Annotated in this window: 57 protein-coding genes and 1 tRNA gene (1 of these 58 only partly in view); 37 read left to right on the top strand and 21 right to left on the bottom strand. The window is 53.7% G+C overall.

Annotated features, from left to right (window positions below; all coding sequences use genetic code 11):
• The 18 genes from MKI83_RS03520 to MKI83_RS03605 all read left to right on the top strand — a co-directional run.
• On the top strand, positions 1-1,429 hold the 3' portion of the coding sequence (locus MKI83_RS03520) for an acyltransferase family protein (protein ID WP_241583410.1). The gene continues 425 nt to the left of window position 1, outside the view; 1,429 of the gene's 1,854 nt are visible here — the last part of the coding sequence; its start codon lies off the left edge, out of view; the stop codon is at positions 1,427-1,429.
• A 110-nt stretch (positions 1,430-1,539) separates the two neighbouring features.
• Positions 1,540-2,433: a hypothetical protein gene (locus tag MKI83_RS03525; protein WP_241583411.1), complete on the top strand. Its 894-nt coding sequence runs from the start codon at positions 1,540-1,542 to the stop codon at positions 2,431-2,433.
• A gap of 2 nt (positions 2,434-2,435) precedes the next feature.
• Positions 2,436-3,539, top strand: coding sequence for a DegT/DnrJ/EryC1/StrS family aminotransferase (locus tag MKI83_RS03530; protein ID WP_241583412.1), 1,104 nt, complete (start codon positions 2,436-2,438; stop codon positions 3,537-3,539).
• A complete protein-coding gene (locus tag MKI83_RS03535) occupies positions 3,530-4,798 on the top strand; it encodes a lipopolysaccharide biosynthesis protein (protein ID WP_241583413.1) in 1,269 nt (422 codons plus the stop codon). The genes MKI83_RS03530 and MKI83_RS03535 overlap by 10 nt, the downstream gene beginning before the upstream one ends.
• Entirely contained in the window at positions 4,795-6,120 is a 1,326-nt protein-coding gene (locus MKI83_RS03540; protein ID WP_241583414.1) for a hypothetical protein, read from the top strand. Before MKI83_RS03535 ends, MKI83_RS03540 begins: the two co-directional genes overlap by 4 nt.
• Before the next feature lie 7 nt (positions 6,121-6,127).
• The gene (locus tag MKI83_RS03545; protein WP_241583415.1) at positions 6,128-7,270 is read left to right on the top strand and encodes a glycosyltransferase family 4 protein; all 1,143 of its coding nucleotides are present in this window, start codon (positions 6,128-6,130) and stop codon (positions 7,268-7,270) included.
• A 16-nt stretch (positions 7,271-7,286) separates the two neighbouring features.
• Positions 7,287-8,525, top strand: a complete 1,239-nt coding sequence (locus MKI83_RS03550) for a glycosyltransferase (RefSeq protein WP_241583417.1) — start codon at positions 7,287-7,289, stop codon at positions 8,523-8,525.
• A gap of 1 nt (position 8,526) precedes the next feature.
• Positions 8,527-9,672: an N-acetyl sugar amidotransferase gene (locus tag MKI83_RS03555; RefSeq protein WP_272493009.1), complete on the top strand. Its 1,146-nt coding sequence runs from the start codon at positions 8,527-8,529 to the stop codon at positions 9,670-9,672.
• On the top strand, positions 9,669-10,283 hold the full coding sequence (gene hisH / locus MKI83_RS03560) for an imidazole glycerol phosphate synthase subunit HisH (protein WP_241583420.1): 615 nt from the start codon (positions 9,669-9,671) through the stop codon (positions 10,281-10,283). The genes MKI83_RS03555 and hisH (MKI83_RS03560) overlap by 4 nt, the downstream gene beginning before the upstream one ends.
• A gap of 1 nt (position 10,284) precedes the next feature.
• Positions 10,285-11,070, top strand: a complete 786-nt coding sequence (locus MKI83_RS03565) for an AglZ/HisF2 family acetamidino modification protein (protein ID WP_241583421.1) — start codon at positions 10,285-10,287, stop codon at positions 11,068-11,070.
• Between the two features lie 31 nt (positions 11,071-11,101).
• Positions 11,102-12,136, top strand: coding sequence for a polysaccharide biosynthesis protein (locus MKI83_RS03570; protein WP_241583422.1), 1,035 nt, complete (start codon positions 11,102-11,104; stop codon positions 12,134-12,136).
• A 3-nt stretch (positions 12,137-12,139) separates the two neighbouring features.
• Positions 12,140-13,258, top strand: a complete 1,119-nt coding sequence (wbjC, locus tag MKI83_RS03575; RefSeq protein WP_241583423.1) for a UDP-2-acetamido-2,6-beta-L-arabino-hexul-4-ose reductase — start codon at positions 12,140-12,142, stop codon at positions 13,256-13,258.
• 23 nt (positions 13,259-13,281) lie between these two features.
• Entirely contained in the window at positions 13,282-14,415 is a 1,134-nt protein-coding gene (wecB, locus tag MKI83_RS03580) for a non-hydrolyzing UDP-N-acetylglucosamine 2-epimerase (protein WP_241583424.1), read from the top strand.
• Between the two features lie 8 nt (positions 14,416-14,423).
• The gene (locus MKI83_RS03585; protein WP_241583425.1) at positions 14,424-15,680 is read left to right on the top strand and encodes a glycosyltransferase family 4 protein; all 1,257 of its coding nucleotides are present in this window, start codon (positions 14,424-14,426) and stop codon (positions 15,678-15,680) included.
• Complete coding sequence (locus tag MKI83_RS03590) at positions 15,674-16,639, top strand: UDP-glucose 4-epimerase family protein (RefSeq protein WP_241583426.1); 966 nt, start codon at positions 15,674-15,676, stop codon at positions 16,637-16,639. The genes MKI83_RS03585 and MKI83_RS03590 overlap by 7 nt, the downstream gene beginning before the upstream one ends.
• Positions 16,636-17,670 carry an MraY family glycosyltransferase gene (locus tag MKI83_RS03595; RefSeq protein WP_241583428.1) on the top strand — a complete coding sequence of 345 codons (1,035 nt, stop codon included), beginning with the start codon at positions 16,636-16,638 and terminating at the stop codon, positions 17,668-17,670. The genes MKI83_RS03590 and MKI83_RS03595 overlap by 4 nt, the downstream gene beginning before the upstream one ends.
• On the top strand, positions 17,667-18,248 hold the full coding sequence (locus MKI83_RS03600) for an acetyltransferase (protein ID WP_241583430.1): 582 nt from the start codon (positions 17,667-17,669) through the stop codon (positions 18,246-18,248). Before MKI83_RS03595 ends, MKI83_RS03600 begins: the two co-directional genes overlap by 4 nt.
• A 310-nt stretch (positions 18,249-18,558) precedes the next feature.
• The gene (locus tag MKI83_RS03605) at positions 18,559-20,574 is read left to right on the top strand and encodes a polysaccharide biosynthesis protein (protein ID WP_241583432.1); all 2,016 of its coding nucleotides are present in this window, start codon (positions 18,559-18,561) and stop codon (positions 20,572-20,574) included.
• Between the two features lie 85 nt (positions 20,575-20,659).
• Here the strand turns inward: MKI83_RS03605 and trpA are convergent, their stop codons facing one another.
• Positions 20,660-21,469, bottom strand: coding sequence for a tryptophan synthase subunit alpha (trpA, locus tag MKI83_RS03610; protein WP_241583433.1), 810 nt, complete (start codon positions 21,467-21,469; stop codon positions 20,660-20,662).
• The gene (trpB, locus tag MKI83_RS03615; protein ID WP_241583434.1) at positions 21,469-22,680 is read right to left on the bottom strand and encodes a tryptophan synthase subunit beta; all 1,212 of its coding nucleotides are present in this window, start codon (positions 22,678-22,680) and stop codon (positions 21,469-21,471) included. The genes trpA and trpB overlap by 1 nt, the downstream gene beginning before the upstream one ends.
• A gap of 114 nt (positions 22,681-22,794) precedes the next feature.
• Here trpB and MKI83_RS03620 point away from each other — a divergent pair, with 114 nt between their 5' ends.
• Positions 22,795-23,679 (top strand): LysR family transcriptional regulator, encoded by an 885-nt coding sequence (locus tag MKI83_RS03620; RefSeq protein ID WP_241583679.1) that lies wholly within the window; start codon positions 22,795-22,797, stop codon positions 23,677-23,679.
• Positions 23,680-23,744: 65 nt separating this feature from the next.
• On the opposite strand, the gene MKI83_RS03625 is transcribed toward MKI83_RS03620, so the two are convergent.
• From MKI83_RS03625 to MKI83_RS03650, 6 genes are all read right to left on the bottom strand, one after another.
• Positions 23,745-24,968 (bottom strand): methyltransferase, encoded by a 1,224-nt coding sequence (locus tag MKI83_RS03625; protein WP_241583435.1) that lies wholly within the window; start codon positions 24,966-24,968, stop codon positions 23,745-23,747.
• 74 nt (positions 24,969-25,042) lie between these two features.
• Entirely contained in the window at positions 25,043-25,735 is a 693-nt protein-coding gene (locus MKI83_RS03630) for an ABC transporter permease (protein ID WP_241583436.1), read from the bottom strand.
• Complete coding sequence (locus MKI83_RS03635) at positions 25,732-26,424, bottom strand: ABC transporter permease (RefSeq protein ID WP_241583437.1); 693 nt, start codon at positions 26,422-26,424, stop codon at positions 25,732-25,734. The genes MKI83_RS03630 and MKI83_RS03635 overlap by 4 nt, the downstream gene beginning before the upstream one ends.
• 48 nt (positions 26,425-26,472) lie before the next feature.
• A complete protein-coding gene (locus MKI83_RS03640) occupies positions 26,473-27,228 on the bottom strand; it encodes an ABC transporter substrate-binding protein (protein ID WP_241583438.1) in 756 nt (251 codons plus the stop codon).
• Between the two features lie 15 nt (positions 27,229-27,243).
• Positions 27,244-28,011, bottom strand: coding sequence for an ABC transporter ATP-binding protein (locus MKI83_RS03645; RefSeq protein ID WP_241583439.1), 768 nt, complete (start codon positions 28,009-28,011; stop codon positions 27,244-27,246).
• Positions 28,012-28,330: 319 nt separating this feature from the next.
• The gene (locus MKI83_RS03650) at positions 28,331-28,681 is read right to left on the bottom strand and encodes a 4a-hydroxytetrahydrobiopterin dehydratase (RefSeq protein ID WP_241583441.1); all 351 of its coding nucleotides are present in this window, start codon (positions 28,679-28,681) and stop codon (positions 28,331-28,333) included.
• 157 nt (positions 28,682-28,838) lie between these two features.
• Between MKI83_RS03650 and MKI83_RS03655 the strand changes: the two genes are divergently transcribed.
• From MKI83_RS03655 to MKI83_RS03705, 11 genes are all read left to right on the top strand, one after another.
• Positions 28,839-29,306 carry a MarR family winged helix-turn-helix transcriptional regulator gene (locus tag MKI83_RS03655; protein WP_241583443.1) on the top strand — a complete coding sequence of 156 codons (468 nt, stop codon included), beginning with the start codon at positions 28,839-28,841 and terminating at the stop codon, positions 29,304-29,306.
• Between the two features lie 71 nt (positions 29,307-29,377).
• Entirely contained in the window at positions 29,378-30,202 is an 825-nt protein-coding gene (locus MKI83_RS03660; RefSeq protein ID WP_245399649.1) for a substrate-binding periplasmic protein, read from the top strand.
• 95 nt (positions 30,203-30,297) lie between these two features.
• A tRNA-Phe gene (locus tag MKI83_RS03665) sits at positions 30,298-30,373 on the top strand.
• A 257-nt stretch (positions 30,374-30,630) separates the two neighbouring features.
• Positions 30,631-31,839 carry a tyrosine-type recombinase/integrase gene (locus MKI83_RS03670; RefSeq protein WP_241583446.1) on the top strand — a complete coding sequence of 403 codons (1,209 nt, stop codon included), beginning with the start codon at positions 30,631-30,633 and terminating at the stop codon, positions 31,837-31,839.
• A 96-nt stretch (positions 31,840-31,935) separates the two neighbouring features.
• Complete coding sequence (locus MKI83_RS03675; protein ID WP_241583447.1) at positions 31,936-32,625, top strand: hypothetical protein; 690 nt, start codon at positions 31,936-31,938, stop codon at positions 32,623-32,625.
• A gap of 71 nt (positions 32,626-32,696) precedes the next feature.
• The gene (locus MKI83_RS03680) at positions 32,697-32,945 is read left to right on the top strand and encodes a helix-turn-helix transcriptional regulator (RefSeq protein ID WP_241583448.1); all 249 of its coding nucleotides are present in this window, start codon (positions 32,697-32,699) and stop codon (positions 32,943-32,945) included.
• Positions 32,946-33,329, top strand: coding sequence for a hypothetical protein (locus tag MKI83_RS03685; RefSeq protein WP_241583449.1), 384 nt, complete (start codon positions 32,946-32,948; stop codon positions 33,327-33,329).
• Entirely contained in the window at positions 33,329-33,502 is a 174-nt protein-coding gene (locus MKI83_RS03690; protein WP_241583450.1) for a hypothetical protein, read from the top strand. Before MKI83_RS03685 ends, MKI83_RS03690 begins: the two co-directional genes overlap by 1 nt.
• Positions 33,499-33,777 (top strand): hypothetical protein, encoded by a 279-nt coding sequence (locus MKI83_RS03695; RefSeq protein WP_241583451.1) that lies wholly within the window; start codon positions 33,499-33,501, stop codon positions 33,775-33,777. The genes MKI83_RS03690 and MKI83_RS03695 overlap by 4 nt, the downstream gene beginning before the upstream one ends.
• A gap of 106 nt (positions 33,778-33,883) precedes the next feature.
• Positions 33,884-34,777 carry a toprim domain-containing protein gene (locus MKI83_RS03700; RefSeq protein ID WP_241583452.1) on the top strand — a complete coding sequence of 298 codons (894 nt, stop codon included), beginning with the start codon at positions 33,884-33,886 and terminating at the stop codon, positions 34,775-34,777.
• On the top strand, positions 34,777-36,216 hold the full coding sequence (locus MKI83_RS03705) for a DUF3987 domain-containing protein (RefSeq protein ID WP_241583453.1): 1,440 nt from the start codon (positions 34,777-34,779) through the stop codon (positions 36,214-36,216). The genes MKI83_RS03700 and MKI83_RS03705 overlap by 1 nt, the downstream gene beginning before the upstream one ends.
• Before the next feature lie 907 nt (positions 36,217-37,123).
• Here the strand turns inward: MKI83_RS03705 and MKI83_RS03710 are convergent.
• The 12 genes from MKI83_RS03710 to MKI83_RS03765 form a co-directional block, all read right to left on the bottom strand.
• On the bottom strand, positions 37,124-37,435 hold the full coding sequence (locus tag MKI83_RS03710) for a hypothetical protein (RefSeq protein WP_241583455.1): 312 nt from the start codon (positions 37,433-37,435) through the stop codon (positions 37,124-37,126).
• 14 nt (positions 37,436-37,449) lie between these two features.
• Positions 37,450-37,674, bottom strand: coding sequence for a hypothetical protein (locus MKI83_RS03715; protein ID WP_241583457.1), 225 nt, complete (start codon positions 37,672-37,674; stop codon positions 37,450-37,452).
• Between the two features lie 104 nt (positions 37,675-37,778).
• On the bottom strand, positions 37,779-38,072 hold the full coding sequence (locus MKI83_RS03720) for a hypothetical protein (RefSeq protein WP_241583458.1): 294 nt from the start codon (positions 38,070-38,072) through the stop codon (positions 37,779-37,781).
• Between the two features lie 100 nt (positions 38,073-38,172).
• Complete coding sequence (locus MKI83_RS03725; RefSeq protein WP_241583459.1) at positions 38,173-38,595, bottom strand: hypothetical protein; 423 nt, start codon at positions 38,593-38,595, stop codon at positions 38,173-38,175.
• A gap of 613 nt (positions 38,596-39,208) precedes the next feature.
• Entirely contained in the window at positions 39,209-39,553 is a 345-nt protein-coding gene (locus MKI83_RS03730; protein ID WP_241583460.1) for a hypothetical protein, read from the bottom strand.
• A gap of 446 nt (positions 39,554-39,999) precedes the next feature.
• Positions 40,000-40,566, bottom strand: coding sequence for a hypothetical protein (locus tag MKI83_RS03735; RefSeq protein ID WP_241583461.1), 567 nt, complete (start codon positions 40,564-40,566; stop codon positions 40,000-40,002).
• A gap of 1,191 nt (positions 40,567-41,757) precedes the next feature.
• The gene (locus tag MKI83_RS03740; RefSeq protein ID WP_241583462.1) at positions 41,758-42,129 is read right to left on the bottom strand and encodes a hypothetical protein; all 372 of its coding nucleotides are present in this window, start codon (positions 42,127-42,129) and stop codon (positions 41,758-41,760) included.
• Between the two features lie 116 nt (positions 42,130-42,245).
• The gene (locus MKI83_RS03745; RefSeq protein WP_241583463.1) at positions 42,246-42,650 is read right to left on the bottom strand and encodes a hypothetical protein; all 405 of its coding nucleotides are present in this window, start codon (positions 42,648-42,650) and stop codon (positions 42,246-42,248) included.
• Positions 42,651-44,157: 1,507 nt separating this feature from the next.
• Positions 44,158-44,430, bottom strand: a complete 273-nt coding sequence (locus tag MKI83_RS03750) for an oxidative damage protection protein (RefSeq protein ID WP_241583464.1) — start codon at positions 44,428-44,430, stop codon at positions 44,158-44,160.
• Between the two features lie 47 nt (positions 44,431-44,477).
• Positions 44,478-45,530, bottom strand: coding sequence for an A/G-specific adenine glycosylase (gene mutY / locus MKI83_RS03755; RefSeq protein ID WP_241583466.1), 1,053 nt, complete (start codon positions 45,528-45,530; stop codon positions 44,478-44,480).
• Between the two features lie 6 nt (positions 45,531-45,536).
• Positions 45,537-47,747 carry an AsmA family protein gene (locus MKI83_RS03760; RefSeq protein ID WP_241583468.1) on the bottom strand — a complete coding sequence of 737 codons (2,211 nt, stop codon included), beginning with the start codon at positions 47,745-47,747 and terminating at the stop codon, positions 45,537-45,539.
• 69 nt (positions 47,748-47,816) lie between these two features.
• Positions 47,817-48,947 carry an NAD(P)/FAD-dependent oxidoreductase gene (locus tag MKI83_RS03765; protein ID WP_241583470.1) on the bottom strand — a complete coding sequence of 377 codons (1,131 nt, stop codon included), beginning with the start codon at positions 48,945-48,947 and terminating at the stop codon, positions 47,817-47,819.
• 134 nt (positions 48,948-49,081) lie between these two features.
• On the opposite strand from MKI83_RS03765, the gene MKI83_RS03770 reads away from it, so the two are divergent.
• From MKI83_RS03770 to MKI83_RS03800, 7 genes are all read left to right on the top strand, one after another.
• On the top strand, positions 49,082-50,308 hold the full coding sequence (locus MKI83_RS03770; RefSeq protein WP_241583472.1) for a sterol desaturase family protein: 1,227 nt from the start codon (positions 49,082-49,084) through the stop codon (positions 50,306-50,308).
• 44 nt (positions 50,309-50,352) lie between these two features.
• Positions 50,353-50,946, top strand: a complete 594-nt coding sequence (gene hisB / locus MKI83_RS03775; RefSeq protein ID WP_241583474.1) for an imidazoleglycerol-phosphate dehydratase HisB — start codon at positions 50,353-50,355, stop codon at positions 50,944-50,946.
• The gene (gene hisH / locus MKI83_RS03780; protein WP_241583476.1) at positions 50,946-51,584 is read left to right on the top strand and encodes an imidazole glycerol phosphate synthase subunit HisH; all 639 of its coding nucleotides are present in this window, start codon (positions 50,946-50,948) and stop codon (positions 51,582-51,584) included. The genes hisB and hisH (MKI83_RS03780) overlap by 1 nt, the downstream gene beginning before the upstream one ends.
• A 79-nt stretch (positions 51,585-51,663) precedes the next feature.
• Positions 51,664-52,401: a 1-(5-phosphoribosyl)-5-[(5-phosphoribosylamino)methylideneamino]imidazole-4-carboxamide isomerase gene (gene hisA, locus MKI83_RS03785; protein WP_241583478.1), complete on the top strand. Its 738-nt coding sequence runs from the start codon at positions 51,664-51,666 to the stop codon at positions 52,399-52,401.
• 75 nt (positions 52,402-52,476) lie between these two features.
• Positions 52,477-53,247, top strand: coding sequence for an imidazole glycerol phosphate synthase subunit HisF (hisF, locus tag MKI83_RS03790; protein ID WP_241583480.1), 771 nt, complete (start codon positions 52,477-52,479; stop codon positions 53,245-53,247).
• 72 nt (positions 53,248-53,319) lie between these two features.
• Complete coding sequence (locus MKI83_RS03795; RefSeq protein WP_370867343.1) at positions 53,320-54,066, top strand: substrate-binding periplasmic protein; 747 nt, start codon at positions 53,320-53,322, stop codon at positions 54,064-54,066.
• A gap of 182 nt (positions 54,067-54,248) precedes the next feature.
• On the top strand, positions 54,249-54,965 hold the full coding sequence (locus MKI83_RS03800) for a substrate-binding periplasmic protein (RefSeq protein ID WP_241583681.1): 717 nt from the start codon (positions 54,249-54,251) through the stop codon (positions 54,963-54,965).
• 14 nt (positions 54,966-54,979) lie between these two features.
• On the opposite strand, the gene MKI83_RS03805 is transcribed toward MKI83_RS03800, so the two are convergent.
• Positions 54,980-55,786 (bottom strand): divergent polysaccharide deacetylase family protein, encoded by an 807-nt coding sequence (locus MKI83_RS03805; RefSeq protein WP_370867349.1) that lies wholly within the window; start codon positions 55,784-55,786, stop codon positions 54,980-54,982.
• Positions 55,787-55,967 lie beyond the last annotated feature (181 nt).

A 55,967-nucleotide genomic window follows, 5' to 3' on the forward strand; every position in this document is an offset into this window, starting at 1 on the left:
CAGCTCACATGAATTACCTCTTCTTCATACCTGGTCTCTGGCTATTGAAGTGCAGTTTTATATTTTTCTGCCAGTACTTGTTGTTTTTGTGCCGCCTAAATTTTTGAAGACGTCATTAATTATAATAATTATAAGTTTTCTGATGTGGTCTGAATATAGAATATTCAATAGGGGGGCGCGGGGGGAATATTTCTCGCTTCTTGCTCGAATACCAGAGTTTATGATTGGTGCGCTTGTGGCGTTACTCGCCGCAAAGAGTTATCTACCTATCCGGTATGCATCGATGATGGGGTGGGCGGGGGCATTATTATTAATTATTGGTTTTGTATTTGTTGATGCGCAAAGGTTTCCAGGTATATGGGCGTTGCTACCTTGCATAGGTACTGCGTTGCTAATTGCTGCACAATACGGCACTGCTAATTTGCTACTTTCAACAAGGCCAATGGTATGGGTAGGCGGTATTTCTTACTCGCTTTATTTGTGGCATTGGCCAATTTTGACGTTCATTCGCTACTACACAGGCCAATACGAGCTTCAAGTAGTTTGGCTCGTGGTGTTTGTTATTAGTACTTTCGTAATTTCCTGGATTTGCTATCGACTGGTTGAATCTCCAGCAAGGCACGCGCGGAAATTTTCCCCTATGTTGCCTGCAACTCTGGTCATTTGTTCTTTTGTCGTGTTTTTTGGTTCAAAACAAATAAACATATCAATTATGGATGAGTTACCGGTGGAAATGACCCGTTATGCTCCAAGTAATGGAATATGCCATGGAGTTATTTTGGATGAATGCATACGAGGTGATCGTGATGTAAGCCCTAGTGTGCTGGTTATTGGTGATAGTCATGCGGCTCAGTTAAATTTATTTTTCGATGAGGTCGGATTAAAGAATAAAACTGCATACCGCGTCATTACTGCAAGTAATTGTGTTCCGATAGCCGATTTTGATGTGGAGCGACTGCCCAGTTATTCTCAGGATAGTTGCCGCTCCCAGATAAAGGCTGCCGATAAGTTTATTTCAGAAGCGGATGTAATTATTGTTGCTGGTATGTGGCAATATCAAAGCCAGAGTCCCGAATTTGTAAAGGTGTTTTCAGCATTTCTGGATGGAGCTGTAACTCAGGGGAAAAAAGTTATAGTGATGGCGCAGATTCCCATGTTCGATGTAAACCTGCTTCGTGTCCGTCGATTCAGTGCTCTTGGCCTACCCGTCCATGTGAATAAAAATAGAGAGTGGAAGTCTGCTAATTCAAAAATTAGAGTAATTATTCAAGCAAAACCGGGCGTGCAATTTTTGGATTTCTCTGGAAGTGATTTTTTTGCGAATGCACCAATTGAAAATGGAGTTTTAATTTATCATGATAATCATCATTTGAATGAACTTGGTGCGCGGCGCTATGGTAACTATGCGGCTAATTACTTTGTTGAGTGAGATAGCAGTGATCGATGATAGTGCCTGGTGATGTATAGCGTCGCTAATTTATTGATAAATGTTAGGCGTTGCACTTTTTATTCTGGATTAACTCTGGGGATTTGAAGTTTATGAGCAAGATTACATCTGATATGGTTTGTTCTTTATTTGATTTTGACTTTGAGTCTGGAATTTTCTCAGTGGATGGAGTTGGAGTGACTAGTTCAACTAGCTTCCCTTCAATGCTTTCGTTTCTAGATAATAAGAAATACTTATCTGAGTTGAATTCAAATGAGGCCATAAAGGTCGTTTTTGTTAGGCCTGAAGATGTTAATTGCTTACGTAAAGATATAATATGTTTGCAAGTTGAAGATCCTGTTTGGTATTTTTTTACTCTTTTGAATTATCTTGCAATAAGTAAAAAAAGAGAGAAGACGCTGGTTTCAGGTAGTGCTGTTATACATTCGTCGGCGGTGATTTCTGATGTGGGTGTTATAATAGGAGATGATGTTTTAATAGAGCCTAATGTGACTATTTTACAGGATGTTGAAATCATGTCTGGTGCGATTATTCGGGCCGGAGCTGTTGTAGGTGTTGATGGGTACGAGCATAAGCGTACAAGCAGAGGTATTTTAACTGTCGCACATGACGGTAAAGTTATTGTGAGTAGCGAATCAGAAATTGGTGTTAATAGCAATATTGTTAAAGGATTTAGTTATCGGGATACAATTATTGGCGAGCAGACTAAGATAGATGCGTTGGTTCATTATGCGCACGGTGTACAGTGTGGCTCTAGATGCATGATTGTTGCCTGCGCTATGATTGGTGGTCATGTGACAATTGGAGATGATGTTTGGATTGGACCAAATTCAACTATCTCGAATAGAGTCTCTATCGGCGACGGAGCTTTTGTAACGTTAGGTTCTGTTGTTGTTCAGGATGTGCCGGCCGGGCAGAAAGTTACAGGGAATTTTGCTATTCCACACATGACCTTTATTCGTAATCTCAAAGCAAGTGCAAAATAGATATGGAATTCATCGATCTAGCAACTCAGCAAGCCCGTATCAAGGATAAAATCGACGCAGGTATCCAGCGCGTTTTAGCTCATGGCCAATATATTCTCGGCCCAGAGGTCACTGAGCTGGAAGAGAGACTCGCCGCCTTTACAGGCGCCAAATACTGCATCACCTGCGCCAACGGCACTGATGCTCTGCAGATTGCGCAAATGGCTTTTGGTATCGGCCCTGGCGATGAAGTTATCACTCCAGGTTTCACCTACATCGCTACAGCTGAAACAGTGGCTCTGCTAGGTGCGAAGCCGGTGTACGTGGATATTGACCCGCGCACCTACAACCTCGATCCGCAACTGCTGGAAGCCGCGATCACGCCGCGTACCAAGGCGATTATCCCAGTGTCGCTGTATGGTCAGTGCGCGGATTTTGATGCGATCAACGTTATTGCTGCGAAATACAGCATTCCAGTGATTGAGGATGCTGCGCAGAGTTTTGGTGCCACCTATAAGGGCAAGCGTTCTTGTAACCTGACTACAATCGCGTGCACTAGTTTCTTCCCAAGTAAGCCGTTGGGTTGTTATGGCGATGGTGGGGCAATTTTTACCAATGATGAACAGCTGGCACGCGTAATAAGGCAAATAGCTCGGCATGGGCAAGACAGACGCTATCATCATGTTCGCGTAGGGGTGAATAGCCGGCTCGATACAATACAAGCTGCTATCTTGCATGCCAAGCTCGATATATTTCCTGGCGAATTAATCTTACGGGACTCTATTAGCTCCGCCTACTACGAATTATTGGATAATCTAGGGGGGGGGGGGCCATATATTGAGTCCCACAACGTTAGCGCATGGGCGCAGTTTACTGTACGGGTACCATATAGAGAGTTTGTCCAGAGGGAGTTGAGTGCTCTGGGAGTTCCCACCGCCGTCCACTATCCAATTCCATTGAACAAACAACCCGCTGTTGCAGATTCGAGTATTATGCTGCCTGTAGGAGATCTGCTAGCGCAGGAAGTTATTAGTTTGCCGATGCATCCGTATTTAAAAAAGGAGCAAGTTAAGTATGTAGCAAAGTCGCTTAGTGAAGTGATTGGGGCCGCTAATAGATGTCAGTAACCAATGTCAAATATCTGCTTGATATAGCGAAGCAAGCTTTCGGGAACTCTGTCGCACAATTAATTGCAGTCGCGGGGATTCCAATCCTGGCGCGGCTTTACAGTCCAGAGACTTTTGCCATTCAGAGTGTATTTTTGCAGGTCGTAATTTTTTTTACTGCGCTAGTTACGTTTAGATATGAGTACTTTATTCCTTTATTAAGGAGTAAGGATGAGTCTGTTCTTCTCGTAAGATGGATAGTGCGTATTGGACTGCTGATGGTGTGTTTTTTGACCGCGTTAGTATTCTTGTTTGATCAGTTAGATTTTAATTTTTTATTGGCCGGGGATTCTGCTTGGTATTTTTATCTTGCGCCTATTACAGCATATATGGTTTCCATAGCTACTCTTTTTCAGTTCGAGGCTCAGCGTGCAGGAATTTTCAATGCGTCGGCCATATCTGAAGTGATTTCAAAAATCTCTTATGTGTTGTCAGGAATAGCACTCTCAATCGTGACTGTGGGCTTGGGACTTATCCTGACAACATTGTTCTCAGCGCTTAGCAAACTCGTTTATTTACGGGAGCATGGTGTTTCGTTCAGTCTGATAAAACTCAGGTCTACTTCAACTAGTGAAAGAGGATTGATCTCTAAGTTTAAGTCTCGCTCCTTGGGGATGGTTCTTTCCAACTCTTTGCTGGTGGCGGCCAGTTTGGTGCCACTATCTTTCATTGGATCTAATTATGGGGCAAACGCACTAGGCCAGTTCTCATTGGTCATGGCTACAGTTTTCTTACCCTCAGCCTTAGTTGGCAGTGCTATCGGCAGTGTATTCTATCAGCGAGCTGCAATATTGTGGCATGAGAAAACTTATTTAGACTTGCACACTTTGTGGCTGTATACGGTGAGGAATTTATTTCTTATAGCTGTTCCTATATATGGACTCATTTATCTGTTAAGTGCATGGGCATACCCTTTTGTCTTTGGGGAGCAGTGGAGTCAGGCGGGTCATTTTGCTAAAGTTTTGACGATAGCGGCCTTCTTCTCCTTTCTCGCTGGCCCATTGGATAGAGTGAGTCTTATAGTTGGAATAAGCGTTTATCTGCCTATTTTGCATTTTGCAAGGTTGGCTATTTTGTTAGCGGCATGTTTTATCACAGCCAGGGCTGATGGTAATGTCGAATTTTTTTTGGTCTTGTACAGTAGTGCTATGGCCTTTATCTATATCGTAGATATTTTAATTGGTCGTTTTTTCCTATCGCTGAGTAAGAGTAAGTTATGAATCTTCTGATTAATAGTCGGGTTACTCTTTTTGTTTTTATAATGGTTTATGCGCTTTCTGTCCATTTTGCTCATACAGGGTATCTTGCTGAGCAGCACTATTTGCCTGGCTTTTTCGATTACGGCTTTTTTGAGCTGTTTGATTATGTTTTTCTGGTAGTGCTCGTTATTGTTTCCGCTATGGTTCTACCTGTTAAGATAAATAATGTTTCAAGCATTTTTGTGATTGTTCTTTATTTTTTTCTGTATCTGCCAGTTTTTATCATATCCCTAGGGCATGATCGGCTGCCTGTAGATGAGCGTGCGCTCATGTTGTTATCTGTAGCTGTAAGTTTTTTTAGTGTTTGTTTATCGTCAAAGTTCTTCATTAATAATTCAGGGGCGCCGGCTAAGAGGTTTAATAGGATGCCCGGTATTTTTTTGCTTTTATGGATAGTTGCATTGATATTGTTTATCTCAAAATTCAAGGATGTAATGTATTTCAGAGGGTTAGATGAGGTTTATGTTCAGAGGGAGCTCGGGAAGGCGTCAACCTCGTTTGAGGGTTATTTACAGATTTATTTTGGTTATTTTCTTTCCTTGGTTGTGTTTTCGTTTGGTTTATATTTAAGGAGATATAGTTATCTGGTTTGTGGGTTGTTGGGGTGCTTTTTGCTCTATCTTGTTACTGCTGAGCGAACTATATTTGTATTGCCGCTTTTTGTTTTTATGGTTTTTTTGGCTGTGCGGAGTGAAAAAGCTTTTGTTATGTGGCTTTCAATTTTTTTAGGTGTAAGTGCAATATTGTTTGTTTGTGTTGGTTTGTTTTATAATGAGAGCTCACTATTATTTGATTTGGGCTTTTATTACTTGTCAAGAATTGTCGCTATCCCCGGCGTTTTTTTCGAGCAGTACTATAAGTATTTTTCAGAAATTGGCTTTACCAATTATTCTCATGTCAGCGTTCTAAATTTTCTCGTGGAGCCCGATATTAGTTTGCTTAATGATCCGTTGTATCCTCAGATCGGTAAAATTGTCGCTAGGGATGTCCATCATATAAACAGTAACTCTAACGCTAGTTTTCTAGCGACAGATGGAGCTGCTGCATTTGGTTTTTTTGGGGTCGTAATAGTTTCGCTCGCACTCTCGCTATATTTGCTACTGGTCGATATGCTCACCAGAAATTGGCCTCTGGCTTTCATAGTGCCTGCGATGTCGCCGCTATCCATTATTCTAACGAATGGTTCTTTTTTTACAGTTCTGCTCTCCTTTGGTGGATTGCTTTGGGTTGCAATATTTTTAATATCAAGGTTCAATTTTTGTCTGCGTGCCAAAGTAAAGTGAGAATTTCATGAAGATAATTCATATTTGCTTGTCATCCCACTATACCGAAGGTATGACATATCAAGATAATCAACTTCCAGATCAAAACGCCAAGGATGGCCATGAGGTGATTGTTGTATCTGACTGCTATCAATATGAAGGGGCGCGGTTGGTCAAAGTTCCTGAGGAGGATAGACGCCTGCCCTCCGGTGTTAGGCTTGTTCGTTTTGCATATGATTTTATGGTTAATGAAATATTTACGTCCAAAGTGAGAAAGTCACGTAAATTGTATGGCTTCCTTTGTCTTGAAATGCCCGATGTTATTTTGTTTCACGGCGTAGCTGGTTGGGAGATGTTGAGTGTTGCCCGCTATAAGCGCGCGCATCCAGAAATAAAACTCTATATCGATAGTCATGAAGATTTTCATAATTCCGGAACGTTTTGGTTGTCGCGAATTCTACAATATCGCATCTTTAATCGTTTTCTGGTAAAAAAAATCTACAGTGCCGTCGATAAGTTTCTTTATTTGTCCCTAGAGTCTAAGGATTTTCTACGCGAGATGTATGGTCTTGATGAAAATTCTATGGAGTTTTATCCGCTGGGCGGCAATGTGATACCTAGGGTAAAGAAGCTTGAATACGGTGAGTTGATCAGAAAGCAGCATGGTTTCAGCAGGGAGGATGTAATAATAGTTCACTCTGGCAAACTTGAACCTGGGAAGAGAACAGCAGATTTAATAACGGCTTTTTCTAAAGTGTCTAGCCCTAAATTAAAGTTGATTATTATTGGCTCAATACCGGAAGACCAGCAAGGTGTGTTGATGTCCTTGATTAGTCGGGATGAGAATATTCTTTATCTGGGTTGGAAGCCTGGCGATGAACTCGTTGCTTATCTATGTGCTGCTGATCTGTATTTTCAGCCAGGCACGCAGTCCGCTACCATGCAAAATGCTATATGCTGCGGCACCCCAATAGCGTTGTATCCATACACGAGCCATGAACCTTACATGCGAGGTAATGGTTATTTTGTATCTTGCGTTTCCGATTATATAAAGGTTTTCCATGATCTTACTGCTGATTCGGATTGCCTTAAAGGGATGAGTGAGGCTTCCTACTCAATTGCCTGTGAGTCGCTGAATTACAAAGTGTTGGCGAGTCGTTTGTATCGTTAGTGATTTGGAGTTTATTTTGAAAGTTTTGCTTGTTGATGTAAATTTTAAAAATTCCAGCACTGGGAAGATCGTGAAGGATCTGGCAGATATGCTGGTTGGTCATGGGCACGAGGCTTTAGTTTGTTATGGGCGTGGCCCTGAAGATCAGTCGACAATTGCCATTAGAATTTCGTCGCTCTGGGAAGTATGCGTACATGCAATACTGACTCGGCTGACTGGTCTGACTGGTTTTTTCTCCTATTTTGCTACCCGGCGATTAATTAAAACCATTGAATTATTCTCGCCGGATGTTGTGCACCTACATGAGTTACATGGCTACTATCTGAATATCGGGCAGGTGGTGCGATTTTTGAAGAAAAGATCAATACCGGTTGTGTGGACGTTTCATTGCGAGTTCATGTACACGGGCAAGTGCGGGTATGCTTATGAGTGTGATCGTTGGAAGACTGAGTGTCACTCGTGTCCGCAATTGAACGCGTATCCGTCCAGTCTTTTTTTTGATTTCACCCGGTATATGTTCAATGACAAAAAGAGCATGTTTTACGGATTCGATCTTCTGCATGTGGTTACCCCGTCCTCATGGCTTCTTGATAGGGTTGAGTTGTCCTTTTTATCTAGCACAAAAAAATCTGTTGTCTATAATGGCATTGATTTGGATACTGTATTTTACCCTCGGGACGGGGAGCTTCTGAGACAGCAGAAAGGTTACGGTGGTAAGAAAGTGGTTCTGTCTATTGCCCCTAACATATTTGACCCTAGAAAGGGTGGTATTTGGGTTTTAGAGCTTGCCAAGCGGTTTTCGGATGAGTTCATCTTTATTTTAGTTGGCGTCACTAATGAAGTATCGATTGAATTGCCTGCTAATGTAATCGCCATCGGTCAAACGCGCAATCAGCATGAGTTGGCTGACTATTATTCGATGGCAGATCTTTTTCTACTAACTAGCGAAAAGGAAACTTTTTCACTGGTGACGGTTGAAAGTCTCGCATGTGGAACGCCGGTGGTTGGGTTTGACGCGGGTGCTCCTACTGAAGTTGCCCCTTCTGGTTACGGTCGATTTGTAAATTATAGTGATCTAGATGCGTTGGAAAAACTTGTTCGAGATTTTTTCGATAAGTCAATTTTTTTCAATTCGAGAGATGATTGCCGTAAATTTGCAGTGGAACGATATTCTAATATTTCGATGTATAAGTCCTATCAAAATATCTATGCACACAGTGCCGCAAGTCGGGCTTTAACGCTGAGGTTTGAATAATATGTTTTCTTCGAGGGATTACAAAATTTGCGTACGCTGTATCATGGATTCTTCCGATCCTAATATCAGCTTTGACGATGTCGGACAGTGCGATTATTGTCAGAATTTTACTGCGCACATCCTACCTAATTGGCATCCCAATACATACGGGGAGGCCGAGCTTTCCGTTCTCGCTACAAAGATCAAGAAACAAGGCGAAGGCAAGGATTTTGACTGCATTATTGGTTTGAGTGGCGGTCTTGATAGTTCGTATGCGGCTTACATTGCGAAGGAGAAGATGGGGCTGCGCCCATTATTATTTCACGTTGATGCGGGTTGGAATACTGACCAAGCGGTGGGAAATATCGAGAAACTGGTGGATGGTCTTGGTCTGGATCTTTACACCGATGTCATCAATTGGGAAGAAATGAAAGATTTGCAGGTTGCGTTTCTGCGCTCGCAGATTGCGGACCAAGATCTACCTCAGGATGCTGCCTTCTTCTCAGGCCTGTACAAGTTTGCGCGCAAGCATGGCATCAAATATGTGCTTACGGGTGGTAACTATTCGACTGAGTGTTGCCGCGAGCCAGAAGAGTGGGGCGGTTATCCGGGAATCGACAAAACCTTATTTTCGGATATCCACAAGCGCTTCGGCAAGCGGCCGCTCAAGACCTTCCCCCTTGTCGATATCATGACCTACAAGATTCTCTACCAGCGTGTGCTGGGGATGGATATCGTCAAGCCGCTCAATCTGGTGCCGTATATCAAGAAAGACGCTGAAGCTGAACTGGAGCGCCGTTTCGGCTGGCAGAAGTTTCAACACAAGCACCACGAGTCGCGGTTTACGCGCTTCTACGAAGATTATTGGATGCCGCGCAAATTCGGCTACGAAAAGCGCCGTGCCCACTTTTCCAGCCTGATCATGACCGGGCAGATGAGTCGGGACGAGGCACTGGCTCGTATCGCTAAACCAGAAATGAACGAGCAGTTCCTGAAGACGGAGTTCGAATTTGTGGCCAACAAATTGGGGCTATCGGTCGATGAGTTGCAGGCGATCTTCGATGGGGAAAACAAGACTTACCGAGATTACAAGAGCAAGCGCTTTCTTATCGGCATCGGTTCGCGTGTAATGAGCGCCCTGGGGTTGGAGAGAAGGCTTTTCAGATGATAACCATCATTGATTACGATCTGGGTAACATTCAGGCCTTTGTCAACGTCTACAAGCGCTTGCATATACCGGTTGCGGTGGCTAAGAGCGTAGATCAACTGGTTGGTGCTAGCAAACTGATCTTGCCCGGTGTGGGCGCCTTCGACCATGCCATGCAGCGCTTGAATGCATCTGGGATGCGGCAGACGCTCGATGACATGATCCTTGGCCAAGGCATTCCTGTGCTAGGCATCTGTGTGGGCATGCAAATGCTCGCCGACTCAAGTGACGAGGGGGTACTGCCTGGCTTGGGCTGGATTCCTGGCAAGGTGCGCAATTTTCATTCTGTGACCGAGTCCAGCGAGCTGGCTCTACCCCATATGGGCTGGAACGACGTATTACCTACCCCCGGTAGCCCTTTGTTCCATGGGCAACAGGACGGTTGGTTGTTCTACTTCCTTCACTCTTACTTCTTCGAATGCGCTGAGCCTGAGCATATCGCCGCCACTGCGACCTATGGCGCCGGCTTCAGTTGTTCCGTTGCGTCAAAGAACGTTTATGGGGTGCAGTTCCATCCCGAGAAGAGTCACCATTGTGGTGTCGCCTTGCTGAAGAACTTCGCGGAATTGTGAAATGTTGAGACCACGCATCATCCCATGTTTGTTGATCCAGGATAGCGGTCTCGTTAAGACCGTCCGTTTCAAGGACTCCAAATACGTTGGCGATCCCATCAATGCGGTGAAGATATTCAATGAGAAGGAGGCGGACGAACTGATCGTCATTGATATTGATGCAAGCGTTCATGATCGAGAGCCGAATTATCAGCAGATCGCCCACCTTGCTTCTGAATGCCGGATGCCTCTTTGCTATGGGGGCGGCGTGCGTACGGCTGAACAGGCCAAGCGCATCATTGCTTTGGGCGTTGAAAAGGTCGCCATCAGCTCGGCTGCCTTGGCCAACCCCGTCCTCATTAGCGAGATCGCCGCCGAGATCGGCCGGCAGAGCGTTGTTGTGGTGTTGGATCACAAACAGCGGTTATTGGGTAAAATCCAGGACGTGTGGACGCACAATGGCACTCGCAACACCAAGCGCAGCGTTGTCGAAGTTGCGCTGGAAATGGAAAAGCTCGGGGCGGGTGAGATCGTTATCAACTCCATCGATAACGACGGAAAGATGAAAGGCTATGACCTATCGCTGGCTGCGCACCTGCGCGAGGTGCTAACCGTTCCGCTGACGGTGCTTGGTGGCGGTGGCAGACTCGAGGACATGCACAAGGTGGTCGCTGCATGCGGTGTAGTTGGTGTCGCAGCAGGGAGTTTCTTCGTGTTCAAAGGCCCTTATAGGGCTGTGCTGATCAGCTACCCCACAGCACAGCAAAAACGGGAATCTATCTATTCAGCTCTGCAAGGCGGCCTTTAGGTCGCTCAGTATCAAGATTTTAGGATTGCTTATGTTCAACGGAAAGAAGCTGCTCATTTCGGGTGGTACAGGTTCATTCGGCAACGCCGTGCTCAAGCGCTTCCTTGACACCGATATCGCTGAAATTCGCATTTTTAGCCGTGACGAGAAAAAACAGGACGACATGCGCAAGCGGTATGCCAGCCCTAAGCTCAAGTTCTACATTGGCGATGTACGAGATTATCAGAGTGTGCTGAACGCTACACGTGGCGTGGATTACATCTTCCATGCCGCTGCGTTGAAGCAAGTGCCTTCTTGCGAGTTTCATCCGTTGGAAGCGGTAAAGACTAATGTGCTCGGTACTGAAAATGTTCTGGAAGCTGCGATCCAGAATGGTGTTAAGCGCGTGGTGTGCCTGAGTACTGATAAGGCTGTTTACCCCATCAACGCCATGGGTATCTCCAAGGCGATGATGGAAAAAGTCATGGTCGCTAAATCGCGTAATGTCGATGACACGAAGACGGTGATCTGTGGTACTCGCTACGGCAACGTCATGGCCTCTCGCGGTTCGGTTATTCCGCTATTTATAGAGCAAATACGTGCGGGTACGCCGTTGACCTTGACCGACCCAAACATGACCCGCTTCATGATGACGTTAGCCGATGCTGTGGATTTGGTGCTGTATGCCTTCGAGCACGGCAACAATGGGGATATGTTCGTACAGAAGGCTCCGGCTGCGACAGTAGAAGTCTTAGCCAAGGCGTTGACTACATTGGTTGGCAAGCCGAAACATCCAATTCAAGTGATTGGCACTCGTCATGGCGAGAAGCTCTACGAGGCATTGCTCAGTCGTGAGGAAATGGCCTGTGCCGAGGATCGAGGCCAGTACTTTCGTGTGCCGCCGGATCTGCGTGATCTGAACTACGCCAAGTTCGTGGAGCAGGGCGAGGAGAAAATTTCCCGCACCGAGGATTACAACTCCCATAACACTGAACGCTTGGATGTTGGGGGTATGCAGCGCTTGCTCCTTAAGTTGGATTTCATGCGCGCCATTCAGCGTGGCGAACACGCTGCGGCCGAGGAGTAAGCGATGAAAGTGCTGATCACGGGGGCCGATGGCTTCGTCGGCAAAAACTTGCTGGCTCACCTTGGTGAGCGCAGTGACGTTGAGGTGCTGCGCTTAACTCGCGATGATTCAATGGCTGTGCTGCCGGCCTTGGTGGCTCAGGCAGATTTCGTTTTCCACTTGGCAGGGGTCAATCGCCCTGAAGACCCTGATGAATTCAAGCGCGGCAATACAGATCTAACCCATGCGCTCTGCGATGCGATTGTATCCAGTGGTCGCCAGACTCCGTTGCTCTATACCTCATCCATCCAGGCGGAGCTGAACAACCCCTACGGGATCAGCAAGCGTGGGGCTGAGGAAGCCATGCAGGCGCTGGCTGCCCAGCATGGTTCGCCGGTTTATCTATTTCGTCTGCCGAATGTGTTTGGCAAATGGGCGCGCCCAAACTACAACTCGGCGGTTGCGACTTTTTGTCACAATATTGCGCGTGGTTTACCGATACAGATCAATGATCCGCAAGCCTGCATCAGCCTTGTGTACATTGACGATGTAATTGAGAGTTTCATTGCAGTAATGGAGGGCAAGCGGGTTGGTCAGTCCTTCGTAAGTGTCTCGCCAGAGTACAGCATTACCGTTGGCGAGCTGGCTAAGCAACTTCACTCCTTCCGCGACAGCCGTGTGTCGATGATCACCGAGCCAGTTGGTACTGGATTGGTGAGGGCATTGTATTCCACCTATCTAAGCTACTTGCCACCCGAGTGCTTCACCTATGAGGTGCCAAAATATGGCGACCAGCGTGGCGTATTCGTTGAAATGCTCAAGACCAAAGATTCTGGGCAGTTTTCTTACTTTACTGCTCATCCTGGCATCACCCGTGGCGGGCACTACCACCACTCCAAGACCGAGAAGTTTCTGGTCATCAAAGGCAAGGCCTGTTTTCGTTTTCGCCAAATTGTATCGGGCGAATTTTATGAATTGTTCACCGATGGTGAGCAACCGGAAATCGTCGAGACAGTACCCGGCTGGACCCATGACATCACCAACGTCGGCGATGAGGAAATGATCGTGATGCTCTGGGCTAACGAGATTTTCAACCGAGAGCATCCAGACACCTTCACTCGTCCGGTCGGCACCGAAGCCTAAGTCGCTTTGAACAAGGATTTACAATGAAAAAGCTGAAAGTTGTCACTGTGGTCGGCACTCGCCCAGAAATTATTCGTTTGTCGCGGGTCATGGCCAAGCTGGATGAGCATTGTGAGCATGTGTTGGTGCATACCGGGCAGAATTACGACTATGAGCTGAATCAGATTTTTTTTGATGATCTGGGTATTCGTAAACCGGATCACTTTCTTAATGCCGCTGGTGCATCAGGTGCCGAGACTATCGGTAACGTAATCATTGCCGTGGATCGTGTGCTGGCTGAAGTGCAACCCGAGGCTTTGTTGGTGCTGGGTGATACCAACAGCTGCATGGCGGTGATTCCAGCCAAGCGCCGCAAGATCCCGACTTTTCATATGGAAGCTGGCAACCGCTGCTTTGATATGCGCGTGCCTGAAGAAATCAACCGTCGGATCGTCGACCACACCGCTGATATTAATCTGACCTACAGCACTATCGCGCGCGATTACCTGCTGCGTGAGGGCCTACCACCAGATATGGTGATCAAGACCGGTAGCCCGATGTTCGAAGTGCTCAACTACTACCGTGGCGGCATCGAAGCCTCGGACGTACTGGCACGCTTGGGGCTGGAGGCCGGCAAGTTCTTTGTGGTCAGTGCCCACCGTGAAGAAAACATCGACTCCGACCAGAACTTCCTCAAGTTGGTCGCGGTGCTCAATACCGTGGCTGAGCATTACGGCTATCCGGTGATCATTTCTGCTCACCCGCGTACCCAGAAACGCGTGGACGCTATGGGTGTGCAGTTTCATGCAAACGTGCGTCTACTCAAACCGCTGGGGTTCAAGGACTACAACAAGTTGCAGCTCACCGCCAAGGCGGTCCTGTCCGACAGCGGCACCATCAATGAAGAGTCCTCAATCCTCAACTTTCCGGCATTGAATATCCGTGAGGCCCATGAACGCCCGGAAGGTATGGAAGAAGCTGCGGTGATGATGGTAGGCCTGGGGGTTGAGCGCGTCATGCAGGCGCTACAAGTTCTGGAAAGCCAGGGCTGTGGTAGTGATCGTAGCTTGCGTCTGGTTGGTGACTACAGCATGCCTAACGTGGCCGAAAAGGTAGTCCGCATCGTGCACAGTTATCGTGATTATGTGATGCGTAATGTCTGGAAGCAGAACAACTGAGCCTTTATATGTCTGAACAAAAGTTAAAGGTTCTGATCGTAAGCCAGTATTTCTGGCCAGAGAACATGCGAGTCAACGATCTTGTTGAGGGGTTGGTTCAGCGTGGGCACGAAGTCACTGTTTTGACTGGTTGGCCCAATTATCCAGAAGGACGTGTATTTGAAGATTATCGTCGGTCGCCCAAGCAATACACCGAATATCGGGGAGCAAAGATCGTGCGGGTGCCGTTCATTCCACGCGGTAAGCGCAGCATCACTCTCATGCTGAACTATGTGTCGTTCTTCCTTAGTGGGTCAGTGTTGGGTAGTTGGAAGCTGCGTGGAAGAGAGTTTGACGCTATTTTCGTCTATGCGGTATCGCCGATTATGTCGGCTATCCCTGCACTTATGATTGGTAAGTTGAAGAAGGTACCTGTTTTTATCTGGGTGCTTGATCTGTGGCCAGAAACGTTAAACGCGGTCGGAGTCTTGAGCAGTGCACGCCTGCTCGCGTTGGTTGGTAAAGGTGTGTCTTGGATATATAACAGGGCTGATTATTTGCTCCTGCAGTCGACTGCGTTTTCTGCGAGTGTGAAGCAGTACTGTACTCGTGCGATGCCTCCTGAGCGGTTGGTGTATTTTCCGAGTTGGGCCGAGGATGGTTTTTCTAAGCTGCCAGCGGAGGGATCACCGCTGATTGAACGTGACCTCCAGATGTTTACTATTTTGTTCGCCGGCAACCTGGGTGATGCTCAGGACTTTCCCGCCATTCTCGATGTAGCCGAGGCCTTGCGCGGTGAATTGGCCATACGCTGGGTGATTGTCGGCGACGGCAGGATGAGCGAGTGGCTTGAGCAACAAGTTATCGACCGTGGCTTGGACAATGTATTTCTGCTGGGACGCCACCCACTTGAGGCCATGCCTCCGCTGTTCACAACGGCAGATGCACTGTTGGTCTCGTTGAAGACTAACGAAGTATTCGAGAAAACCATTCCTGGCAAGGTACAGGCCTACTTGGCATCCGGTAAACCGATTCTGGGCATGATCGATGGTGAAGCTTCCCGTGTCATTGAAGAAGCCGGTGCAGGTCTTGCCTGCTCTTCGAGTGATCGCGCAGGTTTTGCCAGAATTGTTAGTCAGATGGCACAAATGACCTCGTCGCAACGCCAGGCGATGGGAGCATCGGGCAAACGCTATTACGAGAATCATTTTTCCAAGGAAAAGCTTTTTTCGAATCTGGTAAGCCTGTTTCGTCAGGCCACTTGCAGGAATGGGAAGTCATGCTGAAGAAGGTGCTGTTGACGGGATGTACTGGGTTTTTAGGGCGTTCCGTGCTCACTTGCCTTTGCAGAGACGGTAAGGAGGTGGTTGCCTGTTCGCGAGCCGAGATGTTGAAAGCCCCTAGCGAAGCTAAATATATGCAGGTGGCTGGCCTCGATTCAAGTACAGACTGGACGCTTGCACTCGACGGCGTAGAGGTGGTGATCCACAGCGCCGCTCGCGTTCATGTCATGAACGATACGTCATCCGACCCACTTACCGAGTTCCGCAAGGTCAATGTCGAGGGTACTTTGAGCCTCGCCCGGCAGGCTGCGGCAGCCGGCGTACGCCGCTTTATCTTTATCAGCTCGATTAAGGTCAATGGGGAGGGCACGCCTGTAGGTGCGCCTTACCTCGCCGATGCTCAGCCGGCGCCAGCTGACCCGTATGGCATTTCCAAGATGGAAGCCGAGCAGGGGCTGCGTGCCATTGCGGCTGAAACCGGGATGGCGGTTGTGATTATCCGCCCGGTGTTGGTCTACGGGCCGGGGGTGAAAGCCAATTTCCTCAATATGATGCGCTGGTTGCACAAGGGCGTACCATTGCCGTTTGGGGCGATTCATAACCAGCGCAGCCTGGTGGCCTTGGACAATCTGGTCGACCTGATCGTGACCTGTATCGATCATCCCGCCGCGGCGAATCAGGCCTTCCTGGTCAGCGATGGTGAGGATCTTTCGACTACCGAGTTGTTGCGCAGAATGGGCGTTGCCTTGGGTAAGCCCGCACGGCTATTGCCGGTGCCGAGTTGGCTGCTGGAGGTGGGGGCAGTGATGCTGGGTAAGCAGGCGCTCTCCCAGCGACTGTGCGGCTCGTTGCAGGTCGATATCGGCAAGACTCGTGAGTTATTGGGCTGGACCCCGCCGGTCAGCGTCGATGAGGCGCTACACAAGACGGCCAAGCATTTTCTGGAACAGCAGAGCAAATGATTATCTGGTGGTTGCTACCGGCCGTGGCCGGCGTTTCGCTTTTTATGACCGGTGCGCTGCGGCGTTACGCCTTGGCCCGCAGCCTGATGGATATCCCCAATGCGCGCAGTTCGCACTCGGTGCCGACGCCGCGCGGGGGCGGGGTGGCGATAGTGCTGGCTTTCCTGGCGGCTTTGCCGGTTCTGGCCTTGGCCAATCTGTTGCCTTGGGCCGTGATGTGGGCGCTGTTGGGCGCGGGGGCTGGGGTGGCGGTGATCGGCTTTCTTGATGACCACGGCCATATTCCCGCGCGTTGGCGGTTGTTGGGGCATTTTGCCGGGGCCATTTGGGCCTTGTTCTGGTTGGACGGGCTGCCGCCGCTGAGCCTGTTCGGCATCAGCCTCGACCTGGGTTGGCTGGGGCATGCGCTGGCTGCGATCTCCTTGGTGTGGTTGTTGAACCTCTACAACTTCATGGATGGTATCGACGGTATTGCCAGTGTCGAAGCTATTTGTGTGTGTTTGGCTGGAGCCTTGTTGTACTGCTTGCTGGGTATCGAGGGAGTAGTCCAGCCTCTGGAGTGGGTTGTGCCTTTGCTTTTGGCTGCAGCCGTTGCGGGTTTTCTGTTCTGGAATTTTCCGCCAGCACGGATCTTTATGGGGGACGCGGGCAGTGGCTTTCTTGGCATCACACTGGGCGTACTCTCGTTGCAGGCTGCCTGGATCGCGCCGCAGTTGTTGTGGAGCTGGTTGATTCTGCTTGGGGTGTTTATCGTCGATGCCACCTTTACTTTGCTGCGCCGCTTGTTGCGGGGCGATAAGGTGTATGAAGCTCATCGTAGCCATGCCTATCAGTATGCTTCGCGCCAGTATGGCCGCCATTTACCGGTGACGCTTGTTGTGGGTGGCATCAATATCTTGTGGCTGCTACCCATTGCACTATGGGTTGGGCTGGGCTGCATAGATGGCTTGTTGGGGCTGTTGATTGCTTACGTGCCGTTGTTGATGCTGGCGGTTAAATACCGTGCCGGTGAGGAGGAGCCTCGGGCGTGAGCGAGCGAACTTTACTGATCATTGGCGCGGGTGGGCATGGCAAAGCGGTTGCCGAAGCGGCGTTGCTCAGTGGCGAATGGCAGCGGGTCGCGTTTGTTGATGACCGCTGGCCAGCGTTGCGTGAAACCTTTGGCTGGCCTGTTGTGTCCGATTTGGCCGGCTTGGCTGTGCTGCAGGATACGGTGGCGGGCGCTATTGCTGCAGTGGGCAATAACGCAGTGCGCGAACAGTGGGTTAAAGCCATTCGTGCCGCCGGGCTGCCTTTGGTAACGGTCGTGCATCCCCTTGCTTGCGTGAGTTCTTCTGCTGTTATAGGTGCAGGTACGGCGATAATGGCGCTGGCAATGGTGGGTGTCGATGCGATTATTGGCGAAGCGACTATCGTCAATGCCAATGCAACGGTCGATCACGATGCCAATCTTGGTGATTACGCTCATCTTGGGGTAGGAGTTCAGCTTGCAGGCGGAGTGAAGATTGGCACTCGGGTCTGGTTGCAGGCGGGGTGTAGCGCGGGATACCGGGTTGTGGTTGCAGATGAGATGGTATTTGCGCCAGGAGAAGTATTGGTTGCGGATTAGCACGTGAATGTTTTGCAGGTATGCGATCTGACCTCTAGTTTTGGTAAACATTAAAATGAAAGGATCATTGCAGCGAGTACTCGGTTTTCTGTTATCACGTGGATAGGCTGTTTTCGGCATGGGGTCTGCTGGTAAACGATGGCTCAGACGCTTGCTGGTTCCTACTGATGCCGCCAGATTGCGGGATGGTTTTTTTGCTTGCCAGGCGTCACCGAAGGTTAGGGTGTGGACGCGGTATTCTTTATGCTGTTGTGCGGCACCCGTTGCCGTAGTTGACTCAGATATGGCTTGAAATAATTGAGGGATCATTGTGTTAAAACTTGCCGCAAAGTGGCGCAGCCGTCTGGTCGAGCTGCCACGGCGTCATAAGCGCCTGATTCAGGTCGCCACGGATGTGCTGTTGGTTTGGGCTGCACTATGGTTGGCGTTTGTTGTGCGCTTGGGGGATACGGAAGACGTCGAACCCTTTGCTGGGCATGCTTGGCTTTTTATTACAGCGCCGGTGATAGCTATTCCCTTGTTCGTGCGATTTGGCATGTACCGGGCGGTGATGCGTTATTTCGGCAACGATGCGCTTCTTGCTATCGGCAAGGCTGTTACCTTCTCGGCGTTGCTGCTGGCGTTGGCGGTGTACTGGCATCAGGAGAGCACTAAGCTTATTCCTCGCTCGATAGTGCTGAACTACTGGTGGTTAAGTTTGGGGATGATTGGCGGGCTGCGCTTGGTGATGCGGCAATACTTTATGGGGGGATGGTATGCGCCTGAGAGGTACGGCTGGCTGAAAGGGCGTGATTCTGGTTTTCCTAAAGTAGCCATTTACGGTGCTGGTGCAGCCGGTAATCAATTGCTGGCCGCGTTGCGAAACAGTCGTAGTGTTTTGCCGGTGGCGTTCATTGATGACGATGATGGGATTGCTGCGCGAGTAATTGCTGGGCTTAAAGTTTATAAGTCCAAGCATGTTCAGCAAATGATTGATGAGCAGGGCGTGAGTGAGGTGCTGTTGGCGTTGCCCTCGGTGCCTCGGGCGCGTAGGCGCGAGATCATTGAGGGGTTAGAGCCTTATCCGGTTCATGTGCGTTCGATGCCGGGGATCATGGATATTGCTGCCGGTAGGGTGCAGGTCGATGAGCTGCAAGAGGTCGATATCGCTGACTTGTTGGGCCGCGATGCGGTAGCACCTGAGGCAGCGCTGATTGAGCGCTGTATTGCGGGTCAGGCGGTGTTGGTCAGCGGGGCGGGTGGCTCGATTGGTTCTGAGTTGTGCCGGCAGATTGTGTTGGTGCAACCGCGCGTGTTGATCTTGTTTGAGCATAGCGAGTTCAACCTCTACGCGATTCACAGTGAGCTGTCACAGCTGATCAAGCGCCAGGCGCTGAGTATTGAATTGGTGCCGGTGTTAGGCTCGGTGCGTGATGCTGCGCATGTGTTGGCGGTGTTGCGCAGTTGGCAGGTGAATACCGTGTACCACGCGGCCGCTTATAAGCATGTGCCAATGGTTGAGCACAACGTTGCTGAAGGCGTGTCGAATAACGTTCACGGGACTCTCAATGTGGCGCGCGCGGCGATTGAGGCGGGCGTGGCCAATTTTGTGTTGATCAGCACCGATAAAGCGGTGCGGCCGACCAACGTGATGGGCAGCACCAAGCGCTTGGCGGAAATGGTCTTGCAGGCGTTGAGTCGTGAGTCGCGTATAGCGGCAGCGTCCGATAATCAGCTCACCGTGATCAATCGCACGCGCTTTACCATGGTGCGCTTTGGCAATGTGTTGGGCTCGTCGGGCTCAGTGATTCCCTTGTTTCGGGAGCAAATCCGTCGCGGTGGTCCAGTCACCGTCACTCACCCTAAGATCACTCGTTATTTCATGACCATTCCTGAGGCGGCGCAGTTGGTGATTCAGGCCGGCTCGATGGGTGTGGGCGGTGATGTGTTTGTCCTCGACATGGGCGAGCCGGTTGAAATCACCAACTTAGCGCGGCGGATGATTCAGCTGACGGGGCTCACGATACGCGATGAGTCTCAGCCTGACGGCGATATCGCGATTGAGTTTACCGGCCTGCGCCCCGGCGAAAAGCTGTATGAAGAACTGCTGATCGGTGATGACGTGCTGCCCACCGACCATCCTAAAATCATGCGGGCGCAAGAAGAGAGCTTGCCGTGGTCAACGTTACAGCACTTGTTGGCGGAGCTGGATGAGGCGCTGCAGGGGCAAGACATGCCACGAGCGCGACAGCTGCTACGTCAGGGAGTGAAGGGTTATCGCCCTGAAGGTGACATTGTTGATTGGTTGTACCAGCGGCAACAACAAGTGCCGAGCGATCGAGGCTAAATCGTAACGCGTTAACAAGCTTTTAGATTGAACACCAAAAAGGCGCGCCTGAGTACACTCGGCGCGCCTTTTACTTTTCTGGCTATTAATGCCGTGCGTTACACACGCCCTCGGCCAGTTCAGCGCACAGGCTGAGCACGCCGTCGACTGCTTGTTGTGGGCTTGTTGCGTTGGCGATTTGATCGACCAAGGCAGAGCCGACGACCACACCTTCTGCGCGGCGGGCGACATCAGCGGCGTGGGCGGGGGTGCGGATGCCGAAGCCAATGCACAGTGGTAGGTCGGTGTGGCGGCGCAGTCGAGTCACGGCCTGCTCGACGTGATCCATGGTGGCTGCGTTGGCGCCGGTGACGCCGGCTACTGAGACGTAATAGACGAAGCCTGAGCTGCCGTTGAGTACGACGGGCAGGCGTTTGTCGTCAGTCGTGGGGGTGGTTAGGCGAATGAAGTCTAAGCCGGCCGTTTGTGCTGGCTCACACAGGTCTTCGTTGTGCTCAGGTGGTAAGTCAACCACGATCAAGCCATCCACGCCGGCGGTTTTAGCCTCTTCAACAAAGCGGGCAATGCCGTAGTGGTGGATGGGGTTGAAGTAGCCCATCAGCACCAGCGGTGTGTCTTGGTTGCCTTGGCGAAACTCGCGCACCATGTTGAGAGTTTTGGCCAAGGTCATCTTGCCGCTGAGGGCGCGAATGTTGGCCAGCTGGATCGCCGGGCCGTCGGCCATGGGATCGGTGAACGGCATGCCCAACTCAATGACGTCGGCGCCGGCGGCGGGCAAGCCCTTGAGGATGGCCAGCGAGGTATCGTAATCAGGGTCGCCACCGGTGACAAAGGTGACCAGCGCGGCGCGATTCTCGGCTTTCAGTGCGGCAAAGCGTGATTGCAGGCGGCTCATCAGTGGGTCTCCGTGGTCTGTTGCATGTGGTGCATGACGGTCTGCATGTCTTTGTCGCCGCGGCCGGACAGGTTGACCACCATCAGGTGGTCCTTCGGCAGGGTTGGGGCACGTTTAAACACCTCAGCCAATGCATGCGAGCTTTCCAGTGCGGGGATGATGCCTTCTAGGCGGCAACATTGATGGAAGGCGGCGAGCGCTTCGTCGTCAGTCACCGAGGTGTACTCAACACGGCCGATGTCATGTAACCACGCATGCTCGGGGCCGATGCCAGGGTAGTCGAGACCGGCAGAAATGGAGTGCGCGTCGATGATTTGGCCGTCGTCGTCTTGCAGTAAGAAGGTGCGGTTGCCGTGCAATACGCCGGGCACACCGCCGTTAAGGCTGGCGGCGTGCTTACCGGTTTCGATGCCATAGCCGGCGGCTTCCACACCGATGATTTGCACCGATTGGTCATCGAGGAAGGGGTGGAACAAGCCCATGGCGTTGGAGCCACCGCCGATGCAGGCGACCAGCGAGTCGGGCAGACGGCCTTCTTGCGCGTGCAGTTGCTCGCGGGTTTCTTTGCCGATCACCGCTTGGAAGTCGCGCACCATGGCGGGATAAGGGTGTGGACCGGCGACGGTACCGATTAAGTAGAAGGTGCTGTCGACGTTAGTGACCCAGTCGCGCAGAGCTTCGTTCATCGCATCTTTCAGTGTGCCGGTGCCGGCGGTGACCGGAATCACCGTGGCACCGAGTAGCTTCATGCGGAACACGTTGGCTTGTTGGCGATCGATGTCGGTGGTGCCCATGTAGATCACGCACTCGAGACCAAAGCGCGCGGCAACCGTGGCGGTGGCTACGCCGTGCATGCCGGCGCCGGTTTCGGCAATGATGCGTTTTTTGCCCATGCGCCGTGCCAGCAGAATCTGTCCGATGCAGTTATTAATCTTGTGCGCGCCGGTGTGGTTGAGCTCTTCGCGCTTGAGATAAATTTTCGCGCCGCCACAGTACTCGGTCAGGCGCTCGGCAAAGTACAGCGGGCTGGGGCGGCCGACGTAATCGCGCTGAAAGTAGGCCAGCTCTTTAGCGAACTCTGGGTCTACCTTGGCCTTTTCGTATTCGGCCGCGAGGTCGTGAATCAGCGGCATCAAGGTCTCGGCGACATATTGACCGCCAAATTGGCCAAACAAACCTTTGTGGTTGGGGCCAGCGCACAGTGACGTCATGGTGTTCTCCTTGCAACGGGTGGCCAGGGCTCTGGCTCATGGCGCACACAATAGCCCTATGGGTGTGTTGAGAAAAGCGATAAGATCGGACAAACCTGTTAGAAAAAGTCACAGATTATGCGCGATCTACCTTCACTCAATGCGTTGCGTGCGTTTGAGGCCGCAGCGCGCCTTGAGAGTGTTTCTCTGGCAGCAGATGAGCTAAGCGTCACGCATGGCGCGGTGAGTCGGCAGATAAAAGTACTGGAGGAAGCGCTTGGCGTGGCCCTGTTTGTCAAAGAAGGGCGCGGCATAAAACTCACTCTTGCTGGGCAGCGTTTGCGCGAGACCTGCGCTGAGGCCTTTGCGCGTTTGCGCGAAGTGTGTGGCGAGTTGCGCCAAGGCCAAGCTGATGCGCCGTTTGTGTTGGCTTGTCCTGGTAGTCTGCTGGCGCGTTGGTTCATTCCCCGGTTGGATCGTCTTAATCGTGAGTTGCCGACGCTGCGTTTGCAGTTGTCGGCTAGCGAAGGTGAGCTGAATCCGCGTAGCGCAGGCGTCAGTGCAACCTTGTGCTTTGCCGAGCCGCCATGGCCGGCGGATATGCAGGTATACCCCTTGGCCGCTGAACGTATCGGCCCGGTGTTTAGCCCGGCTTATGCGCGCGCGGCTGCGCTCACTCAGGCTGCGCCTAGCGCGGTGTTGCACGAGGCATTGCTGCATACGGCCTCGCGTCCGCAAGCGTGGCCGTGCTGGGTGCAGCAGCAAGGCTTGCCTTCGGCAGACTTGCAGCTTGGGCAAGGTTTTGAGCACCTGTATTACTTGCTGGAAGCCGCTGCGGCCGGCTTGGGCGTGGCTATCGCGCCTGAGTTGTTGGTGGCTGAAGATGTGCGCGCCGGTCGTTTGTTGGCGCCGTGGGGGTTTGTGCAAACCCAAGCGCAGCTGACGCTGTGGGTGCCGGCACGGCAGGCGGATCAGCGTGCTCAAGCGCTGGCGCAGTGGTTGGCGGCTGAGTTGGTGTGATCAGTCACCCGTACCCAGCGCAGTTGTTGGGTGATGGGGGCGGCTTAGTCCGCGCTTGAGGGCGATCAGTCAGACTTGGTCGCCAACAATAGTGCGTTGCGCGGGGTCAGCTCACGCGGGCAGAAAGTGCCGAGGCGGGTGTGGTAGCCCTGCTCGTGCAGAAACAAGGCGCGGTCGAGCAGTAGCCACAACTCCAGTGGGCGGCGGAAGAGGTTGCCGACTAGCTCAAGATTGCGGATTTGCGCGAGGCGCTGCCAGCCCAAGGCTTCGGCCTCATCATCGTGAGAGTCCAGTGTTAGCGGGCGCTGCATGTGCTCGGCAACGCGATTAGCCCACTGATGAAACGGCAGGTGCAGCCATTTGTTGGCCGCCGCGGGTGTGCTTTGGTAGTCGGTCTGCCCGAGTCGTTCGCGGCATAACTGGTCGAAGGCCAGTCGGCGCGCCATGGATTGGTCGCGCAGGCGGCGGTCACGCTGACCAGCATTGACGCTTTCGCGCAGCGTTAGGCGCAGATCACTGCGAGTAAGGGCCAGTTGCGCGCCACGCGCCGTTTGGGACAGTGGTTGGTAGTCGTGGCTGGCGATGCGGTTGTAGCAGCATGGGGCGACGGCTAGCTGCGGGCAACCCTGACGGCTCGCCAGGCGCAGCAGCTGCAGGTGCAAATCGCCACAGGCGTGTAAGGCGATAGGACTGTGCTGTGCGCTGACGTGCTGCTGGCAGCTCTCGGCGAGTACATCTTGTATGCGGTGCGTGGCGGTGAGTTGATGTTTAGCGCTTAGCTGTTGGGCTTGCTCGACCAGCGCAGCGTCCCACTCAAGACTGGTGAGCTTGCCGCCAAGGCGGTGCAGTAAGTGGCGACCCAGATGGCTCTTGCCGCTGCACCAGTCTAGCCAATGCACCGTTTGCGCCGGTGGCGGTAGGCAGCGAGCAAAGGCTTCGATTTGCTGCCACTTGCGCCCCGGCACATCCACCGCAAAGCGCGCCGGTATTGTGTGGCTTGGGTGCTGTGGGTGCGGACCTAGGCTGCTGAGTCTTTGCGCCTGTTCCGCCAGCTCGGCAAACGGTGCAGGCGCGTTGAGGAGTGCGTGCGGTTGGCCTTGGTAGTGCTCGGCGTGCTCTAAGCTTTGTTGGCGTAGCCATTGGCCAAGTTCGGGGTGCTGCGCTTCCCAGCTCAGCTGCTGATGGGTAAACGGCGCCTCTTGCCAGAAGTTTTGCTGCTGAAACAGCCACTGATCAAGGGCGTGAAAGCGATCCAGCAGGGCGTTACCGCTGAGCACAGAGGGCGTCACGGGCGAGTTCTCGCGATGAAAGAAAAACGGCGCCGATTGTAGCGGCGCCGTGTGGGCAGTGCATGGTCTTTGGACTAGCGGCCTTGCAACATGTCAACGCGCAGCTTGTGCTCGATAAAGCGGAAGATTTGCGTCAGTACTAAGGTGATGGCCAAGTAGAACAAGCCGGCGATAAAGAAATACAGCTCGGCCTGATAGGTGCGCGCGATGATGGTGCGCGTCTGGCCCATGATGTCGAACAGCGTCACGGTATAGACCACGGCGCTGGCTTTAAGCATCAAAATCACTTCGTTGCTGTAGGCCGGCAGCGCAATTCGCGCGGCACGCGGCAGAATGATGTAGAGCAGCGCTTTGCTGCGCGACATGCCGAGCGCGCGAGCCGCTTCGACTTCGCCGGTGGGTACTGCCTGAATCGCGCCGCGCAGAATTTCTGCGATGTAGGCGGCGGTGTGCATGGTCATGGTAATCAGCGCACACCAGTACGGGTCGCGCAGGTAATTCCACGCCCAGCTTTGTCGCACGGCTTCAAACTGCGACAGGCCGTAGTAGACCAAGAACAGCTGCAGCAGCAGCGGCGTGCCACGAAAGAAGAAAATGTAGCTGTATGGCAGTGCGCGTACCCACGGCTTGCTGGATGATCGAGCGATGCCTAGCGGGATGGCCAAAATCAGTCCCGCGACCACGGCAATGGCTAACAGCTCCAGCGTGACGCCAGCGCCGTCGAGCATCTTGGGCAGCCACTTATCGAAGAACAGCTCCCAATTCATAGCTCATTCCTCGCAAAGCCTTGAGCGGCACGTTTTTCCATGAAGTGCAGCGCGACCATCACCAGTACAGTCAGGCTAAGGTAGATAAAGGCTGCGCTCATATAGAAGGTGAACGGCTCTTTAGTGGCGTTGGAGGCGATCTGCGCTTTGCGCATGATTTCGTCCAGGGTGATCAAAGACACCAGGGCGGTGTCTTTGAGCAAAATCAGGTACAGGTTGCCAAGGCCCGGCAGGGCGATGCGCCAGACTTGCGGCAAAATGATCCGCCAGAAAATGCGCGGACGAGACAGGCCGACGGCCAAACCCGCTTCACGGTGACCTTTGGGGATCGACAGCAGTGCGCCACGGAACACTTCGGTCGCGTAGGCACCAAAGCACAGGGCTAAGGCCAGTACGCCGGCGGCAAAGGGCGACAGGGCAAAGTCATCGTGACCGACTAGGCCGCCGATGAAATTCATGGCGCTGACGGTGCCGAAGTACGCCATCAGTACCCACAGGGTTTCGGGCACGCCACGCACAATGGTGGTGTAGCTGCCGCCGAGCAAGCGGGCGAAGGCGTTGTCGGAGGTCTTGCCGGCCGCGCCGAGCAAGCCAAACACGAGGCCTAGCGCGACAGAGGCCAAGGACAGCTGAACGGTCATCCACGTCCCTGACAGTAGGGCGGGGCCGAAACCTTGTAAGTCAATCATGCAGAGAACCTGAAGCGGGCGCCGTCAAAGACGGCGCCGCAGTGCGCATCAATAGATGCTGAACGGGAAGTACTTGTCGTTGATCTTCTTGTAAGTGCCGTCAGCGACGATGTCTTTGATGGCTTGGTTCAGCTTGTTGCGCAGATCGTCTTCGCCTTTGCGGATGGCGATGCCGATCTTGTCGTTTTCAAACACGGGGTCGCCTTTGAATTCGAAGTCTTTGCCGGCTTCGCTCTTCAGCCATTCCCAGTTAACGAACTTGTCGCCCAGTACGCCATCCAGACGGCCGCTGGACAGATCCAGGTAGGCGTTTTCTTGGGTGTCATACAGCTTAATGGTGACGGTGTCGGCCAGATTATCTTCCAGCCATTGGCCGGCGATGGTGGCGCGTTGGGCGCCAATGATCTTGCCTTTGAGGCTTTCAGTCTCGGTATCAAAGTCAGCGGACTTCGGTGCGATGAACTGCAGCTTGTTGGTGTAGTAGGGGTCGGTGAAGTCCACCGCTTGCTTGCGCTCGTCGGTGATCGACATTGAGGCAATGATCATGTCGAACTTCTTGGCGTTCAGGGCGGGGATGATGCCGTCCCAGTCGGAGGTCACGACTTCGCACTCAGAACCCATCTTGGCGCACAAGGCTTGGCCGACTTCGATGTCGAAGCCAACCACCGCGCCGCTGGCGTCAATCAGGTTGAACGGAGGGTAGGCGCCTTCGGTGCCCAGCTTGATTTTGTCGGCGGCGATGGCCTGTGTACCGAATGCGAGGGTGGCCGCAGCGGCCAGCAGAATCTTCTTGTAATGACGCATGGTGGTTGTCGCTCCTTAACGGTGGCTGGACATGAACTGCTTGCAACGTTCGGACGTCGGATTGTCGAAGACTTTATCCGGCGTGCCTTGTTCTTCGACCAAGCCCTGATGGAGAAAAACGATCTCCGACGAGACTTGGCGTGCAAAACTCATTTCGTGGGTCACAAGCAGCATAGTTCGTCCCTCGTCAGCGAGGGCGCGAATAACGCTAAGCACTTCCTGCACCATCTCAGGGTCGAGGGCGGAGGTCGGCTCATCAAATAGAATCACCCGTGGCTGCATCGCCAGTGTGCGGGCAATCGCCGCGCGCTGCTGTTGGCCGCCGGAGAGTTGATTGGGGAAGGCATGACGCTTGTCGGCGATGCCGACCTTGGCCAATAAGGCCTCGGCAATCTCGCTGGCTTCAGCCTTGCTCTGGCCGAGCACGCGACGCGGGGCTTCGATAATGTTGTCGAGCACGCTCATGTGCGGCCACAGATTGAAGTTTTGGAACACAAAACCCATCTGGCTGCGGAAACGGTTGATTTGCTTGCTATCGGCGGCGATCAGCGCGCCACTTTTGCTGCGCTTGAGCTTGAGCTGTTCACCGGCGAAGTGGATTTCCCCTTCATTAGGGTTCTCCAAGAGATTAAGGCAGCGCAGAAACGTCGACTTGCCAGAGCCTGATGAGCCAAGGATCGAAATGACGTCACCGTCGCGAGCAGTCAGGGAAATGCCCTTGAGTACTTCGAGGTCGCCGTAGCTTTTGTGCAGATTGCGGATTTCCAGAGCTGGCTGGGTCACGAGGCTCCGTACTCCTGTTGTTCTGTTTATAGGGGCTTGGGCCATCCTGGCGAGGCCTCAAGCTAGCATAGCCATTTTTTAGCGCCAAGCTCAGGGTAAGGCGAATAAGTTTGCTGTCGCGCTGATGCACGTTTGTTTCGCCAGTGCTGAATAATGATTGCTGGCTGGGGCTTGCAATCTTGATTCTGCACATTGCGTTAACTGCCTGTTCTGCCTCGATAAAGTGAGCAGCTTCAGGGCAAGCGTGCGGCTAGTTTGCCTGCCTAGCGGCTGACTGAGAAGTCTGCGCCTAAAGCGCTCGGCGTGACGGGTCGTGGCGCTACTTGCCAGTGCGGCAGGCCAGTTTGCTGGTTTTGGCGGCCATGATGAAGTCGTTGCGGTGCAGGCCTTTAAGGCTATGCGTCCACCAAGTGACCGTGACCTGACCCCACTCGGTTAAAAGAGTGGGGTGGTGGTTGGCGGCTTCTGCCAGCTCGCCGACATGTTGAGTAAAAGCCAAGGCTTGGGCGAAGTTCTTAAAGACGAAGCGGCGCTCGAGCTGCAGCACACCGTGGCGCTCGATAATGCTCCAATCGGGCACTTCGCGCAGCAGATCGGCGGCCTCTTGGCCGCGCATGGCGGGCAGTGAGCTATCGCAACTTTGGCAGTCGGCTTGGTGCAGCGCGCTCATCGTGATCCTCCTCGCAGGGAACGGCAGGCAAAACGGGTGTTATCAATTCAATATAGCGCTTGATATGAGGTGGGCGGCGCTCGCCGATGGGCGGATTTGTTGCGTGATTAATGTTTCAATAGAAAATTAATTTCTAATACTCGTCTTAATTTTACGCATGAAAAAAGATTTGATTGAAAGTGAAGTGCTTGCGCCTGAAGTATTTGAGTCGTCGTTGTTTGGGGCGATGCGTAAGTTGCAACACGCCGCCGAGGTGCACGCTAAGCAGCGTGGTCGCTGTGGCGGTTTAACGCCGACGAAGCAGATGATCTTGCAGGTGTTGGTGGCTGAGGGGCGTTTGACCGCGAGTCAACTCAGCCAGCGGGTCAGTATCAGTGCGGCAACGCTGTCGGGCATGCTCGATCGTATGGAAGAACGGCAACTGCTGAAGCGCGAACGCGATAGTCAAGATAAGCGCCGGCAGTGGTTGCTGATTAGCCCAGCGGGCCGCGCGTTATTGGATGAAGCGCCCTCGCTGCTGCCACCGGCCTTGCTGCGCGCCTTAGAAACCATGCCGGCTTGGGAGCGGCATAGCCTTATCGCAGCGCTACTGCGCGTTGGCGAGCTGTGTGATCAGATGGAATAGCCGGCAAGGTTTGATGTGCTGGGCTAGCCTTAATGACATCAGTGGTTAAGCGCTAGTCCGTGAAATGGGGGATGAGTGTGCGTGGCTTTGCTTTGAGTTGTTTGCTGTTAATCAGTGCGACTGCCAGCGCAGCGGAGCCTCAGCCTTTGCGGTTGTCCGTGGGCGATTGGCCGCCTTATCTCTCGACAGATTTCAAGCATCAGGGCGTGGTGGCTCATTTGTTGCGCGATATTCTCGCCGATGAAGGCTATGCGCTGGATCTGCGTTTTTTGCCGTGGTCGCGAGCCTATGCCGATGCGGCCGCCGGTAAATATGCGGGCACCGCCGTGTGGATGCACAAGCCAGAGCGCGAGGTGGATTTTCTGTACAGCGAGCCCGTGCTGAACGAGCAGTTTGTTTTTTTTCACCTGAAAAAAGAGGTGTTCCACTGGGATAGCTTGGCGGATCTCTTCGGCAAAAAGCTCGGCGGCGGGTTGGAATACAGCTACGGCCCAGAGATGGATGCCTACTTGACCACCGGCCGCCTGTACATGGAGCGCGTGCCGAGCGCGGAGCAAAACTTCAACAAGCTCCTGCGGCGCAGAATTGATCTGTATCCGCAGGAAATTAACGTCGGTTATACCGCGCTTCTGAGCCATTTCGATCGTGATGCAATTTCCCAAGTCACCCACCACCCCAAACCATTGCTGAATAACTTGAGCTATTTGCTGGTGCCGCGCAGTGATCCTAACGGCCACGAGTTGCTCAAGCGCTTTAATCGACGGTTAGCGATGTACCGCGCTTCCGGTCGCTACGATCAGTACTTTCACGATTTGCGCCAAGGCAAATACTTGCCTGACTCAGCGCTAGAACGTGATGAGAAAGCCGCGCCTGTGCCGGTGGGCGATCCTCAGTAAAAATCAGCTTTTGCGTGTAAATGTCGGTAATCACTGAATTTTTTTACATTCGACGCTTGACACTTAAGCCTCGCGAACGTTTAATACGCGCCGTTGCCCAGATAGCTCAGTCGGTAGAGCAGGGGATTGAAAATCCCCGTGTCGGCGGTTCGATTCCGTCTCTGGGCACCATCTATTGTTTTCAGGTGGTGCCAAAACCACCCGAAACACCCTAAGAAGCCCGCCTAGTGCGGGTTTTTTGTTGTCTACGGTTCCTGACACCTCCCTTGTAAGCCCAAACACTTGGGGGTATATCTGGTGGAACGCCAGTTCGGTCAACAGGAATGCCACCACATTGGAAGCCAAGCCAGATAGCAAGGCGCTTGCAGCGCTTAAGCCTAAATACAAGGTCGGGGCCGGTAACGGCCTGTATCTGGAGGGCGCTGGCCATGCCGCTGACTGATAGCGCCATCAAGACAGCTAAGCCAAAGGAAAAAGCCTACAAGCTAAGCGATGCCCACGGGCTGTATCTGCTGATAAACCCAACAGGCTCAAAACTTTGGCGGATCAAGTATAGGTTCGGGGGCAAGCAGAAAGGGCTGGCCATTGGCGCCTACCCAACCATAAGCCTTGCCCAAGCACGCCAGCGCCGAGAGGAGGCGCGCCAGCAGCTAGCCGAGGGCATAGACCCATCAGAGCAAAAGAAAGCAGCTAAGCAAGCCCGAGCGGCCACAGGGCTGACATTCGAGACACTGGCGCGGGAATGGTTCGCCTACAACTCACCACGCTGGGCAGACAGCACCAGCTACAAAGCCAAGTTGTATCTGGAAAACGACCTGATACCCGTAATCGGTGCCCGCCCACTTAAAGCCATCACCCGCCCCGAACTGGTCGAACTGGTGCGCAAAGTTGAAGCCCGAGGCACCCTTAACGCCGCTGGCAAGATTCGCCAATGGTTACACCAGATATTTCGTTATGGCTTGGCCCGTGGCGTAGTCGATAGCAACCCTGCCACCGATCTGGACGTTATCGCAGCACCAGCCAGAGCCGCCCGTCATCATCCACACGTCAACTTTGCCGAATTGCCCGAGCTGTTGAGCAAGGCTGACAGCGCCAATATCAACATCCTGACCCGCTGCGCCATTCGCCTGCTGACGCTAACCGCCGTCCGCCCCGGAGAGCTTCGCGCCGCGCCTTGGTCAGAGTTCGACTTAGACGCCGCAACTTGGACGATACCCGCCGAGCGCATGAAAGCCCGCCGTCCACATATCGTGCCATTGCCACATCAAGCCGTGGCCATCCTGCGCCAACTGGAAGAAATCACCGGGAGCTATTCGCTATTGTTCCCCGGCCAGCAAAAGGCAGACCGGCCAATGAGCGAAAACACCATCAATAAGGCGCTGCGCCTGATGGGCTACAAAGACCGCCAGACCGGCCACGGCTTTCGCCACCTCTTAAGTACCGAGCTAAACGGACGCGGCTATAACCGCGACTGGATCGAACGCCAACTTGCCCACGGTGACAGCGACGAAATACGCGATACCTACAACCACGCCAACTACTTAGAGCAGCGTCGGGAAATGATGCAAGCATGGGCCGATTCGATAGACGCCCTGTGCGCTGGCGCTAACGTGGTGAGCATCAAGCGCAAGGCATAACAGTTTTGGCTGGCCTAGCTCGACGGAGCGAAAAGCAGGCGCCCACCTGCCTGACCAGTCGATCTATTTAAAAATGGGTGCGCCGGGGGGGCGTACATGGACAAGCACGACATTCTGCGCACTATTGAATCGCAGATTACGCAATGGGACTGCTACATGGGCAATCGCGCGATAGATCACTTTCGCGCAACGCTTGATCACGCGAGCGTTACTAGGCGCCCAATTGATATCGCCATGATCGAACCACCCTGCCAAGACTTGGCAGCACTGGCGCGTGACTGCCTAGTTAAATTTACTGGTTACAGCGCTGAAGACTTTGAGGACGTTAGCGATTGCCTCCACATGCGCGACATCTCGCAGGACACCACCGCCCCAGAATATGTAAAAGCACTGCTAGAGGTGCTGGCGTCTTGTTTATTCATCCTGGACTTGATCGAAAATGGGCCCATAGATCTCATAGGTGAAACCGTCATAGCGCTCACACGAGAACTTGAAGCACTGGGGCGAATTATCGAGTCGCGCCACTCGCTGGAAAAAGACTTACTGGCGAAGATTTCGGCAGAGAAATCAATCCGCGCTGAAACCAAAAAAGGACAGGAGCAAAGGATGCGACACGCCCGAGCTCAACGCGCCCCCAGACACGACTGGAAAGCCGTCGATGAATTAACCGCAGAGCTTGTGGCTGGAGGTAAATCGGAGCGTGAACTTGCGGCGATCATTCATAGGCGGCTAGGTATTCCCGAGTCGAGCTATAGGGATTGGCGACGCAGAAAAACGACGGTGTAATTATTAGCCCGTTGTTTCGACCTCCAATATTAGCGCCATCGAACCCCATAACGCCGAGGAGGCGTCAATCGATGGCACGTAAAACCAGCATCACTAGCAAGCAAGCCGCAGCGCCCGTAAGCGATCAGTCGCGCCGCTTTATCAAGCTGGCAAAAGTGAAGGACTACACCAGTCTTTCCACATCTGAAATTTACCGGCGCATTGCCGCTGACACCTTCCCCGCCCAAGTAACACTTGGCCCGAAATCCGTTGCTTGGATCGAGGGCGAGATTATGGCTTGGTGCGAGTCGCTGGCTGCTCGACGTGGGGAGGCCGCATAAATGAAAAAGGCCACCAACCCCAACATAGAGAAAGCAGCCAAGGCGAACTATAGCAGTAACCGCAGCGCGATTGCCCGTGTACTGGCCCGCCTGATGATCGCCCCGATGGACAAGTTCGACGGGGAGCAGATCGGCGACCATGCGCTAAACAGCACTATTAGCGCACTAGGCAACCGCCACGGCCTGACCATTGCCCGCAAGATGGTCAAGATCGCGGCTAAGTGGGGCGAATCAGAAATAGCGCTTTATTGGCTGGAGCCTGAGCACATGCCAAGGGCCGCCAAGCTGCTGGAGCAATTTGACGCCAAAGCACGCTGGCTTGAGATTAACGCACGCGAGAAAGCCGAAATGGCCAACAAGGTAACCGAGCCGGAGGGCGCGTAATGGCCAGCACGCTTACCCACACCGCCCGTAAACCGTCCGACCATGCCGCCGCGTGGCGAGCCTTAGCAATGGCCGCCTTGCATGCTGATTCATCCCTAGCCGTTCGCCTTGCGCGCTATAACGCCGCAATGAAGCGTGCCCGCCAACTCGACAGCATGGAGGCCAGCGCATGACTGACTCCAAACTGGTGAGCCTAACCGCCCTAATGGGCGCGGCTGACGATGCCATAGAGCAAGTGGAATATGCACACCATCAAAGCCAGCGCTTGGCCGCACTGATGGGCGCAATCCTGACCACCATCAACCACGGCCCAACCGCTATTGAGGCGCGGCTAATGCGCATCACTGACCTAGTAGGACTTGCCCAGTATTTGGCCGAGGACTTAGCCAACTACACGAGCAGCCAAGCCGAAGAACTACGCACCACGCTTAACGCGCTGGAGGTTTAACCATGCTGACTTTTCAAAGCTGCCACTTGGCGGCTACGGGTTCGGCTTGCCTGATGAAAGCCCAAACAATCGCAACACGCGCCGCCCACCATCCGGAGGTGAAGCAATGATGACCCACTACACCACCAACGAAGTGCAAAGCGCGTTTTGGCACGCCCTGCAAGCTGTACACGGCCAGCGTGCGCCCTACCCAGTGCCAGACGGCCAAATACGCCGCTTTCGTGGCGAGGGCGACAAAGCCGGTGCGCGTAATTGCTGGTATGTCCTGCACATGGATGGCCGCCCCCGTGGCTGCTTTGGAAGCTGGAAAACGGGCGACACCGTCACATGGTGCCTAAACAAAGACGCCAGCCCGATAGATCGCCAACAGCTAGCGCGCCAAGTAGCCGAGGCCAAGCGCAAGCGCGAAGAAGAAACCAAGCAGCGCCACCACGCCGCCGCCATCCGCGCCGCTGAGCTTTGGCAATCCGCAAAGCCGGCGAGCGCTTCCCATCCCTACCTAGCCGCCAAGGGCTGCCAGCCGCATCACCTGCGCCAACGGGGCGACCTGCTGCTAGTGCCGCTGCTGGTTAAGGGCTGTTTGGTAAACCTGCAAACCATCAACCGCCAAGGCTTCAAGCTGTTCAACACTGGCGGGAGGGTTAAAGGCGCTGGCGCGTACTTTGGCACCATCGAGGCCGGCCAGACCGTTTACGTCTGCGAAGGTTGGGCAACCGGCGCAACACTGTATGAATCGACAGGCTGCGCCGTGGTTGCCGCCATGAATGCGGGCAACCTGCTAGCCGTGGGGCAAGAGGTACAACGCCGCCACCCTGCCGCTGTGCTGGTGATCGCCTGCGATGATGACCGCAAGACCACCGGCAACCCCGGCATCACTGCTGGCAACCAAGCCGCCCGAGCGCTTGGCGTGGGCGCTATTAAACCGGACTGGCCGCAAGGCGCACCCGACCACCTGAGCGACTTTAACGACCTGCGCCAATTCATGCTGGAGGCCCGCTAATGACTGACTACCTCAACCCCGAGAAGCTGGCCCACAGTGGCGAAGTAATGCCGCTACCCACCGCCAGCGTTAAGCCAGAACCGGTGCCATTGTTCGAGCAGCAAGCGCACTTGCCTTTCCCCGTGGCTGACCTGCCGCCCGTGATTAAGGATGCTGCCGAGGCGGTAGCATGGCACGTTCAAGCGCCGCCCGAACTGGCCGCTATGAGCGTGCTGGCTGCTGCTGTCACCGTCGCACAAGGGCGCATTAACGCACCACGCGCCGAAGGTGGCGGGATGCCTTGTGGTATGTATCTGCTGGCGCTGGCTGATAGTGGCGACCGCAAGAGCACATGCCGTCGCATGGCCTTTAAGCCCATTGACGCCAAAGAGAAGGCCGAACGCATCAACCACGGCCAAGCCATGAAAGACTGGCTTGCAGATCGGGCCGCGCAAGAGCCAAGGAAAGCCAAAGAGTGGGAGCAGGAAAACCCGCCACCGTTAGACCCGCGCACGCTGTTTTCTGACTGTAGTTTTGAAAGCATAACGAGCCACTTTCTAGCTGGTGGATTGGTCGCCAGTTGGGACACCGACGAAGGTGGCCAGATGCTAGGCGGCCACAGCATGAAAGGCGACAACCGCGCCGCCATACTTGGAGGGCTGGCAAAGCTGTTTGATAGCGGGCGCGTGGAGCGTGACCGAGCCAAGAGCAACCTAGAAGGCTCAGGCGTGGCCTTTGATCGGTCATTCAGTGTTTCGTTATTAGCTCAGGACGTCACCGTTTGCGCCGCACTGGCTGACCCCGTCCTACTTGGCCAAGGCTTTCTACCGCGCTTCCTGCTGGCCTATTGCAAGAGCATTGCCGGCACACGGTTTGTTACCCCAGAGCGCGAGTTAAACAAACCCGACAATGACCCGCGCCTGCAAACGTGGTGGGCGCTGCTGGAAGATCGCCAAACGCACCCGCGCCGCGCTGGTCATGGTGGAGGGATTGACGCCCCAGTGATTGACCTAAGCGGCGATGCCAAGGGCGTCTGGACTGCCTTCTTTAACGAGATGGAACGCGAGCAAAAGCACCAAGGCAAGCTGGCCGACTTACGCCCGTTCGCTAGCCGAGCAGGTGAGCAAGCACGACGCCTTGCCACCGTCTTTGCTTTCATCAACAAGCACAGCCAGATAACCCCGGCCGATATGCAAAGCGCCTGCGCCGTGGTGCGCTATTCCGTCGAGCAGTGGGCGCAATACATCGAGGGCGGAAAGCCACCCCAAGAACTGGTGGAAGCCCAGCGCCTTTTGGATTGGCTCAAGGCTAAAGAGTGGCGGGAGTTTTCAGGGGCCAAGCTGGTGAAGGACGGGCCGCCTATAGCGCGCAAAGCAAAACGCCGTGACGAACTACTGGCCGTGCTGTTGTCTCATCGATGGCTAAATCTGGCCGGCAATACCTATCACGCCAACTGGTAAATCTAACGGGCTGCGAAAGCTGCGAAAACTGCGAAGCCCCTGCAAATACAGGGCTTACAGCGTGCGAAAGCGCTGCGAAGGCTTGCGAAGAAACTGCGAAGCCGTAGGGAGATTCGCAACTTTCGCAGCCATTCGCAGATTGGGTGTCTTGCAAGAAGCCCCGCAAACACAAGGCTTTCGGCGCTTCCTTCGCAACTTTCGCAGCTTTCGCAAGCCTTACCCATACAGCATTGAGAGGCTTATACCGCAGAGACCACAAGCGGTCCACAGCGAGAACGCAGCACACCACCGCTCCGCTACTAGCTAACCCTCTGGAGTACCGAAACCCGCACTAAGTGCCAATAACGGCACAGTTTACAGAGCCGGCGAACCTGTAAGCGGCACCGCGGAGCTTGAGCAAAACACCAAAGCTAACGACAAAACAGCGTGCTGAAAAGCGGCCTGCGGCTGCGTTGTGGCGAGGTGTTTGATAACCACGATTCAAATGCGCCTAACGATTAAGCTAACGGGCCGACAAAAGCGCAGCTTTTGGCGGTCCAGCGAGTGAAACGAGCGGCGTTGAGCGCATTGTTAGGATGCGTAGTTGTGGCTGTGAAGCCGCAGGCAACACCGAAACGAAAAGGCCAACAACGCCGAAGCGGGCGATGACCTAAGCAGTTATTTGCGACTCGAACCATGCTGTCAAAACCTTCCTTTGTTTACCGCAAATAACCCGACGGCGAACCTGTAAACGGCGCCGCGGAACTTGAACGAAACACCAACGCTAACGACAAAACCGCGCGTTGAAAAGTGGCCTGCGGCTGAGTTGTGGCGAGGTGTTTGATAACCACGATTCAAATGCGCCTAACGCCAGTGGTAACGGGCGGCAACGGAGCGCAGCGTAGTTGGCGTCCCTTTGACCACATGGTTATGTGGTGTGCCTAAATCTGTACCGGCCAAACCATGCGAAACCAACGCCCACTAGAAAGATAAATGCGCCGGGGCTTAAATTGATAAATGTTGCTTTCCAACCTGCATATTCGACGGCTAACGCGATTTCTCCGGTAGCTCCTAAGCCAATGAGAATCACTCCACCCGTGACACACAACGCCGCAAGGCAATAACAGGCTAGAGCTTGAATAAGCTCAAATTTCGCCAACTTGATCTGTGTGCGCGATTTAGTGCGGGAGCTAATCTCTGTCTGCTCTACCCTGAATTGATTCACTTGAGAATCTAGCATGCTTGCGCCTGTTTTCATTTTGTGAAGAATCGCAATCCAAAAAACGTCACCAGGCTCACGGCAATGGTAGAGAAAACAGTTAAATTAAACCTCTCCTGGTGAAATGCTTGGAACTGAGTATCCGTGTAGAAACGAAGTCCTGTTCCGTAATTATCGTAGAAGAAGTACCCGAACACTCCCCCGACAACAATGGCGATAACTAACGCGAAAGCAAATTTCTGAAAGCTTAAACTATCCATAGTTTCTCCTTACCATGGGACCACATAACGATTAAGCTAAGGGGCGGGCTTTAGCCCGTCCCAGCGAGCGAAGTGAGCGATTTGAGCGACTTGTTAGAGGCGACTCAGTATCTGCCATATTTTTGCGACCATTCATTGACTGTAAGTAGTTCCTGCTTTCTTAGTGAGTGAAGGTATAAGACGCCAACAGGCTTTCTAGAAACGCCAATGTTTATTTTGAAGATTGTTCCTAGCTCGTTAGCTTCTCTCACGGCCTTGGAACATTCTATGTAAATACCGGCAGGAATGACTTGCCCTTCGGTTGTAATTACTCGCTTTCTTTTGCCATCGTGATCTCGAACGAGCTGCCCGAGCACCCCATAAAACTCCTGGCCTTCGACAAGATCCTCAAGTTTCATGCGTTCTCCCGGCTTGATTAGCCTCTAACGTTTGGTTAAGGGGCCGGCTTTAGCCGGTCCCAGTGAGTAAAGCGAACGACTTGAACCAGTAGTTATATGACTACCCGCAGAAGTGCTCAAGGTTACAAGCTTTTATGTGTGGCGATAACAACTCGATTTCGCCTTTACCTCTGTGCCAAATAATGTAGGTGTGATCCCAGCTCTCGCTTATTGCACAAGAAAGCTCTTGGATAATAAAAGCAGAGAATTGGTCGGATTCTTTGTTCATTGCTTGTTCATATGTTGAAAGATATGCCTCGATATCAAAAACCTGAGCAACCTGTTTGGTTTCGTGAGAAATTGCAAGCAGGGTGTAGTGCTGCGACAACTGCCTTAAAAGGGAATTGAATTTACCCCATTCTATGGGCGTAACCTCATCAAGCTTATGAAGGTTGTCTTTCCCAAGCCAGCCATCCCAGAGGGATACGAACTCAGGCTTGAAGTCGGATTTAAATGAGTAGTCGGCGCAATATTCTTCGTACATGGTTGGCATATAACGTTTGGTTAAGGGGCGGGCTTTAGCCCGTCCCAGTGAGCGAAGCGAACGATTTGAACCATTTGTTAGGTTCTTTGCCAGACAATTTTTACTAGGCTTGGAAGCGCCCAAGCCATTAGAAAAAGCACAAGAATTGCGGGAATTATGGGCCCTGTTAGCTTGCACATTAAGGACAGTACCCAGCTTAAGGTTGCCCCTTTACTGTGCACTAAGAAGTCCGTGCATTCAGATGCTTGCGATAATTTATATGCTAACGGTAGAGCTGCCAGGCAAAGTCCAAGCACTAAAATACGTAAAAGAACTGCTTTGATTTTTGACTTTATAGGAAGCCAGATTTCTAGTGTGCTTTGGCGTTTGCTGCCGTAAAAAATGTACATGAGTAAATAACCAGCGAGCATTATGCAGTTGAAAATTATTATTGGCTTTTGATTTGTTTCTGTATTGCTACTCAGAAATAAAAGGTTCACGAAGGCTGTGAATATGGATACGAGTATGAGAACAACCCAGTTCATGATGTGAACCTAACGATTAAGCTAACGGGCGGCAAAAAGCGCAGCTTTTTGACGTCCAGCGAACGAAGTGAGCGGCGTTGAGCGCATTGTTATACGCTTTGCCCGGCGGTGTGTTCCGGGCCAAGAATGGCAAAAATCTTTATTAAATTGAACCATGCAATTCTTTTTTCTTTTTCTGGAATGCTGAGACTGGAAACTATCTCGTTAGCTGGCTCTTTGAATTTGTATGCATAGGCCTTTAGTTCGTATGGCCAGCTTGGAAATATTTCGGAGATTTCGTTGAATGCATTTATTTGCTCTAGCTCAGGTGATCCGTCAAGCCATTGCGCGTGTTTAATAATTTGATCTTTTATGTTTGACGGGACAATTTCTTCAAAAATTGCCTTCATGTCAGTAGTACTTAATTTTTCGTTTGTTAGGGTTTGAGTGCGCATGCGATCCTCATTGCGTATAACGATTAAGCTAACGGGCTGACAAAAGCGCAGCTTTTGGCAGTCCAGCGAACGGAGTGAGCGGCGTTGAGCGCATTGTTAGGATGTGAAGTTGTAGCTGAGAAGCTACAGGCAACACCCGAACGAAATGGCGATACACGCCGAAGCGGGCGGTTGGCTAAGTAGTTATTTGCGACCCGATCCATGCTGTCAAAACCTTCCATTGCTTACCGCAAATAACCCGTCGGCGAACCTGAATACGGCACCGCGGAGCTTGAACAAAACACCAAAGCTAACGACAAAACAGCATGCTGAAAAGCAGCGTGTGGTGTCGTTGTGATTGCATGGTTTACCAACACGATTTCAAGCGCCCTAACGTTTGGTTAAGGGGCGGGCTTTAGCCCGTCCCAGTGAGCGAAGCGAACGATTTGAACCATTTGTTAGCGGTGTTACTTGGTATCTATTTTTTCTATGTGAAAGCCTAAATAGCTACTTTGCCCTTCAAGCTTAAATTTTTGCTGTGCTGGTAGTTCGGAGTAGAGAAGCTCAGATATGCAAATGTAGCTAGGCATGGCTTCTTTTATTGCATCACCCTCAAGGCGAAAATCGCAGCTTCGCCTGCTCGCGCTGTATGTTTTACTTAATTCAGATTCAATAGTTGTTGGTTTTCCTATAATTTGGGTGAGTAGGTCGGCGGCGCCGTGAACTACCACGCCCCAAAAGATAAAAGTCATGACTACGGCCATGAACAAGAACTGAAATATACGTCCAATATAAGATTTGAATATTTTTATTATGGGTTTCTGGGTTGTTGCTAGCAAATAAAGCACTGGGCAGTAAATGGCAGATATGTAAATAGATATATGCATCCCAAAATCTTTCCATTCCGAAGAAGGAGTGAAGTCTGCCCGCCAGCCGTAAAACCAAAGTATGATGGATATATAAAATATACTGAAAATCAAAACTCTTAAAAAGTTCGGTCTCTCACTGCCATAAAATTTTTCGATCCATGACACGGTGCAGACTCTCCTATACCGCTAACGATTAAGCTAACGGGCTGACAAAAGCGCAGCTTTTGGCAGTCCAGCGAACGAAGTGAGCGGCGTTGAGCGCATTGTTAGGATGCGACGTTGTGGCTGTGAAGCTACAGGCAACACCCAAACGAAAAGGCCAAGAACGCCGAAGTTGAAGATGACCCAAGTAGTTATTTGCGACTCGATCCATGCTGTCAAAACCTTCCATTGTTTACCGCAAATAACCCGTCGGCGAACCTGCAAACGGCACCGCGGAGCTTGAGCGAAACACCAAAACTAACGACAAAACCGCGCGCTGAAAAGCAGCGTGTGGCTGAGTTGCGGCTGAGAGCTTTATGACCACGAATTGAATGCGCCTAACGATTAAGCTAACGGGCTGACAAAAGCGCAGCTTTTGGCAGTCCAGCGAACGAAGTGAGCGGCGTTGAGCGCATTGTTAGGATGCGAAGTTGTAGCTGCGAAGCCGCAGGCAACACCCAAACGAAATGGCGATTCACGCCGAAGCGAGCGATGACTAAAGTAGTTATTTGCGACTCGATCCATGCTGTCAAAACCTTCCTTTGTTTACCGCAAATAACCCGACGGCGAACCTGCAAACGGCACCGCGGAGCTTGAGCAAAACACCAAAGCTAACGACAAAACAGCGCGCTGAAAAGCGGCCTGTGGCTGCGTTGTGGCGAGGTGCTCGATAGCCACGAATCAAATGCGCCTAACGATTAAGCTAACGGGCTGACAAAAGCGCAGCTTTTGGCAGTCCAGCGAGTGAAACGAGCGGCGTTGAGCGCATTGTTAGGATGCGAAGTTGTAGCTGCGAAGCCGCAGGCAACACCCAAACGAAAAGGCCAAGAACGCCGAAGTGGAAGATGACTAAAGTAGTTATTTGCGACTCGATCCATGCTGCCAAAACCTTCCTTTGTTTACCGCAAATAACCCGCCGGCGAACCTGCAAACGGAACCGCGGAGCTTGAACAAAACACCAAAGCTAACGACAAAACAGCGCGCTGAAAAGTGGCGTGTGGCTGCGTTGTGGCTGAGTGCTTTGTGACCACGAAATTGAATGCGCCTAACGATTAAGCTAAGGGGCGGGCTTTAGCCCGTCCCAGCGAGTGAAACGAGCGACTTGAGCGCATTGTTATATGACTATTGCGCTTGCGATTGATGCTCGCCTAAGATTTATATTGTTTTTTTTAATTCAGTGTCGAGCTTTTTAAGAATGGTTTCGCCGTCCATTTTTGACCACTCGCTCTCTGGGGTAATGCCTTTAAGCATTTCCATGATTTGTATTTTTTGTACTGTTACGCACTGGTGTAGCTCGACTTTGTAAAGCGAGTCTCGGTAGTTGTCTGGGATTTCTTTTCCCTGCTCTTTAACTTTGCTTGTAACGACCTCCCACTTGGCATTTGTAAGTACGCTTGCATACCCCGCGCATTCTTTTTCAACAGATGCCATTAAATGCTCAATTTTTTCCTTTGTGTCGATTGCGTAAGCATGTCCTGCGGTAAGAGTAATTATTAGGGTGATTTTTAATTTGGTTATAAATTTCATGTCTTTCCCTAGAAGTTGATGCGGATTGAGCTAGGCATATAACGATTAAGCTAAGGGGCTGGCTTTAGCCAGTCCCAGTGAGCGAAGCGAACGACTTGAGCGCATTGTTATGTGCATTAATTATGTTTATGGCGGTGGGTTTTTATAATTGATCGCGTTGCTATTATTAGTGTTGCGATAATTATTGTTAGGCAAATTAGGTTTTGAATTTTTGCTTCTCCGCTGGGTGAAGGCGCCCAATTTTTAATATAGCCGCGGCTAGAGTGCTCCCAGAAGGCTGCAAAGAAAATATAAATTGTTGGGAAAATAAAGAGATGGGGTGATGTGATTTTTACTTTGAAGGCTGTGACTAGCTGAGCTGAAGCGTAGAGCGTTAAAAAAACAGACATGCCAAAGCGCCAAGGGGCTAAATCTGGTCGTCCTTGGTTGTAGTTCTCAAGTGCAATGAAGGATATTGTGATGCCAAGAATTATGCCTAAGCAAGCAAGAACTATGTGGGTGGCTTTAAGGAGTAGGGTCATTATGCACATAACGATTAAGCTAACGGGCCGACAAAAGCGCAGCTTTTGGCGGTCCAGCGAGTGAAACGAGTGGCGTTGAGCGCATTGTTAGGATGCCAAGTTGTAGCCGTGAGGCTGCAGGTAACACCCAAACGAAAAGGCGTAACGCACACGGCGTTAAGACGAAACACGTAGTTATTTGCGACCCGATCCATGCTGTCAAAACCTTCCTTTGCTTACCGCAAATAACCCGCCGGCGAACCTGCAAGCAGCACCGCGGAGCTTGAACGAAACACTAAAGCTAACGACAAAACAGCGCGCTGAAAAGCAGCGTGTGGCTGCGTTGTGGCTGGGTGCTTTATGACCACGAATTGAATGCGCCTAACGATTAAGCTAACGGGCTGACAAAAGCGCAGCTTTTGGCAGTCCAGCGAACGAAGTGAGCGGCGTTGAGCGCATTGTTAGGATGCAAAGTTGTAGCTGCGAAGCTACAGGCAACACCCGAACGAAATGGCGATACACGCCGAAGTTGGCGATGACCCAAGTAGTTATTTGCGACTCGATCCATGCTGTCAAAACCTTCCCTTGTTTACCGCAAATAACCCGCTGGCGAACCTGTAAACGGCGCCGCCGAGCTTGAGCAAAACACCAAAGCTAACGACAAAACCGCGCGCTGAAAAGCAGCGTGTGGATGCGTTGTGGTTGCATGGTTTACCAACACGATTTCAAGCGCCCTAACTATAAGTAGACGACAAAAGTGGGGTAATTTTTTCCGCCACTTGTGTCGCATAACGTTCCTTGTCAGTCGGTAATCCCTTGACTAGCCTTGATCTCGTGCGGTTAAACGCGACATTGATCAGCGAGTTTTTGCGACATGGATGACAAGCCTAAGCTGCTCGACTTAGTGCGCGAGCAGAACTCTTTGTGACACTATTCCATTGCTGCCGAAACTGTCTACCTATGAGCTTGTAAAATCAGGCTTGAAGACACTGAGGTTGAGCGTTTCGGTTTCGTTGCAATGCTCTGTCTTTTCGGTCATGGCGAGCTACAAGGCCGCAAGGCTTGGGCTGTGCATTGACTGGCGCTAAGCCCGAAACCGCCACCAACGAAACCACACAGGGAGGGGGGAGGCAAAAAGCCAAAGCTGCTTAGGCTTCCGAACGACAGGGGGAACCGTTTTTCTGTTTCCGCAAAATTCATGCTTTGGGTTAAACGGTGCGTGCACGTTTCGTGCTGCGAGGTGAACTGACCAGCGACCGGCTATCGGAATGACGCTCGACCGACTGCTGGAGCAACTTGTTATGACTGGCTAGGGGGTACTTTTAATTTTGGGGGTATATTTGGTGGCACCGGCAAACAACGCCAATAAAAATATCCTTTAATTACAGCTAGTTATTGGTTCGGTTTGGTTCTGTCTCTGGCACCACTAATTTTTAAACCCCGAAGCTGAAAGGCTTCGGGGTTTTTTATTGCATGGTTTTTGGCGTGAATTAGCCCGCGAGTTGCGGGCTTTTTTCTGCGTGTTGGTTTATTCGCTGGGCGGCACGTAGCCTTCGGCTTGGGCGTAGTCTTGGCCTGAGAAGAACTTGTCCATCTCGGTTTGCAGGAATTTACGATCTTCGCCGTTCATCATGTTCAGGCGGCGTTCGTTGATCAGCATGGTTTGGTGCTTTTGCCATTCATCCCAAGCTTTTTTTGAGATGTTGTCGAAGATGTCCTGACCTTTGGCGCCGGGGTAGGGCGGGCGGTCTAGGCCTTCGAGTTGTTGCTGGTATTTGCGGCAGGTAATCATGCGGGCCATGTGGGCTTCCTCGTTGGCGCGAATCACGCAAGCTGCTGGTTGGTGGCTCAGCAGCGGGTTAAATGTTCAGCGGCCTGCTGTAGCAGTTTTTGCACGGGGGCGGCCAAGCCTAGGGTTGGCGGCGCGCTGAGGTTATACCAAAGCCAGTCGCCTTCGGCCACGCTGGGGCTTGCTTGGCAGTGGATCAGTACGGGGCTGATCTGTAGCTGAAAGTGGCTGAAGGTGTGCGTAAGGCTGGGCAGTGCCTGATGCTCGCCGGTGTTTAGCTGCAGTTGCGCGGCTTGTGTGGCGATGGCGTCGGTTTGATCGAGTTCGGGCAGGCTCCACAGGCCGCCCCACAGGCCTTGGCTGGGGCGTTTATACAGCAGCACATGGCCGTTATGGGCAAACAGCGGCATCACCACTTGTTTTTGCGGTAAGACTTTGCGCGGCTTGGATTCAGGGAACGCCGTTGGGGTGCCCAGCAGGCGCGCTTGGCAGTGACTGGCCAGTGGGCACAGTAGGCATTGCGGTTTGCTGCGGGTGCACAGGGTGGCGCCTAGATCCATCATTGCCTGGGTGTAGTGATGGCCGCGCTGGTTGGGGGTGTAGCGCTCGGCAGCGGCCCATAGGGCTTTGCTGGTGGCGCTGTCGCCGGGCCAGCCGGTTTGGGCGAGAAAACGCGCTAGGACGCGCTTGACGTTGCCGTCGAGAATCGGCGCGTTGATGCCCATGCTGAGGCTGGCGATGGCGCCTGCGGTGGAGCGGCCAATGCCGGGCAAGGTGCAGAGCTGCTCGACGCTAGCGGGAAACTCGCCGCCAAACTGGGTGACGACTTGCTGGGCGGTTTTGTGCAGGTTGCGCGCGCGACTGTAGTAGCCGAGCCCAGTCCAGAGGTGCAGCACTTGGTCTTCGCTGGCAGCGGCCAAGGCGTGTACGTCGGGCAGTGCGTGCATAAAGCGGTCGAAGTAGCCGAGCACAGTGCTGACTTGAGTTTGTTGCAGCATGATTTCCGACACCCACACGCGGTAGGGGCTGATGTCGTGCTGCCAAGGTAAGTCTTTGCGGCCGTGCTGGTCATACCACGCCAGCACGGCGTTGCTAAAGGCCTCAGGCGTCATGGCGGCTCATCGGCCAAACAGACCTTTGAGGGCATCTTTCAGCTCGGGGCTGACTTTGTCGCCGAGTTTTTCTTCGAGCTTGTCGGTGAGTTTTTTGCCGGCCAGTTGTGCGGTGATCTTGCCCATGCCTTCTTGATCAAGGCGGCAGGCGCGCGCGCCCAGCTCGATCGGGCCACGGCAGCGCAGTGGCCACTCAATGCCGGCAAAGCGCTCGTTAACCTGACAGGCTTCGTCGGGCATATCGCGGCGGTCGCCTTCGATCAGGATTTTGATCAGGTAGTCGATGCCCAGCACACGCAGGTCGATATCCCCTTCGCCGGCCACGCTCAGGCCTGGCAGATTGGCTTTAAGGTCGCGGTTGGTGGCGATGCCGTTCTTGATCCGCAGCGTGCCGCCGAGTTGCTGGAACACCGTATCGCGGCCTTCGATTGGCGCGCTCAAGGCTTTGCGGTTGAGTAGGGCAATGCCTTCGCACAACTGTTGCTCAAGATTGGCGCCGACTAACACCCCTTCACGCAGGCTGAATTGGGCGTTGCCGTTGAGGCTGTTGATGATGCGCTTGAGGCTGTTGCCGCGCGCGGTGAGCTGGGTGTCGAAAAACAAGCTGCCCTTGATCACTTGCTCTTGATCGCGGGCCTTGAGGACCTGCTCGATGGCGATGCCCTTGATCTCTTTGCTGATGCTGAGAGTGGGCGTGTCGCTTTGTGCGTCGAGCTTGGCGCTGGCGCCGACGTTGCCGCCAAACACGCCGGCACCGAATTGTTCCAGTGTCAGCACGCCTTGTTTGGCTTTGAGTTTGGCGTTGACGCTATCGAGTGGAATGCCGTCGACGGTTAGCTGCTTAATCGTCACGCTGCCGGCGATATCCAGTTTGCGCAAGGCTTCTAGCGGTAGCAGTGGTTCGTCACTCCAGGTCTCGGTGGTCGGCTTATCCGGCAGGGCGGTGGTGCCTGCGCCGGGCGTGCCTAGGGCGTCTTTGACTTGGGCTTTGCGGGCTTTGGCTTCGGCGGTTTGCGCTTCGCTCTTGGGCGGCAAGTAGTTGTCGAGGTTGAGTTTGTCGCCATTTAAGTCAAAGCGCAGGGCTTGCTTGGCAAAGCTGGCGATGCCGATGGTGCCGGTGAACTGGCTGTCATCGAGTTTGAACTTGAGGTCGTCCAAGCGCAGGTGCTTGTCGCTGCCCTCGAGCTGGGCAAACAGTTCGACGCGGCGCAGGCTGTTGCCATCTTGCATGGGGGGCAAGGTTTGGCCTAAGCCTTCGATAAAGGCGCGGGCATCAAAGTTAGCCAGGCTTAGGCTGCCGCTGAGTTTGGGGGATTTGTCCAGTTGCTTAACCGTGACTTCGCCCAGCGCTTTGAGTTGGTTGGCGTTGATTTGCAGGCCAGTCCATTGCGCCAATTGTGCGCTTTGATCCAGCAGCAGTTGGCCTTGCGCGGTAAAGGTGAGGGTTTTGCCGTTCAGCGGTTCGCCGCTGGCTTCGCCCTGCAGGTGCAGGTCTTCAAAGGCAAAGCGCTTGAGGCCTAGATCAAAGCGCAGGCCGCCTTTAAGGTCGGCACGGGCGCGCAGCAGGGGTTTGGCCATGCTGAAAAAGCCATGCATTTCTAGCGGGATACGCTGGCCTTCGGCCACGGCACCGGTGCTCAGTTGCAGGTTTTCAACGCTGAACTGCTCGCCGGTTTTCGCATCGCGATAGTTCAGTTGTGCATCGTTGATGCTCAGGCTGTCGATATTGAGACTGACCGGCGGCTTGCTGCTGTCTGCAGCAGGGCTGCTGTTAGCGCTGCTTGTCTCGGCGTTGCTGGGTGTGGCTGCGTTGGCGGGCTTGCCGACGGTTTCCCAGTTGCCTTGGCCCTGTTGGTTGCGCTCAAGGTTGAGGGTCAGGCCGTCAACCCGAATGGCGCTCATTTGTACTTCTTTGCGCAGCAGCGGCAATACGCGGACCGAAAAGCCTAAGCGCTTAACATCGGCCAGTGGGGCTTGTGGTGCTTGCAGGCTGGCGACGCTGGCGTCGTGAATTTCAAGGCCAAGCCACGGGAACAAGCTCCAGCCGAGATCGCCGTTGAGCGCCAGTTCGATGCCTGCCTTATCACGGGCAAGGGCGCGAATATCGTCTTTGTAGTCGTTGGGATCAAACAGGTGGGTTAGGGCAAAGCCTAAGCCGATCACCATCAGGAGTAGGCCAACCAATAAGAGGGCGAGCAATTTACTCAGGGACTTCATAGCGCTTCCTTGTAAACGATGAGCCGAGTGCAGCGTGTGAGGCGAGTATACCGGATGCGGCCGCGCCGCTCAGGTCAACAGCGCGGCTACGCGCTCGGCCAGAGCGAGGCTGGCGGTGAGTCCGGGTGACTCGATGCCATACAGATTGACCAGCGCCGGCAGACCATGTTCCCGCGGGCCTTGCACAAAGAAATCCGCCGCGGCTTGCTCGGGGCCGCTGAGCTTGGGGCGAATGCCGCAGTAGGCTGGCTGCAGGCGTTGGCTATCCAAGGTCGGGAAGTAGCGGCGAATGGCTTGTGCGAAGGCGGCGCGGCGCTGCTCGTCAAAGCGGTAATCGGGCTCACTGCCTAGGCTGCTGGGCGCGACATGCCAGTCGACATCAGGGCCAAAACGCAGCTGTCCGCCAAGATCGAGCGTGGCGTGGATGCCAAGCCCGGCACTGTTGGCCTCGGGCATGGGGTAGATCAAGCGGCTAAACGGGCTGCGACCGCTGTAGCTGAAGTAGTGACCACGGCAGTTGTGCTGGCTGGGGATGTGCTCGGCGCTTAAGCCTTCGATGCGCGTGGCTACGTTGCTGGCCCACAAGCCGGCGGCGTTGATCACGCGCTCAGCGCACAGGCTAAACGGCTCGCCGCTACTGTGGCCGTGAATATGCCAGTACTGGCCGTCGTGGTGCAGCGCCTCGACCACGGTGGCGAGCGCGAGGTCGGCACCGCTGCGCTGCGCTGCGGCTAACAGTGATTGCAAGTACGCGTGGCTATCGATGATGCCGGTGCTGGGCGAGAGCAGTGCTGCGGCGCCTTTGAGCGCTGGCTCAAGGCTGTGCAGCTGCGCTTGGTTAAGCGGCTCAAGATCATGCACTCCGCTGCGCTCGGCGTTGTGGTGAAGACGGGCGAGGGCAGCGTGCTCGGCCTGATCCACCGCCACTAACAGTTTGCCGATGCGCTGAAACGGCACGTGATGCGCGGCGCACCAGTGGTAGAGACGCTCGCGCCCCTCGATGCAGGCTTGCGCTTTGAGCGAGTCGGGCGGGTAGTACAGGCCGGCGTGAATGACTTCCGAGTTGCGGCTAGAGGTGTGCGCGCCGATGTGGGTGGCTTGCTCGGCGATGAGCAAGCTGCGCGCTGGCTGCGCCAACTTGGCCGCGCAGGCAAGGCCTAAAGCGCCTGCGCCGATGATGAAGGTGTCTACGGTGTGCATAAGCGCAGCATGCCTTGCGCGTGCGGTGGCGGCAATCGTGCGTGGCGCTGTGTGCCGGTTGCTTTGGCGGGTTCAGCCAAGCGCAAGTAGGTGCGTGTTGGCTAGGCTGCAATAAAGCGTTGGGATGTGATGCGATGAATATTGCGGTATTGGCGTTTCCTTTATATCTGCTGCTGATTGCCTTGGAGTTGGCGTACGAGCGCGCCAGTGGTCGTCATACCTACCGGCTGGCTGACGCCGCGACCAGCATGCAAACCGCAGTGTTGCGCGTGTTGCTGGAGGCGCCGTTGCGCCTACTGCTGATCGTGCCTTATGCGTGGCTGTATGAGCATGCGCGCCTGCTGGATTGGGCGATGGATGCCTGGTCGCTGTGGCTGCTGGGCTTTATCGCGGTGGATTGCTGCTTTTATTGGGCGCACCGCACGCTGCACCGTTACAACCTGCTGTGGGGCGCGCATCAGCCGCACCACTCCAGCGAAGACTTTAACTTGTCGACGGCACTGCGTAAGGGCGCCTTCCAAACTGCGTTTGATTGGCCGTTTTATTTGCCGCTGGCGCTGCTGGGGGTGCCGCTGCCGGTGTTTATCACCTTGCTGGGCGTGCAGTTGGCGTATCAGTTTTGGATTCACACCCAGCATATTCAGCGCATGGGGTGGCTGGAGTCAGTGCTGGTCACGCCCAGTCACCATCGTGTGCACCACGGTCAGAATGATCGCTACATCGACCGTAATCACGGCGGTGTGTTTATCGTGTGGGACAAGCTGTTTGGCACCTTTCAGGCTGAAGATGAGCCGGTGCGTTACGGTGTGACTACGCCAGTCAGCACCTTTGATCCGCTACGGCTGCAGTTTTCGTGGTGGCAACTGCTGTGGCGCGATGCCTGCGCTACGCGCGCTTGGCGCGACAAGTTACGCCTATGGTGGATGCCCACCGGCTGGCGTCCGGCCGATGTGCAGCACATGAGTTGGCCAAAAATGGGCGCGCAAAACTACCCAAGCCGCACGCCGCAAGGCGCGTGGGGGTATGGATTTGCACAATTTGTGCTGGTTAACCTGCTGGCGCTGGGCTTTTTGCTGGGCGTGCGTGAGGCGCTGTGGTGGCAGCCGCTGCTGCTGGCGTTGTGGATTGTCGGTGCCATGCTGTGCCTAGGGCTGCTGTTTGATGGCAGTCCGCGTTTTTATCGGCTGGAGCGTTGGCGCTTAGGCGGCATGGGGCTATTGCTGGCTTTGGCGGGCCTTGTGCAACCGGTGTTGTGGGGCTTGTTATCCGTGTTGCTGGGGCAAGCGTGGTGGTTAAGTCGTTTGCCGCGGGCGAATGTCGCCCCGCTTGATCGCGCTGAGGTAGCCGCCAGTCGGGGCTGACTCTATAATGAGCGCCCTTTTTTCTGACTGCAGCGGAGCCGTCGATGAGCGAGCGCAAGGCGAGCGTCGAACGCAACACCCTGGAAACCCAGATCAAGGTTGCTATCAATCTCGATGGCACCGGTAAAGCCAAGTTCGATATTGGCGTGCCTTTTCTCGAGCACATGCTCGATCAAATTGCCCGGCACGGCCTGATCGATTTGGATATCCACTGCAAGGGCGACCTGCACATCGATGACCACCACACGGTGGAAGATGTCGGTATCACCCTCGGTCAGGCGTTTGCTCAAGCCGTTGGCGACAAGAAAGGCATGACCCGTTACGGCCACTCCTACGTGCCGCTGGACGAAGCTTTGTCGCGTGTGGTGATCGACTTCTCCGGTCGTCCTGGTCTGCAAATGCACGTGCCTTTCACCCGTGCGGTGGTGGGCGGCTTTGATGTCGACTTGTTCCAAGAGTTCTTCCAGGGCTTTGTTAACCATGCCTTGGTCAGTCTGCACATCGACAATCTGCGTGGCACCAACACCCACCACCAGATCGAGACTGTGTTCAAGGCGTTCGGCCGTGCCCTGCGCATGGCGATCGAGCTTGATCCCCGCATGGCCGGACAAATGCCGTCGACCAAGGGCTGCCTCTGATGCAAACCGTTGCCGTTATTGACTATGGCATGGGCAACCTGCACTCGGTCAGCAAAGCGCTTGAGCGTGTGGGCGCTGGCCGTGTGCTGGTGACCAGCGACGCGCAGGTGATCCGTGAAGCAGACCGTGTGGTGTTTCCAGGCGTTGGCGCAATTCGCGATTGCATGGCTGAAATCAAGCGCTTGGGTTTTGACAGCCTGGTGCGTGAAGTAAGCCAAGATCGCCCCTTCCTCGGTATCTGCGTGGGCATGCAGGCACTGATGGAGCGCAGCGAAGAAAACGGCGGCGTTGATTGCATCGGCTTGTTTCCGGGGCAGGTACGTTACTTCGGCAAAGACTTGGTCGAAGACGGCGCGCCGCTGAAAGTGCCACACATGGGGTGGAACTTGATCGAGCACAGCATCGACCACCCGCTGTGGCACGATATTCCCAGCGATGGTCGTTTCTATTTTGTGCACAGCTTCTACATCGACGCGGCCAACGCGCGGCAGGTAGCGGGGCGCGGTCACTACGGTGTCGACTTCGCGGCGGCCTTGGCCGATGGCTCGCGCTTTGCTGTGCAGTTCCATCCAGAAAAAAGCCACACCCATGGCCTGCAATTACTGCAGAACTTTGCCGCGTGGGATGGCCGCTGGTAAGCGCTGCCTACCTAGCTGATTTCGTTGATTTGCCTGGCGCGCACACCGCGCGAGGGCGCCGCTTTAAAGGAAACGTGTGATGCTGATTATTCCCGCCATTGATCTAAAAGACGGTGCCTGCGTGCGCTTGCGCCAAGGCCGCATGGAAGACTCCACCGTGTTTTCCGATGACCCCGTCAGCATGGCCGCCAAGTGGGTCGAAGGCGGTTGTCGTCGTCTGCACTTGGTCGACTTGAACGGCGCCTTTGAAGGCGAGCCGGTCAACGGTGAGGTGGTGACGGCCATCGCTAAGCGTTACCCCAATCTGCCGATCCAGATTGGCGGCGGTATTCGCACGCTGGAAACCATCGAGCACTACGTGCGCGCCGGCGTGAGCTACGTGATCATCGGCACCAAAGCGGTGAAGCAGCCTGAGTTTGTCACCGAGGCGTGCAAGGCGTTTCCGGGCAAAGTGATCGTCGGTCTCGACGCCAAAGATGGCTTTGTCGCCACCGACGGCTGGGCCGAGGTATCCACCGTGCAAGCCACTGATTTGGCTAAGCGTTTCGAGGCTGATGGTGTGTCGGCCATCGTTTATACCGACATCGCCAAAGACGGCATGATGCAAGGCTGCAACATCGAAGCCACCGCCGCCTTGGCAGCGGCCAGCAAGATTCCGGTGATTGCCTCGGGCGGCATCCATAACTTAGGCGACATTCAAAAACTGCTGCAGGCCCGCAGCCCCGGTATCATCGGCGCTATCACCGGTCGTGCGATTTACGAAGGCACGCTGGATGTCGCCGAAGCGCAGGCCGTTTGCGACCAGTTTAAAGTTTAAGCAGGCGCTGCAGCCCTCGCTTAAGGTGCGAGGCGCTTCAGATGCAAGGCGCAGTCGTTTATAGAGGGCTCCAGCATGGCACTGGCCAAACGCATTATTCCTTGCCTCGACGTCGACAATGGTCGGGTGGTCAAAGGTGTGAAATTTGAGAACATCCGCGACGCGGGTGATCCGGTGGAGGTTGCGCGCTTATACGATGAGCAAGGCGCGGACGAAATCACCTTCCTCGACATCACCGCCAGCGTCGATGGCCGTGATACCACGCTGCATACCGTTGAGCGCATGGCCAGCCAAGTGTTTATCCCGCTGACCGTGGGTGGCGGTGTACGCACCGTGCAGGACATTCGCAACCTGCTCAACGCCGGGGCTGACAAGGTATCGATCAACACCGCGGCGGTATTCACGCCAGAGTTCGTTGGCGAGGCGGCGGCGCGCTTTGGTTCGCAGTGCATCGTGGTGGCTATCGATGCCAAGTGCGTATCGGCACCGGGCGAGACGCCACGCTGGGAAATCTTCACCCACGGCGGACGTAAACCGACAGGGTTAGACGCGGTGATGTGGGCGCAAAAGATGGAGGAACTCGGCGCTGGCGAAATCCTCCTCACCAGCATGGATCAGGATGGGGTGAAAAGTGGTTACGACCTCGGTGTGACTCGCGCCATCAGTGACGCCATCCATATTCCTGTGATCGCTTCAGGCGGCGTCGGTAATTTGCAGCATCTGGCCGATGGCGTGTTACAAGGTCATGCCGATGCGGTGCTGGCGGCGAGTATTTTTCACTTCGGCGAATACACCATTCCCGAAGCCAAAGCTTTCATGGCTGCGCAAGGCATTGTTATGCGCTAAGCCTTGGGCGCAACAAGAACAAAAAGGGCTGTCGTAGACGCCTGTTAACCTGCGAAAAATGGGATGCTTTCGATGCTAAAAAAAGCGATGTTGTGGGTGTGTGCGCTGAGCCTGTGTGGCCAGTTTGCGTGGGCCGATCAGGCCAAAATTATTCTCAGTACGGAGAACTTCCCGCCGTACAACATGGCCACCAACGGCAAAAACTTTGCCCGTGAAGACAGTGTTGAAGGCATTGCCGTTGAGGTGGTGCAGGAAATGTTTAAACGCGCTGGCGTTGAATATTTCATGGCTCTGCGCTTCCCGTGGGATCGCGTGTACAAAATGGCGCTGGAAAAGCCTAACCACGGCGTATTTTCTACCGCGCGCACGCCGGAGCGTGAAGGTGAGTTCAAGTGGGTTGGCCCGATCGGCCCCGATGACTGGGTGCTACTGGCTAGCGCCGACAGCACGCTGACGATTAACTCGCTTGAAGAGGCCAAGGCCTACACCATTGGCGCGTACAAGGGCGATGCCATCGAAGAATTCTTGCTGCAGCAAGGTATCGAGCCGAAGAGTTCGTTCAACGATAAAACCAACGTTGAGAAGCTCAGCAAGGGGCAGATTGACCTGTGGGCAACCGGCGACCCGGCGGGTCGTTATCTGGCCAAGCAACAAGGCGTGACCAATCTAAAAACCGTGCTGCGCTTTAACCAGGCAGAACTGTGGCTGGCGCTGAACAAACAAACCGACGATGCCATTGTGGCCAAGCTGCAAGCGGCGCTCGACACCATGCGTAATGAAGGCTTTGTCGACAAAGTGTTGAATAAGTACCTGCAGTGATCGCTTGGATGGTTGGAAAATGGCGCCGATTGGCGCCATTTTTTTGGCCAAGTTTTTATTTGTGACTGCGTTCGCATTTTTTGACTGATGAGTTCTGCAGCATGCGCGATCAAACTTGATCACCTGTCCGAGCATAAATAATGAATAAGAACTCCCTGCGCTATTGGCTGCTGTGCGTAGCAATGAGTGTGTGTGGTTTGGCCAACGCCGAGCTGCCTGAGCATTACAAAGTGGTGTTGCTGACGGAGAATTTCCCGCCGTTTAACATGGCTATGAACGACAAGAACTTTGCTCGTGATGACGCGATTGATGGCATCAGCGCCGACATCGTGCGGGAGATGTTTCGACGCGCGCAGATCAACTATGTGCTGACATTGCGCTTCCCATGGGACCGTATCTATCGCCTGACTCTGGATAAACCGGGTTATGGCCTGTTCTCAACCACGCGTACTGAAGAGCGTGAAGGACAGTTCAAGTGGGTGGGGCCATTGGGGCAAACCAGTTGGGTGTTGATGAAAAGTGCGGACAGCCCGATCGAAGTCACCAGCCTAGAAGAGGCGGCCAAATTGCGTATCGGCGCGTATAAAAATGATGCCGTGAGCCAGTACCTTGAGTCGCAAAATGTGCCTGTCATTAACGCCTTGCGTGATCAGGAAAACGTTAAGAAGCTGGCCAAAGGGCAGATTGATTTGTGGGCCGCGACGGACCCGGTCGGCCGCTATCTGGCCAAGCAAGAAGGTGTCAGTGGCTTGCGTACCGTGCTGACCTTTAAGCAAGCCGAGGTGTACTTGGCGATGAACCGCGATACCCCCGATGAGGTGGTACAGCGTCTGCAAAAAGCTTTAGATGAAATGCGTGCCGACGGCTACGTCGACGACATCACCAACAGCTATTTGTAAGCGCTTAGCGTTATTCACAAACCCGCTGCGGCGGGTTTGTGCGTTTTGGCGGCTGGCGCTTTGGGTGTGTAGCGGCCGTTTTTGCCATGCGCCGGCATGGCGCGGTTGCCGCGCAGGGCGATCAGCGGCTCAAGCGCGAGCAGTTGCACACCTTGCTGCTTGAGCGTGGGGAGTTCTTCGCGCAGTACGCGCAGGGTGTTGGGGTAAGGGTGACCGATCACCAGTGCTGAGCCTTGCTGCTGGGCTAAGTGCAGCGCGCTGCGCCACTCGTGGCGAATGGCGTTTAGCTCGTTGTTGTCATCTAAAAAGATATCGCGCGACAGGCTCGCCAGTTGTGCGTGCTGCGCACTGGCGGCGGCTTGCGTGGCGGCCGTGGTGCGGCTGTCGACAAAGAATAAATCCTTGCTGGCCAGTGTCTGCATCAACTCATCCATGGCCGCGCGTTGGCTGGTCATCTGGCTGCCCATATGGTTATTCACCCCGCGTGCGCCCGGTACTTGCTTGAGAGCTTGCTCAAGTCGCGTTAAACGCTGCTGGCTATCCAGCGCCGGGTGCCATGCGTAAGGGCCGCTCGCTGGTGCCATGGGCAAGTGCAGCAATACCGTGCGCTGCTGAGCGCGGGCTTGCTGCGCGAGAACGCTGGCGTGCGGGGTGTCTGGCAAAATAGCCAAGGCAATTTCCGGCGCTAGCGCGAGCACTTGGCGGTCGCGCGCCAGATTGCCACCGAGATCGTCGATGATGATGGCTAGCCATGCAGTGCTTTTGGCGGCGACCTTTTGCGCTTGGACGAGGACGGCTTTGTTCGATGGGGCAGGCGTTATGGCCGCAGTGGATGGGGCCGGTTGTGCAGCGGTGCTGGGCGGCTTGGGTGATGGGGTGGGCTGTGCTGTAGCGGACTCGTCTGGCCGCTGCGCTGGTGCAGTCACGTGCGGTGCGCGCGGCAATGGCTGCAGTGGCTGGGTGCCGGGTAATGCGGGTAGTGCCGGTAGTGCGGAAGGCTTG

The organism is Atopomonas sediminilitoris (assembly GCF_022601735.1).
GTDB lineage: Bacteria > Pseudomonadota > Gammaproteobacteria > Pseudomonadales > Pseudomonadaceae > Atopomonas > Atopomonas sediminilitoris.

What these genes read in the sequence shown, in the direction of transcription:
- MKI83_RS03765 (WP_241583470.1), bottom strand. Translation starts at nt 48,947, where the DNA reads ATGCACACCGTAGACACCTTCATCATCGGCGCAGGCGCTTTAGGCCTT.
- wecB (WP_241583424.1), top strand. Translation starts at nt 13,282, where the DNA reads ATGAAAAAGCTGAAAGTTGTCACTGTGGTCGGCACTCGCCCAGAAATT.
- MKI83_RS03565 (WP_241583421.1), top strand. Translation starts at nt 10,285, where the DNA reads ATGTTGAGACCACGCATCATCCCATGTTTGTTGATCCAGGATAGCGGT.
- MKI83_RS03635 (WP_241583437.1), bottom strand. Translation starts at nt 26,424, where the DNA reads ATGATTGACTTACAAGGTTTCGGCCCCGCCCTACTGTCAGGGACGTGG.
- hisA (WP_241583478.1), top strand. Translation starts at nt 51,664, where the DNA reads ATGCTGATTATTCCCGCCATTGATCTAAAAGACGGTGCCTGCGTGCGC.
- trpA (WP_241583433.1), bottom strand. Translation starts at nt 21,469, where the DNA reads ATGAGCCGCCTGCAATCACGCTTTGCCGCACTGAAAGCCGAGAATCGC.
- MKI83_RS03745 (WP_241583463.1), bottom strand. Translation starts at nt 42,650, where the DNA reads ATGACCCTACTCCTTAAAGCCACCCACATAGTTCTTGCTTGCTTAGGC.
- MKI83_RS03740 (WP_241583462.1), bottom strand. Translation starts at nt 42,129, where the DNA reads ATGAAATTTATAACCAAATTAAAAATCACCCTAATAATTACTCTTACC.
- wbjC (WP_241583423.1), top strand. Translation starts at nt 12,140, where the DNA reads ATGAAAGTGCTGATCACGGGGGCCGATGGCTTCGTCGGCAAAAACTTG.
- MKI83_RS03525 (WP_241583411.1), top strand. Translation starts at nt 1,540, where the DNA reads ATGAGCAAGATTACATCTGATATGGTTTGTTCTTTATTTGATTTTGAC.
- hisH (WP_241583476.1), top strand. Translation starts at nt 50,946, where the DNA reads ATGCAAACCGTTGCCGTTATTGACTATGGCATGGGCAACCTGCACTCG.
- MKI83_RS03730 (WP_241583460.1), bottom strand. Translation starts at nt 39,553, where the DNA reads ATGCGCACTCAAACCCTAACAAACGAAAAATTAAGTACTACTGACATG.
- MKI83_RS03795 (WP_370867343.1), top strand. Translation starts at nt 53,320, where the DNA reads ATGCTAAAAAAAGCGATGTTGTGGGTGTGTGCGCTGAGCCTGTGTGGC.
- MKI83_RS03585 (WP_241583425.1), top strand. Translation starts at nt 14,424, where the DNA reads ATGTCTGAACAAAAGTTAAAGGTTCTGATCGTAAGCCAGTATTTCTGG.
- MKI83_RS03760 (WP_241583468.1), bottom strand. Translation starts at nt 47,747, where the DNA reads ATGAAGTCCCTGAGTAAATTGCTCGCCCTCTTATTGGTTGGCCTACTC.
- MKI83_RS03650 (WP_241583441.1), bottom strand. Translation starts at nt 28,681, where the DNA reads ATGAGCGCGCTGCACCAAGCCGACTGCCAAAGTTGCGATAGCTCACTG.
- hisF (WP_241583480.1), top strand. Translation starts at nt 52,477, where the DNA reads ATGGCACTGGCCAAACGCATTATTCCTTGCCTCGACGTCGACAATGGT.
- trpB (WP_241583434.1), bottom strand. Translation starts at nt 22,680, where the DNA reads ATGACGTCACTGTGCGCTGGCCCCAACCACAAAGGTTTGTTTGGCCAA.
- MKI83_RS03710 (WP_241583455.1), bottom strand. Translation starts at nt 37,435, where the DNA reads ATGCTAGATTCTCAAGTGAATCAATTCAGGGTAGAGCAGACAGAGATT.
- MKI83_RS03570 (WP_241583422.1), top strand. Translation starts at nt 11,102, where the DNA reads ATGTTCAACGGAAAGAAGCTGCTCATTTCGGGTGGTACAGGTTCATTC.
- MKI83_RS03545 (WP_241583415.1), top strand. Translation starts at nt 6,128, where the DNA reads ATGAAGATAATTCATATTTGCTTGTCATCCCACTATACCGAAGGTATG.
- MKI83_RS03530 (WP_241583412.1), top strand. Translation starts at nt 2,436, where the DNA reads ATGGAATTCATCGATCTAGCAACTCAGCAAGCCCGTATCAAGGATAAA.
- MKI83_RS03685 (WP_241583449.1), top strand. Translation starts at nt 32,946, where the DNA reads ATGAAAAAGGCCACCAACCCCAACATAGAGAAAGCAGCCAAGGCGAAC.
- mutY (WP_241583466.1), bottom strand. Translation starts at nt 45,530, where the DNA reads ATGACGCCTGAGGCCTTTAGCAACGCCGTGCTGGCGTGGTATGACCAG.
- MKI83_RS03700 (WP_241583452.1), top strand. Translation starts at nt 33,884, where the DNA reads ATGATGACCCACTACACCACCAACGAAGTGCAAAGCGCGTTTTGGCAC.
- MKI83_RS03770 (WP_241583472.1), top strand. Translation starts at nt 49,082, where the DNA reads ATGAATATTGCGGTATTGGCGTTTCCTTTATATCTGCTGCTGATTGCC.
- MKI83_RS03715 (WP_241583457.1), bottom strand. Translation starts at nt 37,674, where the DNA reads ATGGATAGTTTAAGCTTTCAGAAATTTGCTTTCGCGTTAGTTATCGCC.
- MKI83_RS03590 (WP_241583426.1), top strand. Translation starts at nt 15,674, where the DNA reads ATGCTGAAGAAGGTGCTGTTGACGGGATGTACTGGGTTTTTAGGGCGT.
- MKI83_RS03655 (WP_241583443.1), top strand. Translation starts at nt 28,839, where the DNA reads ATGAAAAAAGATTTGATTGAAAGTGAAGTGCTTGCGCCTGAAGTATTT.
- MKI83_RS03555 (WP_272493009.1), top strand. Translation starts at nt 8,527, where the DNA reads ATGTTTTCTTCGAGGGATTACAAAATTTGCGTACGCTGTATCATGGAT.
- MKI83_RS03750 (WP_241583464.1), bottom strand. Translation starts at nt 44,430, where the DNA reads ATGGCCCGCATGATTACCTGCCGCAAATACCAGCAACAACTCGAAGGC.
- MKI83_RS03535 (WP_241583413.1), top strand. Translation starts at nt 3,530, where the DNA reads ATGTCAGTAACCAATGTCAAATATCTGCTTGATATAGCGAAGCAAGCT.
- MKI83_RS03705 (WP_241583453.1), top strand. Translation starts at nt 34,777, where the DNA reads ATGACTGACTACCTCAACCCCGAGAAGCTGGCCCACAGTGGCGAAGTA.
- MKI83_RS03630 (WP_241583436.1), bottom strand. Translation starts at nt 25,735, where the DNA reads ATGAATTGGGAGCTGTTCTTCGATAAGTGGCTGCCCAAGATGCTCGAC.
- MKI83_RS03695 (WP_241583451.1), top strand. Translation starts at nt 33,499, where the DNA reads ATGACTGACTCCAAACTGGTGAGCCTAACCGCCCTAATGGGCGCGGCT.
- MKI83_RS03670 (WP_241583446.1), top strand. Translation starts at nt 30,631, where the DNA reads ATGCCGCTGACTGATAGCGCCATCAAGACAGCTAAGCCAAAGGAAAAA.
- MKI83_RS03800 (WP_241583681.1), top strand. Translation starts at nt 54,249, where the DNA reads ATGAGTGTGTGTGGTTTGGCCAACGCCGAGCTGCCTGAGCATTACAAA.
- MKI83_RS03725 (WP_241583459.1), bottom strand. Translation starts at nt 38,595, where the DNA reads ATGTACGAAGAATATTGCGCCGACTACTCATTTAAATCCGACTTCAAG.
- MKI83_RS03540 (WP_241583414.1), top strand. Translation starts at nt 4,795, where the DNA reads ATGAATCTTCTGATTAATAGTCGGGTTACTCTTTTTGTTTTTATAATG.
- MKI83_RS03675 (WP_241583447.1), top strand. Translation starts at nt 31,936, where the DNA reads ATGGACAAGCACGACATTCTGCGCACTATTGAATCGCAGATTACGCAA.
- MKI83_RS03660 (WP_245399649.1), top strand. Translation starts at nt 29,378, where the DNA reads ATGAGTGTGCGTGGCTTTGCTTTGAGTTGTTTGCTGTTAATCAGTGCG.
- MKI83_RS03640 (WP_241583438.1), bottom strand. Translation starts at nt 27,228, where the DNA reads ATGCGTCATTACAAGAAGATTCTGCTGGCCGCTGCGGCCACCCTCGCA.
- MKI83_RS03595 (WP_241583428.1), top strand. Translation starts at nt 16,636, where the DNA reads ATGATTATCTGGTGGTTGCTACCGGCCGTGGCCGGCGTTTCGCTTTTT.
- MKI83_RS03720 (WP_241583458.1), bottom strand. Translation starts at nt 38,072, where the DNA reads ATGAAACTTGAGGATCTTGTCGAAGGCCAGGAGTTTTATGGGGTGCTC.
- hisB (WP_241583474.1), top strand. Translation starts at nt 50,353, where the DNA reads ATGAGCGAGCGCAAGGCGAGCGTCGAACGCAACACCCTGGAAACCCAG.
- MKI83_RS03680 (WP_241583448.1), top strand. Translation starts at nt 32,697, where the DNA reads ATGGCACGTAAAACCAGCATCACTAGCAAGCAAGCCGCAGCGCCCGTA.
- hisH (WP_241583420.1), top strand. Translation starts at nt 9,669, where the DNA reads ATGATAACCATCATTGATTACGATCTGGGTAACATTCAGGCCTTTGTC.
- MKI83_RS03690 (WP_241583450.1), top strand. Translation starts at nt 33,329, where the DNA reads ATGGCCAGCACGCTTACCCACACCGCCCGTAAACCGTCCGACCATGCC.